The 54,229-nt window shown below is 67.0% G+C and carries 58 protein-coding genes (2 of these 58 only partly in view); 32 read left to right on the top strand and 26 right to left on the bottom strand.

The features are described from left to right. Together ligD and ku are read right to left on the bottom strand one after the other, a co-directional pair. A protein-coding gene (gene ligD, locus ACZ5TO_RS22945; protein ID WP_464801270.1) for a DNA ligase D crosses the window boundary here: on the bottom strand, positions 1–1,877 show its 5' portion. The gene continues 661 nt to the left of window position 1, outside the view; the window shows 1,877 of its 2,538 coding nt (coding positions 1–1,877); the start codon lies at positions 1,875–1,877; its stop codon lies off the left edge, out of view. Between the two features lie 2 nt (positions 1,878–1,879). Then, a complete protein-coding gene (gene ku / locus ACZ5TO_RS22940; protein WP_464801269.1) occupies positions 1,880–2,710 on the bottom strand; it encodes a non-homologous end joining protein Ku in 831 nt (276 codons plus the stop codon). A gap of 198 nt (positions 2,711–2,908) precedes the next feature. Here ku and ACZ5TO_RS22935 point away from each other — a divergent pair, with 198 nt between their 5' ends. From ACZ5TO_RS22935 to ACZ5TO_RS22915, 5 genes are all read left to right on the top strand, one after another. Further along, the gene (locus ACZ5TO_RS22935; RefSeq protein ID WP_464801268.1) at positions 2,909–3,796 is read left to right on the top strand and encodes a DMT family transporter; all 888 of its coding nucleotides are present in this window, start codon (positions 2,909–2,911) and stop codon (positions 3,794–3,796) included. A 177-nt stretch (positions 3,797–3,973) separates the two neighbouring features. Further along, on the top strand, positions 3,974–4,888 hold the full coding sequence (locus tag ACZ5TO_RS22930) for an ABC transporter permease (RefSeq protein WP_464801267.1): 915 nt from the start codon (positions 3,974–3,976) through the stop codon (positions 4,886–4,888). A gap of 3 nt (positions 4,889–4,891) precedes the next feature. Beyond that, entirely contained in the window at positions 4,892–5,818 is a 927-nt protein-coding gene (locus ACZ5TO_RS22925; RefSeq protein WP_464801266.1) for an ABC transporter permease, read from the top strand. Then, entirely contained in the window at positions 5,811–7,445 is a 1,635-nt protein-coding gene (locus ACZ5TO_RS22920; RefSeq protein ID WP_464801265.1) for an ABC transporter ATP-binding protein, read from the top strand. The genes ACZ5TO_RS22925 and ACZ5TO_RS22920 overlap by 8 nt, the downstream gene beginning before the upstream one ends. After that, positions 7,442–8,389: a 2-hydroxyacid dehydrogenase gene (locus ACZ5TO_RS22915; protein WP_464801264.1), complete on the top strand. Its 948-nt coding sequence runs from the start codon at positions 7,442–7,444 to the stop codon at positions 8,387–8,389. The genes ACZ5TO_RS22920 and ACZ5TO_RS22915 overlap by 4 nt, the downstream gene beginning before the upstream one ends. A gap of 6 nt (positions 8,390–8,395) precedes the next feature. Here ACZ5TO_RS22915 and ACZ5TO_RS22910 read toward each other — a convergent pair whose 3' ends face one another. Next, complete coding sequence (locus ACZ5TO_RS22910; RefSeq protein ID WP_184142344.1) at positions 8,396–9,112, bottom strand: GntR family transcriptional regulator; 717 nt, start codon at positions 9,110–9,112, stop codon at positions 8,396–8,398. A 142-nt stretch (positions 9,113–9,254) separates the two neighbouring features. Here ACZ5TO_RS22910 and araD point away from each other — a divergent pair, with 142 nt between their 5' ends. The 7 genes from araD to ACZ5TO_RS22875 all read left to right on the top strand — a co-directional run bounded on the left by araD (position 9,255) and on the right by ACZ5TO_RS22875 (position 17,673). Then, entirely contained in the window at positions 9,255–10,991 is a 1,737-nt protein-coding gene (gene araD, locus ACZ5TO_RS22905; protein WP_464801263.1) for an L-arabinonate dehydratase, read from the top strand. 11 nt (positions 10,992–11,002) lie between these two features. Further along, complete coding sequence (locus tag ACZ5TO_RS22900) at positions 11,003–12,193, top strand: L-talarate/galactarate dehydratase (RefSeq protein WP_464801262.1); 1,191 nt, start codon at positions 11,003–11,005, stop codon at positions 12,191–12,193. Positions 12,194–12,205: 12 nt separating this feature from the next. Beyond that, the gene (locus ACZ5TO_RS22895; protein WP_464801261.1) at positions 12,206–12,916 is read left to right on the top strand and encodes a ribonuclease activity regulator RraA; all 711 of its coding nucleotides are present in this window, start codon (positions 12,206–12,208) and stop codon (positions 12,914–12,916) included. 148 nt (positions 12,917–13,064) lie between these two features. Next, the gene (locus tag ACZ5TO_RS22890) at positions 13,065–13,970 is read left to right on the top strand and encodes a 5-dehydro-4-deoxyglucarate dehydratase (protein ID WP_464801260.1); all 906 of its coding nucleotides are present in this window, start codon (positions 13,065–13,067) and stop codon (positions 13,968–13,970) included. Next, a complete protein-coding gene (locus tag ACZ5TO_RS22885; protein ID WP_464801259.1) occupies positions 13,967–14,875 on the top strand; it encodes a dihydrodipicolinate synthase family protein in 909 nt (302 codons plus the stop codon). The genes ACZ5TO_RS22890 and ACZ5TO_RS22885 overlap by 4 nt, the downstream gene beginning before the upstream one ends. A gap of 150 nt (positions 14,876–15,025) precedes the next feature. Then, a complete protein-coding gene (locus ACZ5TO_RS22880; RefSeq protein ID WP_464801258.1) occupies positions 15,026–16,546 on the top strand; it encodes an ABC transporter substrate-binding protein in 1,521 nt (506 codons plus the stop codon). A 62-nt stretch (positions 16,547–16,608) separates the two neighbouring features. Beyond that, a complete protein-coding gene (locus ACZ5TO_RS22875) occupies positions 16,609–17,673 on the top strand; it encodes an Ldh family oxidoreductase (protein WP_464801257.1) in 1,065 nt (354 codons plus the stop codon). A 68-nt stretch (positions 17,674–17,741) separates the two neighbouring features. Here the strand turns inward: ACZ5TO_RS22875 and ACZ5TO_RS22870 are convergent, their stop codons facing one another. The 9 genes from ACZ5TO_RS22870 to ACZ5TO_RS22830 form a co-directional block, all read right to left on the bottom strand. After that, entirely contained in the window at positions 17,742–18,518 is a 777-nt protein-coding gene (locus tag ACZ5TO_RS22870) for a MetQ/NlpA family ABC transporter substrate-binding protein (RefSeq protein ID WP_464801256.1), read from the bottom strand. A 45-nt stretch (positions 18,519–18,563) separates the two neighbouring features. After that, on the bottom strand, positions 18,564–19,232 hold the full coding sequence (locus ACZ5TO_RS22865; RefSeq protein WP_464801255.1) for a methionine ABC transporter permease: 669 nt from the start codon (positions 19,230–19,232) through the stop codon (positions 18,564–18,566). Next, positions 19,222–20,301, bottom strand: coding sequence for a methionine ABC transporter ATP-binding protein (locus ACZ5TO_RS22860; RefSeq protein WP_464801254.1), 1,080 nt, complete (start codon positions 20,299–20,301; stop codon positions 19,222–19,224). Before ACZ5TO_RS22860 ends, ACZ5TO_RS22865 begins: the two co-directional genes overlap by 11 nt. A 199-nt stretch (positions 20,302–20,500) precedes the next feature. Beyond that, positions 20,501–21,274, bottom strand: coding sequence for an amino acid ABC transporter ATP-binding protein (locus ACZ5TO_RS22855; RefSeq protein ID WP_184142322.1), 774 nt, complete (start codon positions 21,272–21,274; stop codon positions 20,501–20,503). 1 nt (position 21,275) lies between these two features. Further along, positions 21,276–21,938, bottom strand: a complete 663-nt coding sequence (locus tag ACZ5TO_RS22850) for an amino acid ABC transporter permease (protein WP_184142320.1) — start codon at positions 21,936–21,938, stop codon at positions 21,276–21,278. Beyond that, on the bottom strand, positions 21,938–22,585 hold the full coding sequence (locus tag ACZ5TO_RS22845) for an amino acid ABC transporter permease (RefSeq protein ID WP_464801253.1): 648 nt from the start codon (positions 22,583–22,585) through the stop codon (positions 21,938–21,940). Before ACZ5TO_RS22845 ends, ACZ5TO_RS22850 begins: the two co-directional genes overlap by 1 nt. Positions 22,586–22,724: 139 nt before the next feature. Further along, positions 22,725–23,543 carry a transporter substrate-binding domain-containing protein gene (locus ACZ5TO_RS22840; protein ID WP_184142316.1) on the bottom strand — a complete coding sequence of 273 codons (819 nt, stop codon included), beginning with the start codon at positions 23,541–23,543 and terminating at the stop codon, positions 22,725–22,727. Between the two features lie 64 nt (positions 23,544–23,607). Beyond that, on the bottom strand, positions 23,608–24,762 hold the full coding sequence (locus tag ACZ5TO_RS22835; protein WP_464801252.1) for an acyl-CoA dehydrogenase family protein: 1,155 nt from the start codon (positions 24,760–24,762) through the stop codon (positions 23,608–23,610). Continuing rightward, a complete protein-coding gene (locus ACZ5TO_RS22830; RefSeq protein ID WP_464801251.1) occupies positions 24,759–25,931 on the bottom strand; it encodes a CaiB/BaiF CoA transferase family protein in 1,173 nt (390 codons plus the stop codon). The genes ACZ5TO_RS22835 and ACZ5TO_RS22830 overlap by 4 nt, the downstream gene beginning before the upstream one ends. Positions 25,932–26,054: 123 nt before the next feature. Here ACZ5TO_RS22830 and ACZ5TO_RS22825 point away from each other — a divergent pair, with 123 nt between their 5' ends. Continuing rightward, complete coding sequence (locus ACZ5TO_RS22825) at positions 26,055–26,771, top strand: GntR family transcriptional regulator (protein ID WP_464801250.1); 717 nt, start codon at positions 26,055–26,057, stop codon at positions 26,769–26,771. A gap of 3 nt (positions 26,772–26,774) precedes the next feature. Here ACZ5TO_RS22825 and ACZ5TO_RS22820 read toward each other — a convergent pair whose 3' ends face one another. Genes ACZ5TO_RS22820 through ACZ5TO_RS22780 form a run of 9 tightly spaced genes read right to left on the bottom strand, consistent with a single transcriptional unit; the run spans position 26,775 to position 32,430 of the window. Beyond that, entirely contained in the window at positions 26,775–27,056 is a 282-nt protein-coding gene (locus ACZ5TO_RS22820) for a DUF6522 family protein (protein ID WP_464801249.1), read from the bottom strand. Then, entirely contained in the window at positions 27,053–27,520 is a 468-nt protein-coding gene (locus tag ACZ5TO_RS22815) for a group III truncated hemoglobin (protein ID WP_184142306.1), read from the bottom strand. The genes ACZ5TO_RS22820 and ACZ5TO_RS22815 overlap by 4 nt, the downstream gene beginning before the upstream one ends. Beyond that, complete coding sequence (locus ACZ5TO_RS22810; protein ID WP_184142304.1) at positions 27,517–28,302, bottom strand: DUF2189 domain-containing protein; 786 nt, start codon at positions 28,300–28,302, stop codon at positions 27,517–27,519. The genes ACZ5TO_RS22815 and ACZ5TO_RS22810 overlap by 4 nt, the downstream gene beginning before the upstream one ends. Before the next feature lie 15 nt (positions 28,303–28,317). Next, on the bottom strand, positions 28,318–28,521 hold the full coding sequence (locus tag ACZ5TO_RS22805) for a hypothetical protein (RefSeq protein ID WP_464801248.1): 204 nt from the start codon (positions 28,519–28,521) through the stop codon (positions 28,318–28,320). Next, positions 28,518–29,396 carry a cytochrome-c oxidase, cbb3-type subunit III gene (gene ccoP, locus ACZ5TO_RS22800; RefSeq protein WP_464801247.1) on the bottom strand — a complete coding sequence of 293 codons (879 nt, stop codon included), beginning with the start codon at positions 29,394–29,396 and terminating at the stop codon, positions 28,518–28,520. The genes ACZ5TO_RS22805 and ccoP overlap by 4 nt, the downstream gene beginning before the upstream one ends. 2 nt (positions 29,397–29,398) lie before the next feature. Then, positions 29,399–29,569, bottom strand: a complete 171-nt coding sequence (locus ACZ5TO_RS22795; RefSeq protein ID WP_184142298.1) for a cbb3-type cytochrome c oxidase subunit 3 — start codon at positions 29,567–29,569, stop codon at positions 29,399–29,401. A gap of 2 nt (positions 29,570–29,571) precedes the next feature. Next, complete coding sequence (gene ccoO, locus ACZ5TO_RS22790) at positions 29,572–30,306, bottom strand: cytochrome-c oxidase, cbb3-type subunit II (RefSeq protein ID WP_184142296.1); 735 nt, start codon at positions 30,304–30,306, stop codon at positions 29,572–29,574. A 2-nt stretch (positions 30,307–30,308) separates the two neighbouring features. After that, positions 30,309–31,967 carry a cytochrome-c oxidase, cbb3-type subunit I gene (ccoN, locus tag ACZ5TO_RS22785; protein ID WP_464801246.1) on the bottom strand — a complete coding sequence of 553 codons (1,659 nt, stop codon included), beginning with the start codon at positions 31,965–31,967 and terminating at the stop codon, positions 30,309–30,311. A 16-nt stretch (positions 31,968–31,983) separates the two neighbouring features. Beyond that, complete coding sequence (locus ACZ5TO_RS22780; RefSeq protein WP_464801245.1) at positions 31,984–32,430, bottom strand: Rrf2 family transcriptional regulator; 447 nt, start codon at positions 32,428–32,430, stop codon at positions 31,984–31,986. 387 nt (positions 32,431–32,817) lie between these two features. Here ACZ5TO_RS22780 and napE point away from each other — a divergent pair, with 387 nt between their 5' ends. The 6 genes from napE to ACZ5TO_RS22750 are packed head-to-tail and all read left to right on the top strand — an operon-like array spanning position 32,818 to position 37,450. Beyond that, positions 32,818–33,000, top strand: a complete 183-nt coding sequence (gene napE, locus ACZ5TO_RS22775; protein ID WP_343059465.1) for a periplasmic nitrate reductase, NapE protein — start codon at positions 32,818–32,820, stop codon at positions 32,998–33,000. A 10-nt stretch (positions 33,001–33,010) separates the two neighbouring features. After that, the gene (gene napF / locus ACZ5TO_RS22770; protein ID WP_464801244.1) at positions 33,011–33,523 is read left to right on the top strand and encodes a ferredoxin-type protein NapF; all 513 of its coding nucleotides are present in this window, start codon (positions 33,011–33,013) and stop codon (positions 33,521–33,523) included. Next, on the top strand, positions 33,516–33,800 hold the full coding sequence (locus ACZ5TO_RS22765; protein ID WP_464801243.1) for a chaperone NapD: 285 nt from the start codon (positions 33,516–33,518) through the stop codon (positions 33,798–33,800). The genes napF and ACZ5TO_RS22765 overlap by 8 nt, the downstream gene beginning before the upstream one ends. Next, complete coding sequence (napA, locus tag ACZ5TO_RS22760) at positions 33,775–36,279, top strand: periplasmic nitrate reductase subunit alpha (protein ID WP_464801242.1); 2,505 nt, start codon at positions 33,775–33,777, stop codon at positions 36,277–36,279. Before ACZ5TO_RS22765 ends, napA begins: the two co-directional genes overlap by 26 nt. Next, positions 36,249–36,740: a nitrate reductase cytochrome c-type subunit gene (locus ACZ5TO_RS22755; RefSeq protein ID WP_184142282.1), complete on the top strand. Its 492-nt coding sequence runs from the start codon at positions 36,249–36,251 to the stop codon at positions 36,738–36,740. Before napA ends, ACZ5TO_RS22755 begins: the two co-directional genes overlap by 31 nt. A gap of 5 nt (positions 36,741–36,745) precedes the next feature. Next, positions 36,746–37,450 carry a cytochrome c3 family protein gene (locus tag ACZ5TO_RS22750; protein ID WP_464801297.1) on the top strand — a complete coding sequence of 235 codons (705 nt, stop codon included), beginning with the start codon at positions 36,746–36,748 and terminating at the stop codon, positions 37,448–37,450. 7 nt (positions 37,451–37,457) lie between these two features. Here the strand turns inward: ACZ5TO_RS22750 and ACZ5TO_RS22745 are convergent, their stop codons facing one another. From ACZ5TO_RS22745 to ACZ5TO_RS22735, 3 genes are read right to left on the bottom strand one after another with little or no spacing between them, the layout of a single operon-like run. Beyond that, the gene (locus ACZ5TO_RS22745; RefSeq protein WP_464801241.1) at positions 37,458–38,435 is read right to left on the bottom strand and encodes a quinone oxidoreductase family protein; all 978 of its coding nucleotides are present in this window, start codon (positions 38,433–38,435) and stop codon (positions 37,458–37,460) included. 50 nt (positions 38,436–38,485) lie between these two features. Further along, positions 38,486–39,052, bottom strand: coding sequence for a TetR/AcrR family transcriptional regulator (locus tag ACZ5TO_RS22740; RefSeq protein ID WP_464801240.1), 567 nt, complete (start codon positions 39,050–39,052; stop codon positions 38,486–38,488). 51 nt (positions 39,053–39,103) lie between these two features. Continuing rightward, positions 39,104–41,005, bottom strand: coding sequence for a potassium transporter Kup (locus tag ACZ5TO_RS22735; RefSeq protein ID WP_464801239.1), 1,902 nt, complete (start codon positions 41,003–41,005; stop codon positions 39,104–39,106). A gap of 149 nt (positions 41,006–41,154) precedes the next feature. On the opposite strand from ACZ5TO_RS22735, the gene ACZ5TO_RS22730 reads away from it, so the two are divergent. Further along, complete coding sequence (locus ACZ5TO_RS22730) at positions 41,155–41,475, top strand: hypothetical protein (RefSeq protein ID WP_464801238.1); 321 nt, start codon at positions 41,155–41,157, stop codon at positions 41,473–41,475. Positions 41,476–41,511: 36 nt separating this feature from the next. On the opposite strand, the gene ACZ5TO_RS22725 is transcribed toward ACZ5TO_RS22730, so the two are convergent. Beyond that, positions 41,512–43,329 (bottom strand): chloride channel protein, encoded by a 1,818-nt coding sequence (locus ACZ5TO_RS22725; RefSeq protein WP_464801237.1) that lies wholly within the window; start codon positions 43,327–43,329, stop codon positions 41,512–41,514. A 164-nt stretch (positions 43,330–43,493) separates the two neighbouring features. Between ACZ5TO_RS22725 and ACZ5TO_RS22720 the strand changes: the two genes are divergently transcribed. The 12 genes from ACZ5TO_RS22720 (at position 43,494) to ACZ5TO_RS22665 (ending at position 53,763) form a co-directional block, all read left to right on the top strand. Beyond that, positions 43,494–43,925, top strand: a complete 432-nt coding sequence (locus ACZ5TO_RS22720) for a MarR family winged helix-turn-helix transcriptional regulator (RefSeq protein WP_184142270.1) — start codon at positions 43,494–43,496, stop codon at positions 43,923–43,925. A 71-nt stretch (positions 43,926–43,996) separates the two neighbouring features. Continuing rightward, positions 43,997–44,902 carry a DnaJ C-terminal domain-containing protein gene (locus tag ACZ5TO_RS22715; protein WP_464801236.1) on the top strand — a complete coding sequence of 302 codons (906 nt, stop codon included), beginning with the start codon at positions 43,997–43,999 and terminating at the stop codon, positions 44,900–44,902. A gap of 2 nt (positions 44,903–44,904) precedes the next feature. Next, on the top strand, positions 44,905–45,183 hold the full coding sequence (locus tag ACZ5TO_RS22710; RefSeq protein WP_464801235.1) for a chaperone modulator CbpM: 279 nt from the start codon (positions 44,905–44,907) through the stop codon (positions 45,181–45,183). A gap of 84 nt (positions 45,184–45,267) precedes the next feature. Continuing rightward, positions 45,268–45,858 (top strand): YqaA family protein, encoded by a 591-nt coding sequence (locus ACZ5TO_RS22705; RefSeq protein WP_184143257.1) that lies wholly within the window; start codon positions 45,268–45,270, stop codon positions 45,856–45,858. Between the two features lie 113 nt (positions 45,859–45,971). Continuing rightward, the gene (locus tag ACZ5TO_RS22700; RefSeq protein ID WP_464801234.1) at positions 45,972–46,442 is read left to right on the top strand and encodes a MarR family winged helix-turn-helix transcriptional regulator; all 471 of its coding nucleotides are present in this window, start codon (positions 45,972–45,974) and stop codon (positions 46,440–46,442) included. After that, positions 46,439–47,638 (top strand): multidrug effflux MFS transporter, encoded by a 1,200-nt coding sequence (locus ACZ5TO_RS22695; protein WP_464801233.1) that lies wholly within the window; start codon positions 46,439–46,441, stop codon positions 47,636–47,638. Before ACZ5TO_RS22700 ends, ACZ5TO_RS22695 begins: the two co-directional genes overlap by 4 nt. A gap of 121 nt (positions 47,639–47,759) precedes the next feature. After that, a complete protein-coding gene (locus tag ACZ5TO_RS22690; protein ID WP_464801232.1) occupies positions 47,760–49,409 on the top strand; it encodes an ABC transporter substrate-binding protein in 1,650 nt (549 codons plus the stop codon). A gap of 23 nt (positions 49,410–49,432) precedes the next feature. Continuing rightward, a complete protein-coding gene (locus tag ACZ5TO_RS22685; RefSeq protein ID WP_464801296.1) occupies positions 49,433–50,494 on the top strand; it encodes an ABC transporter permease in 1,062 nt (353 codons plus the stop codon). Continuing rightward, positions 50,491–51,408 (top strand): nickel transporter permease, encoded by a 918-nt coding sequence (gene nikC, locus ACZ5TO_RS22680; protein WP_464801231.1) that lies wholly within the window; start codon positions 50,491–50,493, stop codon positions 51,406–51,408. Before ACZ5TO_RS22685 ends, nikC begins: the two co-directional genes overlap by 4 nt. Next, the gene (locus tag ACZ5TO_RS22675; RefSeq protein ID WP_464801230.1) at positions 51,405–52,238 is read left to right on the top strand and encodes an ABC transporter ATP-binding protein; all 834 of its coding nucleotides are present in this window, start codon (positions 51,405–51,407) and stop codon (positions 52,236–52,238) included. Before nikC ends, ACZ5TO_RS22675 begins: the two co-directional genes overlap by 4 nt. Then, positions 52,235–52,984, top strand: coding sequence for an ABC transporter ATP-binding protein (locus ACZ5TO_RS22670; RefSeq protein ID WP_184143247.1), 750 nt, complete (start codon positions 52,235–52,237; stop codon positions 52,982–52,984). The genes ACZ5TO_RS22675 and ACZ5TO_RS22670 overlap by 4 nt, the downstream gene beginning before the upstream one ends. A gap of 158 nt (positions 52,985–53,142) precedes the next feature. Continuing rightward, positions 53,143–53,763: a TerC family protein gene (locus tag ACZ5TO_RS22665; RefSeq protein WP_184143245.1), complete on the top strand. Its 621-nt coding sequence runs from the start codon at positions 53,143–53,145 to the stop codon at positions 53,761–53,763. Between the two features lie 9 nt (positions 53,764–53,772). Here the strand turns inward: ACZ5TO_RS22665 and ACZ5TO_RS22660 are convergent, their stop codons facing one another. Then, positions 53,773–54,229 carry the final stretch of an ABC transporter ATP-binding protein gene (locus ACZ5TO_RS22660; RefSeq protein WP_464801229.1) on the bottom strand. Its footprint extends 578 nt past the window's final position, so 457 of the gene's 1,035 nt are visible here — the last part of the coding sequence; its start codon lies off the right edge, out of view — the gene reads right to left on this strand; it ends in the stop codon at positions 53,773–53,775.

Below are 54,229 nucleotides of genomic sequence, written 5' to 3'. Positions count from 1 at the left end.
ATATTGGCGTTGATGCCCTTCCAGGCGTGTTTCTGAAAGAAGGTCTGGCCGTCGATGCCGCTCGGCGCGCGCAGGAGCGCGAGCGGCCGGCCGACGACATGCGGCGCCATGTAGCGCCAGACCTCGGTGTAATAGTCGGCAAGCCCTTCCTTGGTGACGCCTTCGCCCGGCCAGTAGATCCGGTCGGGGTGGGTGAGGCGCACGGTGCGGCGCGGCGGCTTCTCGGCCGCGGGTGCGGTTTTCGATTTCGGCATTTCCGCAACGACCTCCCTTGCCGGCTTGTCTTCCCTCAGGCCCCGGAAGGAAGCATGGCGCAAATGCCCGTCCGCCGTCCAGGCGCGAAATTCCACTTCGGCCACCAGTTCCGGCCGCACGTAGCGCGCCTGCCGCGCCTCGTCCGCCGTCAGCTTCCGGCCGAAGGGGCTCTCGTCCGTCCGCATGCGGCTCAGCCGGCGGAAAAGGTCCGTGGCGACCGCCGCGCCGAAGCCGGTGCCGACGCGGCCGACCGGCATCAGCTTGCCGTCCCGGTAGACGCCGAGGAGAAGCGAGCCGATCGCCTGGCGCGAGACGGAGGAGGGCACGAAGCCGCCGATCACGAATTCCTGCCGGGCCGAGCATTTCGACTTGATCCAGCTCTTGCTGCGCCCGCCGCGATAGGGCGCGTCACGCAGCTTGGAGACGACGCCTTCGAGGCTGAGGCGGCAGGCATGGCTCAGCACCAGCGCGCCGCTTTCCTCGAAATGGTGGCTGTAGCGCAGGATGCCGCCATTGCCGGGCACGAGCTTTTCGAGCAGGGCCTTGCGGTCTTCCAGCGGCAGGCGGGTGAGATCGTAGCCGTCGAGATGGAGAAGGTCGAAGACGTAGAAGACGAAGCGGTCGTCGCGCCCCTCGCTGAGATCGGCCTGAAGGGCGGAGAAATCGGAAGCGCCCGAGCCGGTCTCAACGACGAGCTCGCCGTCGATGAGCGCCGTGCCGGCCGGAAGCTCAGCGAGCGCGGCGACGACAGCCTTGCCGAATTTCTTCGTCCAGTCGAGCCCGCTGCGCGTGAGGAGCTTCACCCGCCCCGCCTCGATGCGCGCCTGCAGGCGGTAGCCGTCGAACTTGATCTCGTGCAGCCAGCGTGCGCCGGGCGGCGGGGCGGCGGCGAGCGTCGCCAGCGCGGGCGGGACGAAATCGGGCAGCTTCGCCTTGCGCGCGCCCTTGATGGCGGAAGGATCGGGTGCCTCGGCTTCGGGCTCCTCCTTTTCGGGTTCGGCCTTCCGGCGGGCGGATTTGCGGATGCGTCCGGTCTTCGACGACCAGCCGGGCGCTTCTCCGGCGACGTCCTCGATGTCGCGTCCGGTCTTCACCGATTCCGGCCGTTCCTCGAGAAGATCGTCCTTGTCCTCCGGCACGGCGAATTCGTCGTCGCCCTTGATCAGCAGCCAGTTCTCGCGCTTCTCGCCCGGCTTGCCGTGCATGCGCACGAGATGCCAGCGGCCGTGCAGCTTCTCCCCGTCGAGCTCGAATTCGAGATGGCCCTTGGCATAGGCCTTGTGCGCGTCGCCGAGCGGGGTCCAGGTGCCGCGATCCCAGACGATGACGGTGCCGCCGCCATATTCGCCCTTGGGAATGGTGCCCTCGAAGTCGCCGTAGTCCAGCGGATGATCCTCGACATGCACGGCAAGCCGCTTTTCGCTCGGCACGAGGCTCGGGCCGCGCGTCACCGCCCAGCTCTTCAGCACGCCGTCCATCTCGAGGCGGAAGTCGTAGTGGAGGCGCGTGGCGTCGTGCTTCTGGATCACGAAGCTGTGGCCGCCCTTGCGGCCCTTGCGCCCTTTCGGCTCGGCGGTGGTGCGGAAATCCCGCTTCTGCCGGTAGACGTCGAGCGTCGCCATTCTCATCCTGCCTTTCGCCGGCCGGCTGCCGGCCTGCGCTTCGCCGCGGGTTTCTTCTTCGTTTCGCCGGCGCTCTGGCGCAGCGCTTCCATCAGGTCGATGACCTTGCCCTCGGCCTTCGGCCGGACAGGCTTGATCTTGCGGCCCTCGATCTTCGCCTTCACCACCTCGGCAAGGGCGGCGTCGTAGCGGTCGTCGAAGCCCTTGGGATCGAAGCGGCCGCTCTTCGTCCTGATGATGTGCTCGGCAAGCTCCAGCATCTCGCCCTTCACCTCGATATCGGGAATTCCGGAAAAGGCTTCCTTGGCCGAGCGCACCTCGTAGTCATAGGCGAGCGTCGTCGCGATGAGGCCGGCATCGTGGGCGCGGATGATCAGGGTGCGGGCGCGGCGGAAGAGCACGGCCTGCGCCACCGCCGCCACCTTCTTCGCCTCCATGCCCTCGCGGATCAGCGCAAAGACCTCCTCGCCCTGCCGGTCGGCGGGGCGCAGGTAATAGGGCTTGTCGAAGTAGAGGTCGTCGATGTCGGAGCAGGCGACGAAGGCTTCCACGGCCATCGTCTTGTCGCTCTCGGGCACGGCGGCGGCGATCTCCTCCGGCTGGAGCACGATATAGTCGTTCTCGCCGGTCTCGTAGCCTTTCACCTGGTCTTCCTTCCCGACGGGCTTGCCCGTCTCGCTGTCGATGAATTCCCGGTGCAGCCGGTTACCCGTCCTGCGGTTGACGAGGTGGAAGGAGACGCGTTCGCTCGTCGAGGCGGCGGTGTGAAGGGCGACCGGACAGACCAGCTCTCCCAGTTTCAGGAAACCTTTCCAGTTGGCTCTCGGCGCCACGTTTCGCCCTCCGCTGCAAAGCGGAAGCAATGCGGCGCGGCCGCGATTGTTCCTTGAAGCCTCCGACGCACACCCGTGGGCAAGTCGATTTGCGGACTGGTGTTCTTATATTTTAGTGTATAAGACGATCCGTAGCAGTGAGGAGAGCGCCATGAAATCCTGTCGATGCCTGTCCGTCATGGTTCGAGGCCGGATCCGATGAGCGGGCTCACGAGCGGCCAGCGGACGGGCGCCGCCGTCCTCATCATGGCGGCGGCGTCCATCCTGGCGGGGTTCGATGCGGTCATCGTGCGCATGCTCGCCGGCGGGGTGCATCCCTTCACCATCGCGTTCTTCCGGGCCCTGTTCGGCCTTTGCGCGGTGCTGCCCTTCATGATGCGCCGGGTCCAGCTTCTGGCCTCGCCCTATCGGGCGGCGCATGTCGTGCGGGCGGGGCTGAAGTTCGCCTCGCTCGTCGCCCTCTTCATCGCCTACGCCCATGCGCCGCTTGCCGATGCGACGGCGCTCAACTTCACCATGCCGATCTTCCTCACGCTCGGCGCCTGGCTCTTCCTCAAGGAGGAGGTGGCGCCCTCCGTCATCGGCGGCGTGCTTGCCGGCTTTGTCGGCGTCATGATCATCGTACGGCCGGGGGCGGGCACGTTCGACCCCTGGCTGCTCTTCGCGCTTGCCGGCGCGATCCTCACCGCCGTCAGCCAGTTGATGCTGCGGCGCATGGCGCTGCGCGACACGACGGACCGCCTCGTCGCCTGGAACCTCCTTGCCATGGTGGGGCTGGGGCTGCTGGCCGCCGTGCCGGTCTGGGTCACGCCGACGCCGATGCAGCTCGGCCTTCTCGCCCTGCAGGGCGTGCTCGGGGCGCTCAACATGACGCTGATCACCCGGGCCTTCGCCATGGCGAGCGCCTCCTATCTCGCGCCGCTCGATTTCCTGCGCCTGCCGGTCGTGGCCGTCATGGCCTTCCTGTTCTTCGGTGAGGTGGCGCCCGTGACGACCTGGATCGGCGCGGCGACGATCTTCGTCGCGACGCTCGCCGCCGCCGGCGGCGCGCGCCTTCGCCGGCGCCGCTTCGAGGACGAAGGCTGATGACGGTCAAAAAAACAGGTGCACAAAAATCTCAGATGCACTAATATATTACTCGGATGTGAGCTCGGACCGCGGTCCGTGCCCGCTCCTGAGGAGCCAATGAGCCGGAACGGCGGCTTTTGCGGGCACGATCCCGGAGAATGCCGTGCAACGAAATTCTCACTCGGGAGGAGTGATATGAAATCATTCATCAGCAAGCGGGCCCTTGCGAGCGGTGTCTCGCTGATAGGGCTCGTCGTGCTCGTGTTCTTTCTGTCGAGGCTGACGGGGGACCCGACCGATCTTTACCTGCCGCTCGACGCATCCACGGAAATGCGCGACCAGTTCCGCCAGATGCATGGTTTCAACGATCCGCTGATCGTGCAGTTCGGCCGCTATGTTGCCGATCTCGCCCGGCTCGATTTCGGCCAGTCGCTGCGCCAGGCGCGCCCGGCGATGGACGTGGTGCTCGAGGCGTTCGGCTGGACCTTCTGGCTCGCCGTCATCACCATGTCCTGCGTCACGCTGGCGGCCATCGTCATCGGCTCGCTCGCCGCCTTCCGCGTCGGCGGCATCTTCGACCGCATCGCCACCTTCTTCTCGCTGATCGGCGCCGCCGCGCCGGATTTCTGGCTCGCCATCGTGGCGATCGTCATCTTCGCGGTCAAGCTGCACTGGCTGCCGACCTCGGGAACGGGCACGCCCTGGCACTGGATCCTTCCCGTCTCCGTGCTCTTCATCCGCCCCTTCGGCCTCATCCTCCAGGTGGTGCGCGGCTCGATGATCGGCGTCCTCTCCTCCGCCTATGTCAAGACGGCCCGCGCCAAGGGCGTGCGCACGCCCGCCATCATCTTCGTGCACGGCCTGCGCAACGCCATGCTGCCGGTCATCACCGTCATCGGCGACCAGGCCGCGGCCATCCTCAACGGCGCCGTCGTGGTCGAGACCGTCTTCGGCTTTCCCGGCATCGGCAAGCTGATGATCGATTCCATCCTGCTGCGTGATTTTGCCGTCGTCCTCGCCGTCATCATGGTGTCGGCGCTGGCGATCTTCATCATGAACCTCCTGATCGACCTCGCCTATGCGCTGCTCGATCCCCGCATCCGGTATTGAGCGATGGCCATGACAGACACGCAAATCCTTTCCGGGCGAAAGCAGAGCGGGGCGCTCGGGCGCTGGTTCTCCATGCTGTGGGCCGACAAGCTCGCCTTCTTCGCCGCGCTCTTCCTCTTCGTCGTGCTGCTCTGTGCGATTCTCGGCCCGCATTTCCTGGATGCGTATGCCACCAAGCAGAACCTGCGCGGGCGAAACGCCCCGCCCTTCGACCTCACCCATGGCTGGGTCTACGTGCTCGGCGCCGATGCGCTCGGCCGGCCGCTCCTCGCCCGCATCGTGGTGGCGGCGCAGAACACCATGCTGGTCGCCGCGGGAGCCGTGGCGGCCTCCTCTGTCGTCGGGGCCGCGCTCGGGCTCGTTGCGGGCTACAGCCGGCGTTCGGCCGCCCAGTGGATCATGCGGCTCGGCGACGTCATCATGTCCTTCCCCTCGCTGCTGCTTGCCGTCATCGTGCTCTACATGCTGGAGCCGTCCGTCGCCAATATCGTGCTGGTGCTGGCGATCACGCGCATCCCGATCTACCTGCGCACCACGCGCGCCGAGGTGCTGGAAGTGCGCGAGCGCATGTTCGTGCAAGCGGCGACCGTCATGGGCGCCTCGCACCGGCGCATCGTCTTCCGCCATATCCTGCCGGTCATCCTGCCGACGCTGGTGACGATCGCCACGCTCGACTTCGCCTTCGTCATGCTGGCCGAATCCTCGCTCTCCTTCCTCGGCATCGGCATCCAGGCGCCGGAGATCACCTGGGGCCTCATGGTCAGCCAGGGCCGGCCCTATCTGACGAATGCCTGGTGGCTTTCCTTCTGGCCAGGCCTTGCGATCATCCTGACGACCCTGTCGCTGAACCTGCTGTCGAACTGGCTGCGCATCGCGCTCGATCCGGCGCAGCGCTGGCGCCTTGAAATGAGAGGCCGGAAAAATGGCTGAACACCTGCTTGAAGTGCGCGACCTCTCGGTCGAGTTCCACACCGCCGCCGGCACGGTCAAGGCCGTGCAGGACGTGAGCTGGCATCTCGACCGCGGCGAGACGCTGGCGATCCTCGGCGAGAGCGGTTCGGGCAAGTCCGTCTCCGCCTCGGCGATCATGAACCTCATCGACATGCCGCCGGGCAGGATCACCAGCGGCACGATTCTCTTCAACGGCCGCGACATGCTGGCGATGAGCGCGGAGGAGCGCCGGGCGATCAACGGTGCGCGCATCGCCATGATCTTCCAGGACCCGCTCGCCCATCTCAATCCCGTCTATACGGTCGGCTGGCAGATCACGGAGATGATGACGACCCACGGCGCTCCGCGCGAGGAGGCGCGCACGCGCGCGCTCGACCTCATGAAGCGCGTTGGCATCCCGCAGCCCGAGCTGGCGATGAACAAATATCCGTTCCAGTTCTCCGGCGGCCAGCGCCAGCGCCTGATGATCGCGATGGCGCTTGCCTGCAAGCCGGACATCCTGATCGCCGACGAGCCGACGACGGCGCTCGACGTGACGGTGCAGGCCCAGGTGCTGGAGCTTCTGGGCGAATTGCAGGACGAGACCGGCATGGGCCTCCTTCTCATCACCCACGACCTCGGCGTCGTCGCCGAGATCGCCGACCGGGTGGTGGTGATGAATTCCGGCTGCATCGTCGAATCCGGCAATGCCGCGGAAGTCTACCGCAACCCGCAGCACCCCTATACGAAGAAGCTGATCGACGCGGCGCCCGGCAAGGGCGAGATGCCGGACGAGCAGGAGCGCAAGGGCGAGCCGCTGCTTTCGGCCATCGGCCTGCACAAGACCTACGGCGCGTTCCATGCATTGAAGGGCGTCGACATCGCCATCATGCCGGGAGAGACCGTGGCGGTCGTCGGCGAGAGCGGATCGGGCAAGTCGACGCTGGCGCGGGCGATCCTGCGTCTCGACGATCCCAATTCGGGGCAGGTGCTCTATCGCGGCCGCGATCTCCTGGCGATGAGCCCCAGGGAGCTGTTCGGCCTTCGCCGCGACCTGCAGATGGTCTTCCAGGACCCGACGCAGTCGCTCAACCCGCGCATGACGGTGTTCCAGCTCATCTCCGAGGCCTGGGCCATCCATCCCGGCATCCTGCCGCGGGCGCGCTGGAAGGAACGGGTGGCCGAGCTCCTGGTCAAGGTCGGCCTGAAGCCGGACATGGCGGCGCGCTACCCGCACCAGTTCTCCGGCGGCCAGCGCCAGCGCATCGCGATTGCCCGGGCGCTCGCCATGGAGCCGAAGCTCATCGTCTGCGACGAGGCGGTGTCCGCCCTCGACGTCTCGATCCAGGCGCAGGTCATCGCGCTTCTCGACGGCTTGCGGCGCGAGTTCGGCCTGTCCTATCTCTTCATCGCCCACGACCTGCCGGTGGTGCGCGATTTCGCCGACCGTGTCGTCGTCATGAAGGACGGGGAAATCGTGGAGGAAGGGCCGGTGCGGCAGATCTTCGATGCGCCCGCCCATCCCTATACCCGCGCGCTTCTCGCCGCGAGCCTCGATCCCGATCCGGAAATCCAGGCCGCCCGCCGTGCCGCCCGCAACCTCGAAGAAGGACTTGAAATAGCATGAAGCCCGATGTTCTGGTCGCCTATCCCCTGCGTCCCCGCCAGATGGAGATGCTGGAAAAGACCTATACGGTGCACCGTCTCGACCTGCTGAAGGGCGAGGCGCGCGAGGCGATGCTGGCCGAGGTCGGCCCGCGCTGCACCGCCATGGTGGTCAACGGCCATGTCGCCATCGACGACGCGTTCCTCGCAAGACTGCCCGCGCTGAAGATCGCCGCCTGCTCCTCGGCCGGCTTCGACCAGATGGACGTTGCGGCGATGACCCGGCGCGGCATCACGCTCACCAACACGTCGGACGTGCTGCTGAACGATGTCGCGGACATGGCGCTGCTCCTGATGCTGGCGGCGCGCCGCCGGCTGGTGGTCGGCGACCGTTATGTCCGCTCGGGCGACTGGGGCCGCAAGGGCATGATGCCGCTGACCACCTCGACCTCCGGCAAGAAGGCGGGCATCGTCGGGCTCGGACGCATCGGCCTTGCCATCGCGCGGCGCTGCGAGGCCCTCGGCCTGACGATCGGCTACTACGGCCGATCGAAGAAGGCCGGCAACGACTACGCCTATTTCGACGATCCGGTGAAGCTGGCCGCCTGGGCGGATATCCTCATCGTCGCGACGCCGGGCGGGGCGGAGACGGAGAAGCTGATTTCCGCGGACGTGCTCGACGCGCTCGGGCCGGAAGGCAGCCTCGTCAACATCTCGCGCGGCACGGTGGTCGACGAGCCGGCGCTGATCCGCGCCCTCCAGGAGGGACGCATCGCGTCGGCCGGGCTCGACGTCTATCTCAACGAGCCGAACCCGGACCCGGCCTTCGCCGCGCTCGACAATGTCGTGCTCTATCCGCACCATGCCAGCGGCACGGAGGAGACGCGCGACCGGATGGCCCAGCTCGTCATCGACAACCTTGCGGCCTTCTTCGCCGGCAAGCCGCTGCTGACGCCCGTGAACTGACGGGCGTCAGGCGGCGAAGTAGTGCGGGAACTCCGCGCGCAGGTCCTCGACCTTGGAGACCGTGCGGCTGAGATGATCGCGGATGGCGGCGATGGCGGCAGTCTCGTCGCCGGCCGCGATCGCCTCGACGATGGCGCGATGCCCGTCGAGGATGTTGATGATCTTGCCCTTCTCGGGAAGGTGCAGGCGGCGGATGCGCTCCAGGTGGCCGGAGCGCTCGCGGATGAGCTGATGCAGGCCGCTGCGCCTGACGCCGGCAAACAGCGTCTGGTGGAACAGTTCGTCCAGTTCCTGGAAGATCGAGAGCTGCTCCGGGTCGTCGGCGACGGCTTCCTGCATCTTGATGATCGAGCGCGCCCGCATGACCGTCGGGGAATCGGGCTCCAGCGCAAGGCGGCGGCAGACTTCCGTCTCCAGCGCGACGCGCAGGAAATGCGCCTCGTAGATCTGCGGCACGTCGATGCGTGTGACGACGGTGCGCGACTGCGGATAGATGCGCACCAGCCCTTCCTGCTTCAAAAGCTGCATCGCCTCGCGGATCGGCGTCTGGCTCACCTCGTAGGTCTCCGTCAGCTCCGTGCGCGAAAGCGTCGTGTCCGGCGGAAGCTGGATGGTGATGATCCGCTTGCGCAGGTCGTCATAGACCCGCTGGACGGTGCTGCCGGCGACCGAGGGAAAGCCGGAAGGGGCAAGTCCGAATGTCTGGGCAAGCGATGTGTTCATGGGATGATCCTTTTCGCTCAGTGTTAGCCGGGCCGCAACTCATACACAAGAATAGAAATATAGGTGTTGATATAGATGTCGAACTGAAATATTAGTATGGATGATGAGGCGCGGCAATGGTCTGCCGCGAAAGGAGACGGACATGACCGGGAGGAAAACCTACGAGGAGCTGCGCTCGGCGCGCTGGATGATGCCGGACGACCAGCGGTCGTTCGGGCACCGCTCACGCACGATGCAGATGGGCTACTCGCCGGAGGACTGGCAGGGAAAGCCGATCATCGCGATCATCAACACCTGGTCGGATGCCCAGCCCTGCCACATGCATTTCCGCGAGCGCGTGGACTGGGTGAAGCGCGGCATCCTGCAGTCGGGCGGCTTTCCCATGGAGCTGCCGGCGCTCTCGCTGTCGGAGAATTTCGTCAAGCCGACGACCATGCTCTACCGCAACATGCTGGCGATGGAGACCGAGGAGCTGCTGCGCTCCCACCCCATCGACGGCGCGGTGCTGATGGGCGGGTGCGACAAGACCACCCCGGCGCTGGTCATGGGCGCGGTCTCGATGGGCATTCCCTTCGTCTATCTTCCGGCCGGCCCCATGCTGCGCGGCAACTATGCCGGCAAGACGCTGGGCTCGGGTACGGACGGCTTCAAGTACTGGGACGAGCGGCGCGCCGGCACCATTTCCAAGGAGGAATGGCAGGGCATCGAGGGCGGCATCGCCCGCAGCTACGGCCATTGCATGACCATGGGCACCGCCTCCACCATGACGGCCATCGCCGAGGCGCTGGGGCTGACCCTGCCGGGCGCCTCCTCGATCCCGGCGGCGGACGCCAACCACCAGCGCATGTCGGCCGCCTGCGGCCGGCGCGTCGTCGAGATGGTCTGGGAGGATCTGACGCCCGACAGGATCCTCACCGCGGCCGCCGTCAACAATGCGGTGACGGTCGCCATGGCAACGGGCTGTTCGACCAATGCGATCATCCATCTCATCGCCATGGCGCGCCGCGCCGGCATTCCGCTGGAACTCGACGACCTCGACCGCATCGGCCGCACGACGCCGGTGATCGCCAATATCCGCCCCTCCGGCACGACCTACCTCATGGAAGACTTCTTTTATGCGGGCGGGCTTCGCGCGCTGATGAAGCAGCTCGGCGACAAGCTGGACCCGACCGCCATCACCGTCACCGGCCGGCCGCTCGTGGAAGGGCTGGAGGACGTCAAGGTGTGGAACGACGACGTGATCCGGCCGCTCTCCAATCCCGTCTACCACGAGGGCTCGCTTGCCGTCCTCAAGGGCAATCTCGCGCCCGACGGCGCGGTCATCAAGCCGGCGGCCTGCGATCCGAAATTCCACCGCCATCGCGGCCCGGCGCTCGTTGCCGACAGCTATGCCGAGATGAAGAAGATCATCGACGACCCGGATTATCCGCTGACGCCCGACACGGTGCTGGTGCTGCGCAATGCCGGCCCGCAGGGCGGCCCCGGCATGCCGGAATGGGGCATGATCCCGATGCCCAAGGCGCTCTTGAAGCTCGGCCTTCGCGACATGGTACGCATTTCCGATGCGCGCATGTCCGGCACGAGCTTCGGGGCCTGCGTGCTGCATGTCTCGCCGGAAGCCTTCGTCGGCGGGCCGCTCGCCCTTTTGAAGACCGGCGACATCGTCGAGCTCGACATTCCCGCCCGCAGCCTCGACATGCTGGTGGCGGAGGACGAGCTGGCGGCGCGCCGCGCGGCCTGGCGGGCGCCCGAGCCCCGCTACGAGCGCGGCTACGGCTTCATGTTCACCAAGCATATCGAGCAGGCCGACAAGGGCTGCGACTTCGATTTCCTGCGCACCGAGTTCGGCGGCAAGACGCCGGAACCGGCGATCAACTGAGGAAGAGGGCCATGTTCAATCCCGATGTCCGCGTCATTCCCGCCCAGCCGCCGAAGGCCGGCTTTGCGGCAGGGCCTGCCAAGCTGGACGCCATCCGCTCCGTCAAGCTGTCGCTCGCCTACCTGCCGCTCGCCCGGCCGATCAGCGACGCCAAGGTGCTGACGGGCCGGCAGAAGCCGCTTACCGAAGTCGCCTTCCTCTTCTGCGAGATCGTCTCGGAAGCCGGCCATGAGGGCCTCGGCTTCAGCTATTCCAAGCGCGCCGGCGGGCCGGGCCTCTACGCCCATGCCTGCGAGATCGCGGAAAACCTCATCGGCGAGGACCCGAACGACACCGCCCGGCTCTGGGACAAGCTCTGCTGGGCGGGCGCCTCGGTCGGCCGCTCCGGCATCGCCACGCAGGCCATCGCCGCCATGGACATCGCGCTCTGGGACCTGAAGGCCAAGCGCGCCGGCCTGCCGCTCGCAAAACTCCTCGGCGCGCATCGCGACAGCGTCGCCTGCTACAACACTTCGGGCGGCTTCCTGTCGTCCAGCGTGGAGGAGATCTGCGCCGCCATCGACCTTTCGCTCGCGGCCGGCATCGGCGGCATCAAGATCAAGGTCGGCCAGCCGGACCCCATGGAGGACCTGCGCCGCCTCGATGCGGTCACCAGCCATCTTTCCGGCCGCGCACCGCTGATGGTCGACGCCAACCAGCAATGGGACCGCACGACGGCGCTGCGCTTCGGCCGGCTGGTCGAGCCGCTGAACCTCGAATGGATCGAGGAGCCGCTCGACGCCTACGACGCCGAAGGCCACGCCGCGCTCGCCCGCGAGCTTGCGACACCCATCGCGACCGGCGAGATGCTTGCCAGCGCTGACGAGCACATGGCGCTCATCAAGGCCGATGCGGTAGATTTCATCCAGCCCGACGCGCCGCGCGTCGGCGGCATCACGCCGTTCCTGCGCATCTGCACGCAGGCCGAGGCCAAGCGCATGCGCCTTGCCCCGCATTTCGCCATGGAAATCCACCTGCACCTCGCCGCCGCCTATGCGCACGAGCCCTGGGTGGAGCATTTCGACTGGCTGGCGCCGCTCTTCAACGAGGCGCTCGAGATCAGGGACGGCCGCATGATCGTGCCGCCGCGCCCCGGCCTCGGCTGCTCCTTGACGGGCAAGGCGCGCGACTGGACCGTCGAAACCCGCAGCTTCGGCCATTGAGGAGGAGGAACCATGAAACCCGAAACCCGCGAAAAGCTGATGGGCGTCTCCGTCGCGACCCTGTGCTCGGCGCTCTACAAGCGCGGCCTCAAGAACCAGACGATCCAGGACGTGCGCCCCGTGCGGACGAAGGGCCGCAACATGGTCGGGCCTGCCTTCACGCTGCGCTACATGCCGGCGCGCGAGGACCGCAATCCCATGTCGATCTTCCGTGATCCGAAGCACCCGCAGCGCGTGGCCATCGAGACGTGCCCCGAGGGCGCCGTGCTCGTCATGGACAGCCGCAAGGACCCGCGCGCGGCCTCGGCCGGCGATATCCTCATCACGCGCCTCATGGTGCGCGGCGGGGCAGGGGTGGTGACCGACGGCGGCTTCCGCGATTCCATGACCATCGCCGAGCTCGACATCCCCGCCTATCACAACCGCCCGTCCAGCCCGACGAACCTGACGCTGCACGAAGCCATCGACATCAACGTGCCGATCGGCTGCGGCGACGTCGCGGTGTTTCCCGGCGACGTGGTGGTGGGCGACGACGACAGCGTCATCATCATCCCGCAGGAGATCGCCGACGAGATCGCCGATGAGGCCGTCGAGATGACCGCTTACGAGGACTTCGTCGTCGAGCGGGTGAAGGCGGGCCACACCATCGTCGGCCTCTATCCGGCGACGGACGAAAGCAATCTTACGCTGTTTGCTGAATGGCGGGCCGCGAACGGCCGCTAGGCCGGGCGCACAGCCGAAAGAAAGACAGTCTGGGTCCGGAGCCGCGCGTTCCGGCCGTGAGGACCCGCGTGCCGCGGTTCCTCCAGCTTAGGAATTTTCCCGCCGCTCTTCCCCGCGAAGACCGGCGCAACCGAATGAGGAGAACATCATGATCGCCCCCACCGACCTGCGCGAGATCATCCGCAACGGACTCCTGTCCTTCCCCGTCACGCCGTTCGATGCCGAGGACCGCTTTTCGCCCAAGCCGTTCGCGGCGCATCTCGAATGGCTCTCCTCCTATCCCGTCGCCGGCCTCATCGTCGCCGGCGGCACGGGCGAGCTCTTCTCGCTGACGCCGGGCGAGGTGGTCGAGGTCGTCCGGACGGCGCGCGCCGTCTCGAAGGACGCGCCGGTCATCGCCGGCTGCGGCTACGGCACGCGCATCGCCTGCGACATGGCGCGCGAGATCGAGGCGGCCGGCGGCGACGGCATCCTGCTCCTGCCGCACTACCTCACCGAGGCACCGCCGGAAGGCATCGCCGCGCGCATCCGCGCCGTCTGCAAGGCGACCAGCATGGCCGTCATCGTCTATAACCGCGGCCAGGCCCGCGTTTCCGCCGACCAGCTCGCGAAACTCGCCGACGAATGCCCGAACCTCATCGGCTTCAAGGACGGCACGGGCGACATCGACACGGTGCGCCGCGTGACGGTGATGCTCGGCGACCGCCTTTCCTATATCGGCGGCATGCCGACGCACGAGCTCTTCGCCCAGGCCTATCGCGGTGCGGGCATGCCGACCTATTCCTCGGCGGTGTTCAACTTCGTGCCGGAGACGGCCTTGAAGTTCCACGGCGCCTTCCTTGCCGGCGACGATGCGACCTGCGAGCAGATGCTGCGCGATTTCTACTATCCCTTCGCCCGCATCCGCGACCGCAAGACCGGCTATGCCGTCTCGGCGGTCAAGGCCGGCGTTCGCCTGCGCGGCTTTGCGGCCGGCCCGGTGCGCGCTCCCCTCACCGACCTCACCGAGGAGGAGGTCGACATGATGCGGCAGCTCATCGAGTCCACCAAATGACGCCGGCTCCGTTGAGAGAGGCGCTTGCGGGCATCTCCGGCATCCTGGTGACGCCGTTCGATGCGGACGACCGCATCGCGCCGGCGCGCCTGCGGCCGATCCTCGACCGGGCGCTCGCCGCCGGCCTGCATGTGCCGGTGGTCAACGGCAATACCGGCGAGTTCTATGCGCTGGCGGTCGACGAGGCCGAGGCGATGATCGGCGAGGTCTGCGGACTGGTCGACGGCCGCGCGCCGGTTCTTGCCGGTGTCGGGCGCTCGGTGAAGGAGGCCTGCCGCCTTGCCGCCGCGGCGCGGCGGGAGGGTGCGGCGGGCCTGATGATCCACCAGCCGCCCGATCCCTTCGCCTCGCCGCGCGGCGTTACCGACTATGTGCGGCGGGTGGCGGAAGCGGCGGACGGCCTGCCGGTCATGCTTTACCTCCGTAACGACGCCATCGGGACGGCCGCCATTGCGGAGCTCTGCGCCGTGCCCGGCGTCGTCGGGGTCAAATGGGCGACGCCCAACCCGATGAAGCTTGTCGAGGCCATCGCCGCCTGCGACCCGGCCATCCTCTGGGTCGGCGGCCTTGCCGAGGTCTGGGCGCCCGCGCTCTACGCCGTCGGCGCGCGGGGCTTCACCTCCGGCCTCATCAATGTCTGGCCGGAGCGCTCGCTCGCCATCCTTACCGCGCTCGACGGCGGCGACTATGCCGGCGCCCGCGCGCTCATCGCCGACATGGCGCCCTTCGAGGCGGTGCGGGCGATGGAGCTCAACGGCACCAATGTCACCGGCGTCAAGGCGGCGCTTGCCGCCATGGGCACCGACTGCGGCCCCACGCGCCCGCCGGCTTCCTGGCCGCTGACGGCCGAGCAGCAGGCGGTTCTGGAGCGCTTTCTGAAAGCCAACCGACTCATCCACGCTTGAAATAGGAGGTAAATTGAAATATTAGTATGCATGTGCATAAGATGATCCGCAATTCGGAGGGGAATTGCCGTTCGGATCATCACCACGGCCTCAAGGTCTGATTTTCATCATGGAAAGAGGCGTCCCGCGGGACGCAGGGAGGAGACCGAAATGAAACTCCGCATGGCAGCTTTCTGCCTTTCAACCACCGCACTGGCGTTCTGCGCCGTCCCCGCAATGGCACAGGACAAGAGCAAGGACGTGGCGATCGTGCTTGCCGAAACCGTCGACGTCGTCGAGCCCTGCATGGCCGCACGCCAGGATGTCGGCCGCGTCATCTCCGAGAACGTCAACGAGATGCTCGTCGAGTTCGACTATGTGAACGGCGGCCTCAAGCCGCGCCTTGCCACCGAATGGTCGCAGGTCGACAATGACACCTGGGAGTTCAAGCTGCGGCCGGGCGTCAAGTGGCACGACGGCAAGGAATTCACCGCCAAGGACGTGCAGTTCACCATCGAGCGCAACAAGAACGCCAAGTTCAGTTGCGAGGTCGGCGGCAAGTATTTCGGCGGCACCGAGTTCAGCTTCGAAAGCCCCGATCCGCACACGATCCGCATCACGACCAACCCTGCCCAGCCGATCCTTCCGCTGCTGATGACCGTCATGCCGGTGGAATCGGCCGATGCGACGCCGGCCGACGAATTCACGCGCAAGCCGGTGGGCACGGGTCCCTACACGTTCGACAACTGGGAAGTCGGCCAGTCGATCACCCTCAAGCGCAACCCGGACTATTGGGGCGACCAGCCGGCCGTCGAGAAGGCGACCTATCTCTTCCGGTCCGACAGTGCCGTCGCCGCTGCCATGGTCGGGGCGGGCGAAGCCGATATCGTGCCCTCGATTGCGCTCCAGGACGCGACGAACAAGGAAACGGACTTCGCCTATCCCAACTCGGAAACGACGTCGCTGCGCATCGACACGCGCATCGCGCCGACCAACGACCGGCGCATCCGCGAGGCGATGAACCTTGCGATCGACCGGCAGGCCATGATCGGCACGCTCTTCCCCGAACAGGCGAAGATCGCGACCCAGCTCGTCGTGCCGACCACCATCGGCTACAACGCCGATATCCCGGTCTGGCCCTACGATCCGGACAAGGCCAGGAAGCTGGTGGAGGAAGCCAAGGCCGACGGCGTGCCGGTCGACACGCAGATCCGCATCATCGGCCGCAACGGGCAGTATCCGAACGCCACCGAGGCGATGGAAGCCATCATGGCGATGCTCCAGGACATCGGCCTCAACGTGAAGCTCGACATGTACGACGTGTCGGTGTGGAACAACTACTTCGTCGCGCCCTATGTCGCCGATTCCGGCCCGACGCTGACCCAGTCGCAGCATGACAACGCCACCGGCGACCCGGTCTTCACCGCCTTCGTGAAATATGCCTCGGAAGGGGCCCATTCGATGGTGCGCGACCCGGCGGTCGACGCCCTCATCGAGAAGGCGACGACGGCGACGGGCGACGAGCGCACCAAGCTGTGGAAGGAGCTGTTCGCCAAGGTGAACGAGGAGATCATCGCCGATATCCCGATGTTCCACATGGTCGGCTTCACCCGCGTCTCGCCGCGTCTGGACTTCAAGCCGACGATTGCGGCAAACTCCGAACTCCAGCTTGCCCAGATCAAGTTCAAATAGAAAGCCATCCGCGGGCCGGCTGAGGCCGGCCCGCGCTTCGACAGAGAAAGAACGGATCTTCCATGCCCCTTATCGACCAGCGCGCCCTGACGGGTTTCGTCGAACACATGCTCGCCCGCGTCGGCATGGAGGCCGACAAGGCCGCGGCGACCGCCGAAATCCTCGTCGAGGGTGACATGATCGGTCATGAGACCCACGGCGTTGGCCTCCTGCACTGGTATCTCGAAGCCATCGAGGAAGGCTCGATGGCAAAGGCCGGCAGCTACGACGTGGTGGCCGACAGGGGCGCGACCTTCGTGTGGGACGGCAATCTCCTGCCGGGGGCCTGGCTGCTGACCAAGGCGCTCGACCAGGCCTGCGAGCGGGTCGCCGACCATGGCATCGTCGCGGCTGCCATCCGCAACTGCCATCATACCTGCGCCCTTTCGGCCTTCATGCGCCGCGTCACCGAGCGCGGCTACATCGTCCAGCTTTCCGTCTCCAATCCCGGGGCCGCGCGCGTCGCGCCCTATGGCGGCACGAAGCCGCTCCTGACGCCCAACCCGATGGCGGCGGGCTATCCCACCTCGGGCGATCCGATCCTCATCGACGTCTCGTGCTCGATCACCACGACGACGATGACGCAGACGCTCGCCAAGCGCGGCGAGAAGTTCCCGGGCGACTGGGCGCTTACCGCCGCTGGCGAGCCGACCGACGAGCCGCGCGAGATCACCGAGCGCGGCGGCACGATGATGCCGCTCGGCGGCGTCGACAAGGGACACAAGGGCTTCGGCCTCGCCCTCATGGTGGACATCATGGGGCAGGGCCTTTCCGGCAAGGGCAGGGCGAACACGCCTGCCGGCACCTTCGCCCAGAGCGCTTATCTCCAGGTCATGGACCCCGCCTTCTTCGCCGGGCTCGATGCCTTTACCGCCGAGGCGGACTTCACCGCCGAGGCCTGCCGCAGCAACCCGCCGGCGCCCTGGAACAAGGGGGCCGTGCGCGTGCCCGGCAACAGCGCGGCGAAGAAGCGCCGGGCGGCGCTGGAGAAGGGCGTGCCGGTCGGCGATGCCGCGTGGGAAAAGCTTCGCCGCGACGCCGAACGGCTCGGCGTCGCCATGCCCGCGCCGCAGCCGGCGGCCGGCTGACCGGTCCTGAAACGACAACGCCCTGCCGTTCGGCAGGGCGTTGCTTTTTTGGGCGATGAGCCCGACTGTTACCAGGAAGCGATGATCGCGCCCTTGTAATGGTCGGTGATGAAGGCCTTGATGCTGTCGTCGTGATAGGCTTCGACAAGCGTCTTCACCCACGGAGCGTCCTTGTCGGCGCTGCGCACGACGATCACGTTGGCATAGGGTGACTCACTGCCTTCGATGGCGATGGAATCCTTCGTCGGGTTGAGGCCGGCTTCCAGCGCGTAGTTCGTGTTGATGACGGCGGCGTCCACGTCGTCCAGCGAGCGGGGAAGCTGGGCGGCGTCGAGCTCGGAGATCTGGATGTTCTTCGGGTTCTCGACGATATCGGCCGGGCCCGCCTTCAGGCCGGCATCCGGGTTGACCTTGATGAGGCCTTCCTTGGCGAGGACGAGGAGGGCGCGGCCGCCGTTCGTCGGGTCGTTCGGAATGGCGACGGTCGCGCCGTCGGCAAGCTCACTGAGGCTCTTCACCTTCTTGGAATAGACGCCCATCGGCGTGGTGATCGTCTTGCCGACGGCAACGAGATCGAAGCCGCGGTCGGCGATCTGGTTGTCGAGATAGGGCTGGTGCTGGAAGGAATTGGCGTTGAGGTCGCCGTCGGCCAGCGCCTGGTTCGGCACGACGTAGTCGGAGAATTCCAGGATCTCGATATTGAGGCCCTTCTTGGCGGCGATGTCCTTGACCTTCTCCATGATCTCGGCGTGTTCGCCGGGCGTGACGCCGACCTTGATGTCTTCGGCGAGCGCCGGAACGCTGATGAGGGCGGCAAGCGCCGCCGTGGCGAGGAACTTCAACATGTGTATCTCCTTGATATTACATGGCTTGGGAGGGGAGGAGGAAAATCAGCCCTTGCGGTTGCGCTTGTCGAAGCTGCGGGCAAGGGCGTCGCCCGCGCTCTGGACGAGCTGGACGAGGACGATGAGGACGACGACCACGGCCAGCATCACGTCCGGCATGAAGCGCTGGTAGCCGTAGCGGATGCCGAGGTCGCCGAGCCCGCCGCCGCCGACCGCCCCGACCATGGCCGAATAGCCGATGAGGCTGACGATGGTCATGGTGAAGGCGAGCAGGATGGCCGGCCGCGCCTCGGCGAGCAGCACCTTGAAGACGATCTGCATGGGCGTTGCGCCCATGGCGCGGGCGGCCTCGATCAGCCCCTTGTCGATCTCACGGATCGCCGCTTCAACGAGGCGCGCGAAGAAGGGGATGGTGGCGATGGTCAGCGGCACGATGGCCGCCGTGGTGCCGATCGACGTGCCGGTGAGGAGCCGCGTGAAAGGGATGATCGCGACGACGAGGATGATGAAGGGCGTCGAGCGGGCGGCGTTGACGATGAGCCCGACCGCCCGGTTGAGCGCCGGCGCGGGGAAGAGCTCGCCCTTGCCGCTGGTGGCGAGGAAGATGCCGATCGGCAGGCCGATCAGCGAGCCGAGAAGGCCCGAGGCGGCCACCATCTGCAGCGTCTGGAGCAGCGATTTCCACAAAAGGTCGATCAGCATTTCAGGCGACATAGCCGAGCACCTCCGTGGCAAGGCCGGTTTCGGCATAGAAGCGGTCGGCGCGCGCGACGACCTCGGGCGTTGCCGGATAGGCGACGACGAGCGTGCCGAAGGGCTCGCCCGCGATCTCCTCGATGGCGCCGGCAAGGATGTTGACGTTGCCGCCGATCTCGGTGACGAGCCGGGCCGTCAGCGGCTCGAAGGCCGTCGCGCCGAAGAAGGTGAGCCGCACGAGGACGCGGTCGCCGGCGGCGGGTTCGGGCTTGATGCCCGAGCGCAGCCATTCCGGCAGCGTGGTGCCGAGGGCGGAGGAAAGGAGGATGCGCGTCGTCTCGTGCTGCGGGGCGGTGAAGATGCCGAAAGTCGGCCCCTGCTCGACGATGCGGCCCCTGTCGATGACGGCGACATGCGAGGCGATGGTCTTCACCACCTCCATCTCGTGGGTGATGAGGAGCACGGTAAGGCCGAGCTCGGCATTGATCTGCTTGAGGAGCGCGAGGATCGACTGCGTCGTTTCCGGGTCGAGCGCCGAGGTCGCCTCGTCCGACAGCAGCAGCTTCGGCGAGGTGGCAAGCGCCCGGGCGATGCCGACGCGCTGCTTCTGGCCGCCGGAAAGCTCGGACGGATAGCGCTCGGCCTTGTCGCCGAGGCCGACGAGGTCGAGGAGGGGGCCGACCTTGGCGCGGATCGCGGCCCGGTCGAGCCCGGCGATCTCCAGCGGCAGGGCGATGTTGTCGAAGGCGGTGCGCGAGGAGAGCAGGTTGAAGTGCTGGAAGATCATGCCGACTTCGCGGCGAAGGGTGCGAAGGCCCGTCTCGTCCAGCCTGCCGACCTCGGTTCCGTCCACCACGACCTTGCCGGACGTCGCCTTCTCCAGGCCGTTGACGAGGCGGATGAGGGTGGACTTGCCGGCGCCCGAGCGGCCGATGATGCCGGTGATCGCACCGCGGCCGACGGCCATGTCGACGCCGTCGAGCGCGACGAAGGCGTTCTCGCCCTCGCCGAAGCGCTTGGTCGCGCCCGCAAAGAGCACCATGGGGGCGGATTGCGCCTCGTCCTTCGAGGCGGTGGGAAGTGTCATTTTCAGCTCACGCTTTCAGTCAGGTCGCCCGACGGGATAGCATCGCCACTCCGCGATGCGAAGACGGCAGGGAGCGACCCTGCGTCACAGGCGACGGGCACAGGTTTGCCCCGCGCCGCCGCAATTTGACAGAAATGGAATTCCTAAAAATTCCGCGTTGCGGGAATATCGTCGTCGGACGCCCGCCGCAAGGCCGCTCCTAGAAGCTGTTGCGCTCGTGATAGGTGCGCAGGAACGACTGGATGCGGGCGTCCTCGGGATGGTGCAGGATGCGGTCGGGGCTGTCGACGCCGACGAGCTCGCCCTTCTCCATGAAGACGACCTGGTCGGCGACATGGGCGGCAAAGCCCATCTCGTGCGTGACGACCACCATGGTCATGCCCTCGCTCGCCAGCGTCTTCATGACGTTCAGCACCTCGCCGACCAGTTCCGGGTCGAGCGCCGAGGTCGGCTCGTCGAACAGCATCAGCCGCGGCTCCATGGCGATGGCGCGGGCGATGGCGACGCGCTGCTGCTGGCCGCCCGAAAGGCGCGAGGGGTGGTTCGCCATCTTGTCGGCAAGGCCGACCTTGGCGAGCGCGTCGGCGGCGCGCCGGTGCGCCTCGCTCTTCGACAGGCCCCGCACGCGGATCAGCCCTTCGGCGACGTTCTCGCGGGCGGTCATGTGCGGCCACAGGTTGAACTGCTGGAACACCATGCCGATCGAGCGGCGCATCTCGCGCAGCTTCCGGCCGGGCATCTTCTTTCCGGGCGCTTCGTAGCCGATCATCGTGCCGTCGATCAGTACCTCGCCGGAATCGTATTCCTCCAGGAAGTTGACGCAGCGCAGCAGCGTGGACTTGCCCGAGCCGGACGGGCCGATGAGGCAGGTCACCTTGCCCGGCGGGATGACGAGGTCGATGTCCTTCAGCGCGTGGAAGGTGCCGTAGTGCTTGTTGACCTTGCGGATTTCGACGGAGGATGCGGAAACCATCTCAGGTCCTTTCGACGAGGTGTTTGGTGATGCGCGCCTCGAGCCAGCGGCCGGCATTCGAGATGGCCTCGACGAGCGCCCAGAAGAAAAGCGCCAGGACGAGGTTGGCTTCGAGGTAGCGGAAGGTCTCGGTCGACATGCGCTGGACCTGGTACATCAGTTCGGGAACGGTGATGATGGACAGGATGACCGTTTCCTTGGTGAGGATGATGGAAAAATTCACCAGTGCCGGCAGCGAGGAGACGAGGCCGAGCGGCAGCAGGATGCGGCGCACGATGGAGGCCTCTGTCATGCCGATGGCGCGGGCGGCCTCGATCTGGCCGTGCGGCACGGCGCGGAAGCCCGAGCGGAAGATTTCCGCGAAATAGGGGCTGCCGTAGACGGTGAGGCCGAGGAGGCCGGCCGGCAGCGCGTCGAGCCGGAGGCCGACCAGCGGGCCGCCGTAATAGAGCACGAAGAGCTGCACGAGGAAGGGCGTGCCGCGGATGATCTCGACATAGACCTGGATGACCCGGTTCAGCCAGCGCGCGCCGTAGCGCTGGGCAAGGGCGAGGACAAGGCCGAGCGCCATGCCGAAGACCGTGCCCAGCAGCCAGCACAGGATCGTCGTGCCGAAGCCGCTGAGAAGGCCGGGGCCGTATTGCTGCAGGATGCTCCAGTCCATCAGATAGCCGTCCTGTGTTCGAGATAGCGACCGAGCACCGCAAGGCACAGGTTGATCAGGAGGTAGATGCAGGCGGCCGCGATATAGACTTCGAGCGGCCGGAAGGTGGTCGCGGCCTGCGCCTGGCTGGCGCGGGTGATTTCGAGGATGCCCACCACGGAGACCAGCGAGGAGGCCTTCACGAGGAGGATCAGTTCGTTGATGAGGGCGGGGAGCGACAGGTTGAAGGCCTGCGGCAGGATCACCCGGATCCACACGTCCTGCGGGGTCATGCCGATGGCGATGGCGGCTTCCGACTGGCCCTTCGGCAGGGCGGCGATGGCGCCGCGCCAGATCTCCGAGATATAGGCGCTGGCGCAGATGCCGACGGTCACGACCGCCGCCACCATGGCCGGCACGTCGAGGCCGATCACCGGCAGCGTGTAGTAGAAGACGAGAAGCTGGACGAGAAGCGGCACGCCGCGCAGGAAGCTGACCCAGAGCATGGCGAAGCGGCGAAGCCAGACATAGGGCGACAGCCGCGCCGCGCAGACCAGCGTTCCGATCACGAGCCCGAGCCCGATGCCCAGCACCGAGATCAGCAGCGTGTAGCGCGCCGCCCAGAACAACGGGCCGAAACTTTCCAGGAAGACGGAGATGGAGAACATGGCCCCTCGCGGTGGTTCGGCGCGCCGCCGGCCTTTCCGGGCGCGCAAACGCTCTATCTTTCCGGGCCGCAAACCGCAACGCTTCGCAGCGGCCGGGCCGGAAGGCGGGCGGGGCGCAAGGCCCCGCCCGCGGCTTTTCTTACTTGGTCGGCACTTCGCGCGGCAGCTCGGTGTAGGCGCCGAGCCACTTTTCCTGGATGGCCTTGATGCGGCCGTCGTCGGTCATCTTCAGGAGGGCGTCGTTGACGGCCTTGACGAAGCTGTCGCTGTCGGCGTCCTTGCGGGCGACCCAGGCGAAGTAGGTCGGCTGGCCGAAGGAAGCCGGCTCGAACAGGGCGAAGCTCTCCGGACGGTTCTTCACGAGGTAGGTGAGGTTCGGCAGCGAGCCGGCGACGGCGTCGAGGCGGCCGGCGGCAAGGTCGGCATAGGCTTCGTCGGTCGTGCCGTATTCCTTCACGGTCACGCCGCCCAGCTCCTTGCCGTAGGCTTCGAGCTGGCGGAACTGCGCGGTGCCCTGCTGGACGCCGACGGTCTTGCCCTTGATGTCCTCGGGCTTGTTCAGGTCCTTGTTGCCGGCGGCCTTGACCAGCGAGACGGTCGCATCGGCGATCGGCAGCGAGAAGGCGTAGCGCTCGAGGCGCTCCGGCGTGATGGTGACCGGCGCGATGACGATGTCGAACTTCTTGACTTCGAGGCCCGGCAGCTCGGCCGTCCACGGAATGTCCTGGTAGACCGGCTCGACGCCGAGTTCCTTGCTGACGCCGTCGAAGAGGTCCTTCGTCATGCCGTCATAGGTACCGTCGACCAGCATGTCGAAGGGGGCGTAGTGCATGTCGGTCGCCGTGACGATCTTGCCGGCAGCCTTGATGTCGGCGAGCTGGTCGGCAAGGGCGGGGCCGGCAAGTGCAAGGGCCGCGACGCCGAACAGCATGGATTTCAACGTTTTCGAAAGGGTCATTTCATCCTCCTGGTTAGACTCTGGTTGGTTGGTATTCAATGCGTGTCCGGCGCACCGTCGAACGTCACGCTAGCATATTGCCGGCGATGATAATGCGCTGGATTTCACTTGATCCCTCGTAAATCCGCATGATGCGCAGATCCCGATTGATCCGCTCGATGGGGAAGTCGCGGGTATAGCCGTAGCCGCCGTGAAGCTGCAGCGCGGTATCGGCCACTTTGGCCGCGGCCTCCGAGGCCGCGAGCTTGGCCATGGAGGAGGCGAGTGTGAAGCGGCCGCCCTCGTCATGGGCCTTCTGGCGCTGGCGCGCGGCGTCCTGCGAGAGCAGCAGGGCGGAACGGTAGGCGACGCCCATGTCGGCGATCATCCAGCGGATGCCCTGCCGCTCGCTGAGCGGCTGGCCGCCGATCACGCGCTCCTTCGTATAGGCGATGGCGGAGATCATGGCCGCCTCGGCAAGGCCGAGGCACTGGGCGGCGACCTCGATGCGGCCGTTGTCGAGCACCTGCATGGCGGTGCGGAAGCCACGGCCTTCCTCGCCGAGAAGCGCGTCTTCCGGCAGGTGGCAGTCGATGTTGAGCGTGAAGACATGGCCGCCCTTGAGGCCCATGGTCTTTTCCGCCGGCCCGGCCTCAAGGCCGGGCGTGCCCTTGGGCAGGATGAAAGCGGAAATGCCGCGATGGGCCTTTTCCGGGTCCGTGACGGCGTAGAGTACGATGAAATCCGCCACCCCACCGTTCGAGATGAAGCATTTCGTGCCCTTGACGTGCCAGCCGGCATCGGTGCGGCGCGCGCGGGTCTTCATGTCGGCGGGGTCGGAGCCGGCGCCCGGCTCGGTGAGCGCGAAGGCGCCAAGTGCCGCGCCGCTGGCCGCCTTCGGCAGCCATTCCCGCTTCTGCGCCTCGCTGCCGCCGATGAGGATGGAATCGGTCGCAAGGTAATGGGCCGTCAGCGCCGAGGCGGTGGAGCCGCACGCGCCGGCGACGATGGAGACCGCGCGCAGGAAGGCCGGCGCGGAAATGCCGCTGCCGTCATACTCTTCCGGCAGGTTCGCGCCCATCATGCCGACCTCGCCGAGGATTTTTAGCTGGCGGTGGACGAAGGCGGAGGTCTCGTCCGTCTCGTGGGCGAGGGGGGCGATCTGCTCGGCGCAGACGCGGGTCAGCACGTCGCAGAACAACGCCTCTTCCTCGGAAAGCATGTGCCAGTCGTCGCTCATCGGGTCTGCTCCAGTCCGAATTCTTTCAGGATTGCGGCGATGTCGCCGCCAAGGCGCGGGGCGGAGGTGGCGGCGGCAGGCTTCTTCCCGTCGAAAAGCACCGGCTGGCCGATTGTCGGGGCCGTGCCGAGCACCGGATGCGGCAGGTGGCTGACGAGGCCGCGGGTGGCGGCATGTTCGTTGCCGGCGGCCTGCGCGATATCCCAGATCGGCGCGGCCGGCAGGCCTGCGGCGGAGAGGGCGGCGACGGCCTCTTCGGTCGTCAGGCCGCGCGACCAGGCCTCGATCAGCGCCTTCAGCTCCGGCTCGTGTGCCGTGCGGCTCTCGTCGCTGGCAAAGCGCGGGTCGCCTGCCGCTTCCGGCGCTCCGATCAGCGCGGCGAGGACGGCGAACTGCTTGCCGCTGAGGACGGCGATCACCACCTGGCCGTCCTTCGTCGCGAAACAGCCGAAGGGGGTGGAGAGCGGATGGCGGTTGCCGACCCGCTGCGGCAGGGCGCCGGCATAGAAATGCAGCGCATGGCTGGTGGTCAGCATGGAGAAGAGGGCGTCGTACATGGCGACGTCCAGCGACGCACCCTGTCCCGTCCGCTCGCGCTGCACCAGCGCGGCCATGATCGACCAGCTCGCGAAGAGCCCGGCGACGAGGTCGGCGATGCTTTCGCCGGTCTTCAGCGGCGCGCCGCCTTCCTCGCCCGTGCCGGCCATCAGGCCGGACATGGCCTGCACCACGAGGTCGTAGGCCGGCAGGTCCTTGAAGGGGCCTTGCTGGCCGAAGCCGGAGATGGAGCAATAGACCAGCCGGGCGTTTGCCGCGCGCAAGGTCTCGGCGCCGAGGCCGAGCCGTGCGGCGACGCCGGGGCGGAAATTCTCGACCACCACGTCGACGCGCCCGGCAATGGCCTGCGCAGTCGCCTGGTCCTCGGGGTCCTTGAGGTCGAGCACGAGGCTCTTCTTGCCGCGGTTGTTCAGGGTGAAGAGGGCGCTTTCGCCGTCGCGGAACGGGCCGATATGGCGATAGTCGTCGCCGGCCGGCGGCTCCAGCTTGATGACCTCGGCGCCGAGATCGGCGAGCAGCGCGGTGCAGTAGGGGCCTGCCAGAACGCGGGAAAGATCCAGCACCTTGATGCCGGCAAGAGGCGCGGACGCCTTGTCGCACGATGCCTGCATGTGATGCGCCCTCCCAGCCGATCCACGCTAATATGTATAAACATAACACTTCATATGTCTAGACATATTTTTGTGCTATGTGTGAATCCACCGGTGTGCATCGACCGGCAGGGGGAGGGGCGGATGACCGGAAAGCGATCAGGTTCCGCGGTCGCCAAGGCGCAGGCCATCGCCGCCGAGGTGCGGCGGCGCATCGTCGAGCGCCAATGGCGCCATGGCGACCGCATCCCGGACGAGGCGGACCTCGCCATCGAATTCGACGCCGCGCGCGCGACCGTCAACAAGGCCCTGCAGATGCTGGCGGACGAGGGGTTTCTGGATCGCCGCCGCCGCGCGGGAACGCGCGTCGCCATCCATCACAAGGCGGTCTTCGCCATTCCCGTCGTGCGCGAGCAGGTCGAGCAGGCGGGCATGGCCTACAGCCATCGGGTGGTCGCGCACCGGCAAAGCCCCATCCCCGCGGAGATCGCCGCGCGGCTCGCCCTGCCGGAGGGCGAGGTGCTGGTTCACATGCGGGCCGTGCACTACGGCGACGGGCGGCCGTTCCAGATCGAGGACCGCTGGCTGAATCCGCAGGCCGTGCCGGGGCTGGAGAAGGTGGACCTCGGCCGGTTCAACGCCAATGAATGGCTGGTGCTCAACACGCCCTACCTGCACGCCGACCTCGCCTTCTCGGCAGAGAACGCCGACCGGCGGGACGCGCGGCTGCTCGGGGCGCGTCACGGCGAGGCGCTTCTGGTCCTCCATCGCACGACATGGAACGACCTCGGCCCCATCACCACCGTGCGCGTCGCTTTCCATCCGGGGCATTTCGTCAGCACCGAGGGGCGTTCGGGATAGACTTTAACGAGGCGCCTGCGCGGAAAGCACGTCGACCTGCTGGGCGCCGACGGTGCCGTCGGCCTCGACGACCGCCCGCCAGCGGCGGTTGCCGCAGCGCACGGAAAGCCGCCAGCGGCCCTCGTCCTCACCTTCGCCGCGCTCGACCCGCGAGGCGACGAGGCCGCGGCGCATGTAGTCGCGCAGCGTCTGCGTCGGCCAGCCGAAGCGATCGGCCAGCAGGTCCGCCGGCAACACGAACTCGCCCTCCGCATCGCGGGCGAGCGTGAGCGGTCCTTTCGTCATGACAACGCCTCCCGCGAGATCGGCACGATGCCGGTGGTATCCGTGCCGCGGTGGAAGGCGATGGCGAGGCGGAAGGAATGGGCGATGCGCAGCGCCCGGTCGAGGAAGAGGTCGGCGACCTCCGGCGGGCAGAGCCGTTCGACCGTGGCGCGGAAGAGCGAAAGCCAGCGGTGGAAATGCTCCTGCCCGAGTTCGGGGATGGCGAGATGCGGCGGCAGCGGCCGGCCGTCGTAGCGGTCGGTGCGCAGCAGCGTGGCGGACCAGAAGTCGCACATCTTGGCGAGGTGCACCGGCCAGTCTTCCGGCGCGATCACGCCGTTGAAGATCGGGCCGAGCAGGTCGTCCTTGCGGATCTCGTCGTAGAAGCCGTGCACGACGGCGTGGACCATCGCCTCGTCGAGCACTTCCGGCAGGAGCTTGCCGTCGATGACCACGGTGCGGGCGGGAGCGGGCCTTCCTCTCATCGGATCGCCCTGTAGCTGTGCCAGGTGCCGTGGCCGAGCAGCGGGAAGATCACGATGAGGCCGAGGAGCCCCGTCGCAAGGCCGATGAGGGTGAGGACAAGCACGATGGCGCCCCAGGCGAGCATGACCGGCAGGTTGCGGAAGACGAGCGAGATGCTGGTGCCCATGGCGGTGAAGGCGTCGGTCTTCTCCGCCAGCAGCATGGGGATGGCGAAGGTGCTGATGGCGAAGGAGAAGGCGGCGAAGAGCCCGCCGACGGCGGTGCCGACGACGAGCATGCCGAGCCCTTCCGGCGTCGAGGTGAGCATGGCGACGATGTTGTCGAGGCCGGGGAAGGGGCGAAGCCCGACGAAGAGCGCGTAGATGATGACGGCCGCGCGCATCCAGACCAGCATCAGAAGGCACAGGATCGCGCCGGTAAACCAGACCTGCGCGCCCGACTGCGCCTTGACGAAGACCATGCGCGCAAGGCTCGGCTGGATGCCCGCCTCGAGATCCTGGCTCTTGCGGTAGAGGCCGATGGCCACCAGCGGGCCGACCACCATGAAGCCGGCAAGCGCCGGGAAGAGGATATAGTCCAGCTCCATGCGGAAGAGGCACCAGACGACCGCCGCCGACAGGAGGAAGACGGCAAAGCCGTAGACGAGGCTCGGCAGCGGGGTGCGCCAGAGGTCGCGCCAGCCGGCGGCAAGCCAGCCGAAGGCCGCGCCGGCCGGCAGGTGGCGGCGGCGCTGCTCGGCGAGCGGCAGCGGGGCGTCAGCGATCTTTTCGCTCGTGGCCATGGGATGTTCCTCCTTTCAGCAGGACGATTGCGCGGCGCGGAACGTTCCGCCCGCGCCTTCGCTCTTCAGGTGCTGCACGCAGTCGGGCTGCGAGCGCAGCGCGACATGGACGAGATGCGCATTGGCGCCGATGAAAAGCAGCGTGCCGGCGACGACGATGGCAAGCGACGTCCAGCGCCAGTTGATGCGCGGGGCCCCGGGGTTCGCGCCGGCGCTCATCGGGCTGCCTCCCCGAGCGTGCCGACGTAGAGCGCCAGCATCTTGATGTCGACGGGCGAAAGGCGGCCCTCCCAGCTCGGCATATGGCCCTGCCGGCCGGAATAGATCGTGGTGAACACTGTCTGCGCGTCGCTGCCGTAGATCCAGGTCGCATCGGTGAGGTTCGGCGCGCCGGCATCCGTGCTGCCGCGGGCATCCTCGCCATGGCAGGCCACGCAGTTCTCGGCGAAGATCTCCTTGCCCGCCGGAATGCGCGCCTTGTCGGCCTCGCCCATCGGCAGGTTGGAGAGCGAGCGCACATAGGCGGCCACCGCGCGCACCTGGTCGGTTTCCAGGATGCCGCCGCGGCCGAAGGCCATCATCTCGGAGACGCGGGTGTCCGGGCTCGTGCCGTTGATGCCGATGCGGATCGTCTCCTCGATCGTGTCCGGATCGCCGCCCCACAGCCAGGCCTTGGCGGCAAGGTTCGGGAAGCCGGGCCCGCCGGTGCCGCGCACGCCGTGGCAGGCGGCGCAATTGTCGATGAAGAGCGTGCGGCCCGTCTCGCGGACGTGGTGCATCAGCTCGGGGTCGGCGGCGATGTCGGCAAGGCTCGCTTCAGTGACGCGGCCGGTCCAGGCGGCGCGTGCCGTCGCGGCGTCCTCCACCTGCTTCGCCACCACGGCGCGCTGGTCGATGCCGAGCAGGCCCTTGGTATAGGTGACGCCGACCGGCCAGGCCGGCATGAGGATCCAGTAGACGATGGCGAAGAGCGTGGTGACGGCGAGGAAGAAGAAGACGACGCGCGGAATGGGCGTCTCCAGTTCCTCGATGCCGTTCCATTCGTGCCCGGTGGTCAGCCGCCCGGTGGCGGGATCGTGTCGTTCCGTTGCCATGCCTATTCCCCCGGCCGGTCGTTTTTGTCGAGAATGCTCGTCTTGGCGCGGGTGAAGCGCTTCCGGTTGCCCGGCCAGAGCGTGTAGACGAGGACCCCGGCCGCCATGGCGATGAGGTAGAACAGCCCCCAGCTCTTGGAGACGGCGACGACGCTTTCGTGGTCGATGCCCATGGTCATTCCTCCTTCGCCGCCGTTTCCTGATGGGCGGCCTGCGTGAGCTGGCCGACGATCTGGAGATAGGCGACGAGCGCATCCATCTCCGTCAGGGTGCCCGGGTTACCGTCGAAGGCGCGCACGTTGGTCGCTTCGCCGTAGCGCTCGGCAACGCCGCCGGCTTCCGGGCCGTCGGGGTTCGCCTGTCCGCGGGCGTCGGCCACGGCGTTCTCGATCATCGCGTCCGTATAGGGCACGCCGACGTCGCGCTGGGCGGCGAGGTGCTCGCCGAGATCGTCGATCCTGAGTGCGTTGCGCTTCAGCCAGCCGTAGCGCGGCATCACCGATTCCGGCACCACGTCGCGCGGGTTCATGAGATGCGCGACGTGCCAGGCGTCGGAATACTTGCCGCCGAGGCGGGCAAGGTCCGGCCCGGTGCGCTTGGAGCCCCAGAGCATCGGATGGTCGTATTTCGATTCCACGGCCAGCGAATAGGGCCCGTAGCGCTCCACCTCGTCGCGCAGCGTGCGGATCATCTGCGAATGGCAGGCGTAACAGCCCTCGCGGATGTAGATGTTGCGCCCGGCCAGCTCCAGCGGCGTATAGAGCCGCATGTCCGGCGCCTCCTCGACCGTCTCGTGGATGGTGAAGAGCGGGGCGATCTCGACGAGGCCGCCGATGGAGGCGACGCCGACGATGGCGAGCACGAAGCCGATGGCGTTGCGCTCGATCTTGCGGTGGAAGAATTCCTTCATGATCATTCTCCTGCCTGTGCCGCGCCGGCCTGGCCGTAGAGCGGCACGTCGCCGCCGGCTTCGGCCTTGCGGGCATGGCGCGCCATGCGAATCGTCATGGCGACGTTGACGCAGCACACGACGGCGCCGGTCAGGAACAGGAGGCCCCCGAAGGCGCGGGCGATATAATAGGGGTGCATGGCAACCAGGCTGTCGATGAAGGAGTAGGCGAGTGTGCCGCTGTCGTTATAGGTGCGCCACATCAGGCCCTGGATGATGCCCGAATTCCACATGGCGAAGACGTAGACGACGGTGCCGGCGAGCGCGAGCCAGAAATGCAATTCGATCAGCCTCGGCGAATACATGCGCTCCGTCTTCCACATCCACGGCACGAGGGCGTAGAGCGAGCCGAAGGTGATCATCGCCACCCAGCCGAGCGCGCCGGCGTGGACATGGCCGACCGTCCAGTCGGTGTAGTGCGAAAGCGAGTTGACGGCGCGGATCGCCATGAACGAGCCCTCGAAGGTGGAGAGCCCGTAGAAGACAGCCGCGACCATCATGAAGCGCAGCGTCGCGTCGTCGCGGACCTTGTGCCAGGCGCCGTTGAGCGTTGCGAGCGCGTTGCCGGCAGAGGCCCAGGAGGGCACGAGCAGCACGAGGGAGAAGGTCATGCCGAGCGTCTGCACCCATTGCGGCAGCGCCGTGTAATGCAGGTGGTGCGCGCCCGCCCACATATACATGAAGGTGATGCCCCAGAAGGAGATGATGGAGAGCCGGTAGGAGAAGATCGGCCGTCCCGCGCGCTTGGGCAGGTAGTAGTACATCATGCCGAGGAAGCCGGAGGTGAGGAAGAAGGCGACGGCGTTGTGGCCGTACCACCATTGCGTCATGGCATCCTGCACGCCGGAGAACAGCGAATAGCTCTTGGCATGGCCGAAGGTGACGGGCACGGCGAGGTTGTTGACGATGTGCAGCACCGCCACGACCAGGATGAAGGCCATGTAGTACCAGTTGGCCACGTAGATATGCGGCTCCTTGCGGCGCTGGAGCGTGCGGATGTAGAGCAGGAAATAGGCGACCCAGACGATGACCAGCCAGATGTCGGCATACCATTCCGGCTCGGCATATTCCTTCGACTGGGTGACACCGATGAGATAGCCGCTCGCGGCGATCAGACAGAAGAGATTGTAGCCGATCAGGACGAACCACGGGCTGAACTGGTCGGGCAGGCGCGCGCGCGCGGTGCGCTGGAGGACGTGGAAGGACGTGGCGATCAGCGCGTTGCCGCCGAAGCCGAAGATGACGCCGCTGGTGTGCACGGGCCGCAGCCGGCCGAAGCTCGCCCAGGCCGAATCCACGAAGGTCAGCTCCGGCCAGGCAAGCAGCGCGGCGACCCACACGCCGACGAACATGCCGGCGACTGCCCAGGCGAGCGACAGGATGATGCCCACCCGCGTCGGGTCGTCGTAATATTCCGAAAGCCGGCTTTCCGGCGGCTCCGGCGCAAAGAGCGCCGAGAGCACGACGAAGCCGAGGCCGAGGCTGAAGGCGAGAACGATATAGCCGTGCACGGCGAGCGGATCGCCGCGCCCGCCGACCGCCATGGCAAGCCCGGCGAGCGCCAGCGCGCCGAGCACGAAGAGAGCCATATGGCGCTCCGAAACCGTCAATCCCGTGACCATCCGTTTTCCTTCCGTCTTACGCCGCCGCGGCGTCGAGCCCGAGCAGAGGGCCGAGCGTGGCCCTGTTGCGTACGATATCTTCGAGTGTATATTTGTCGAGTACCGCCAGGAAGGCGGCGAGCGCCTCGTGCAGCATTCCCTTGAGCCGGCAGGCCGGGGAGATCGCACAGGACCGGCCGTGCGCCTGCATGCATTCGGTGAGCGAGAATTCCTCTTCCGTTGCCCGCACCAGCGCACCGACCCTGATCTCGCCCGGCGCCATGGCGAGGCGGATGCCGCCGCTGCGCCCGCGCGTCGTCTCGATGATGCCGAGGCCGCGCAGCGTCTGGGCCACCTTGAGGAGGTGGTTGCGCGACAGGTGATAGGCCTCCGCGACGTCGTTGACGGTGCATACGCCGTCCCGGCGCGAGGCAATGTAGATCAGCATGCGCAAGGCATAGTCGGTGTGAAGCGTCATCCGCATGGAATGTCCCCCGGGGCCATGGACGGGCCGCATGCGATAAGAGGTATTTGCGATGCCACTTTTAGCGCAAGGGACCGCACGGTGAAAGTGCAATAGCGTCGCAGGGGCATCGTGGAGAAACGATGCCGGGGTGCCGGGGAAGCCGGGCGCGCCTTCGCATGTAATTCCCGGCGCCCGTCAAATTTAGAATTTAGGGAATCTTGAACTGCACGGGCGTTCCGTTCCGATTTGGTGCAGAGCGATGTATTTTCCGGAATAGTTCCATAACTGTTGTTACGCGATTTTCATGGCGGTTGCGGGAACAAAGTTTATTCTACTTTCTTTTCAAGGCGGTGATGCTAGTATCCGCTCACCGATTTGCCTAAGCGAGGAAGTGTCTTGTCAGAGATTTCGACAGAACAAGCGCCTTCGCAGGTGCCGCGCTCCAGCCGGCGCCGGGAGCTGATCACCTTCCTCGTTCTCGCCTTCGGCATCTGGCCGGTCGTCGCTGTCGGCGTGGTCGGCGGCTACGGCTTCCTCGTCTGGATGTTCCAGATCATCTACGGGCCGCCCGGCCCGCCCGGACATTGAGGGCGGCGCCATGCGGCACGAGGCACTGTCGAGGCGCGATTTCCTGAGAGGCAGCCGGCGGGCCGGCCCCTTGCGCATCCGCCCGCCCGGGTTTGCCGAGGACGGGGCCGAGGACGGGCTTGCCGTCTGTACCGGCTGCGGCGCCTGCGTCGCGCACTGTCCGGCCGGCATCCTCAGCCTTGCGGACGGCCTGCCGGCCGTGGATTTTGCGGTCGGCGAATGCACCTTCTGCGGCGCCTGCGCGCAGCACTGTCCCGAGCCGGTCTTCGCCGATGGCGTTGCCGGCCGCTTCGACCATATCGTCGCCTTCGCCGCCTCGTGCCTGCCCTTCCAGGGCGTGGACTGCCAGGCTTGCCGGGATGCCTGTCCGACGGGGGCGATCCGCTTTCGCCCGGTGCGCGGTGGGCCTTTCGTGCCGGACCTCGCCGCCGATGCCTGCACGGGCTGCGGCGCGTGCATCGCCGTCTGTCCCGTCGGGGCGGTCGCGGTGGCGCCGCCGGAGATGGAGGCCGCCCATGCCTGAGGTGCGTCGCCATCATATTTCCAGCGCGGTCATCGCCGCAAAGCCGGGCTGCCTCGACGGGGTGCTTGCCGCCCTTGCGGGTTTCGAGAATGTCGAGGTGCACGGCGCGGACAAGGGCAAGGTCGTGATCGTCATCGAGGGGCCGTCGACCGGCGTGCTCGGCGATACGCTGATGCGCATCTCCGTCCTCGACGGGGTCATCGCGGCAAATATGGTTTTCGAACATGTCGAAATGGAAGAGGACGAGGCTGATGGGCAGCGAACTGACGCGGCGTGACATCCTGAAGGCCCAGGCGGCGGGCGTGGCGGCAGCGGCCGCCGGCATCGCCCTGCCCGCGGCCGCCCAGCCGGTGCCTGGCGGGGTGAGCGCGCTGGAGATCAAGTGGAGCAAGGCCCCCTGCCGCTTCTGCGGCACGGGCTGCGGCGTCATGGTGGGCGTCAAGGAGGGCAAGGTCGTCGCCACCCACGGCGACATGCAGGCCGAGGTCAACCGCGGCCTCAACTGCATCAAGGGCTATTTCCTCTCCAAGATCATGTACGGCGCCGACCGGCTGACGACGCCGCTCCTGCGCAAGCGCAACGGCGCCTACGCCAAGGACGGCGAGTTCGAGCCGATCACCTGGGAAGAGGCCTTCGACGTGATGGCCCAGCAGGCCAAGAAGGTGCTGAAGGAGAAGGGGCCAACGGCGCTCGGCATGTTCGGTTCCGGCCAGTGGACGATCTTCGAGGGCTATGCCGCGACCAAGCTGATGCGCGCCGGCTTCCGCTCGAACAACCTCGATCCGAACGCCCGCCACTGCATGGCCTCGGCCGCCTACGCCTTCATGCGCACCTTCGGCATGGACGAGCCGATGGGCTGCTACGACGATTTCGAGCATGCCGACGCCTTCGTGCTGTGGGGCTCGAACATGGCGGAGATGCACCCGATCCTGTGGACGCGCATCGCCGACCGGCGGCTCGGAAACGAGCATGTGCGCGTGGCGGTGCTCTCCACCTTCACCCACCGCAGCATGGACCTTGCCGATATTCCGGTGGTCTTCAAGCCGGGCACGGACCTCGTCATCCTCAACTACATCGCCAACCACATCATCCAGTCCGGCCGGGTGAACGAGGACTTTGTGAAGAACCACACGAAGTTCGTGCGCGGCGTCACGGATATCGGCTACGGCCTGCGCCCGGACAATCCGCGCGAGGTGAACGCGGCCAATTCGGCCGATCCCGGCAAGACCGAGGCGATCGATTTCGAGGCCTTCAAGGCTTTCGTCTCGGAATACACGCTGGAGAAGGCGGTCGAGATGACGGGCGTGGAGGCCGGCTTCCTCAAGCAACTCGCCGAGCTCTATGCCGATCCCGACCGCAAGGTCATGTCGCTGTGGACCATGGGCTTCAACCAGCATGTGCGCGGCGTCTGGGCGAACCAGATGGTCTACAACCTGCACCTGCTCACGGGGAAGATCTCCGAGCCGGGCAACAGCCCCTTCTCGCTGACCGGCCAGCCTTCGGCCTGCGGCACGGCGCGCGAGGTCGGCACCTTCGCCCATCGCCTGCCCGCCGACATGACGGTGACGAACCCCGAGCACCGCAAGCACGCCGAGGAGATCTGGCGCATTCCGCACGGCATCATCCCGGAAAAGCCGGGCTATCACGCCGTCGAGCAGGACCGCATGCTGAAGGACGGCAAGCTCAATTTCTATTGGGTTCAGGTCAACAACAACGTCCAGGCCGGGCCGAATACCTCCAACGAGACCTACCGGGGCTACCGGAACCCCGATAATTTCATCGTCGTCTCGGATGCCTATCCGACGATCACCGCGATGAGCGCCGACCTCGTGCTGCCGGCCGCCATGTGGGTGGAGAAGGAAGGCGCCTACGGCAATGCCGAGCGGCGCACCCACGTCTGGCACCAGCTCGTGCAGGCGCCCGGCGAGGCGCGCTCCGACCTCTGGCAGCTCGTCGAGTTCTCCAAGCGCTTCACGACGGACGAGGTCTGGTCGGCGGATATCCTTGCCGCCAACCCGCAATACAAGGGCAAGACGCTCTACCAGGTCCTCTATGCCGAGACCGATGTCGCCAAGTTCCCGTTAAGCGAGGTCGATCCGGGCTACGACAACAACGAGGCGCAGCATTTCGGCTTCTATCTGCAGAAGGGTCTCTTCGAGGAGTATGCCGCCTTCGGCCGTGGCCACGGCCATGACCTTGCGCCCTACGACACGTATCACGAGGTGCGCGGCCTGCGCTGGCCGGTCGTCGACGGCAAGGAGACGCTGTGGCGCTACCGCGAAGGGTACGACCCCTATGTGAAGCCCGGCGAGGGTGTGAAGTTCTACGGCAACAAGGACGGCAAGGCGGCGATCATCGCCGTGCCCTACGAGCCGCCGGCCGAATCGCCCGACGAGGAATACGACACCTGGCTCGTCACCGGCCGCGTGCTGGAGCACTGGCATTCCGGCTCGATGACCATGCGCGTTCCCGAGCTCTTCAAGGCCTTTCCCGGCGCGCGCTGCTTCATGAATGCGGACGACGCGCGCAAGCGCGGCCTCAACCAGGGCTCGGAAATCCGCATCGTCTCGCGGCGCGGCGAGATCCGTTCGCGGGTCGAGACGCGCGGGCGCAACCGCATGCCGCCCGGCGTGATCTTCGTGCCGTGGTTCGATGCCAGCCAGCTCATCAACAAGGTCACGCTCGACGCCACAGATCCCATCTCGAAACAGACGGATTTCAAGAAATGCGCAGTCAAGATCGAACCCGTCGCATGACCCCCCGTCGCAGGTGGGTCTTCGCCGCGCTCGGCGTGGCCGTCATCGCCACCAGCGCCATGGCGCAGATGGTGCCGCAGCTTTCCGGTCCGGACGGCGACAAGATGCAGACGCTGCCGGCCGACCCGCTGCCGAAATGGATCATCGACGACCTGCGGCGCATGCGCGCCTATCCCGAGCAGCCGCCGATCATTCCGCACTCGATCGACGGCTACCAGCTTTCGGTCAACACCAACCGCTGTCTTTCCTGCCACAAGCGCGAGTTCTCGCAGGATGCCGGCGCGCCGATGATCAGCGTCACCCACTACATGACCCGTGAGGGCCAGATGCTCGCCGACGTCTCGCCGCGCCGCTACTTCTGCACCGCCTGCCATGTGCCGCAGGCCGACAGGAAGCCGCTTGTCGGCAACACGTTCAAGGACATGAGCGAGCTCGGCGTCACCGGCGCGGGAAGCGAGTGACGATGATGGCGCGCATCAAGGCAATCCTCCTCTGGGTCTGGACGATCCTGACCACGCCGGCGGCGACCCTCAGCCTCGCCTTCCTGACGCTCGGGGGCTTCGTCGGCGGCGTCATGTTCTGGGGCGCCTTCAACACCGCGCTCGAGCTGACGAACACGGAGAAGTTCTGCACCTCGTGCCACGAGATGCGGGACAACGTCTATCAGGAGCTGACCAACACGGTGCACTTCACCAACCGTTCGGGCGTGCGCGCCTCCTGCCCGGATTGCCATGTGCCGCACCAGTGGACCGACAAGATCGCCCGCAAGATGCAGGCCTCCAAGGAGGTCTGGGGCAAGATCTTCGGCACGATCAACACGCGCGAAAAATTCCTCGACAAGCGGCTGGAGCTTGCCAAGCACGAATGGGCACGCCTCAAGGCGAACGACAGCCTGGAATGCCGCAATTGCCATTCGGCCGTGGCGATGGACTTCACCAAGCAGACCCAGCGCGCCGCCGACATCCACTCGAAATACCTCCTGACCGGCAAGGCGACCTGCATCGACTGCCACAAGGGCATCGCGCACGAGCTGCCGAACATGAAGGGCGTCGATCCCGGCTGGAAGATGCCGAAGGAACTGGAGGGCGAGGAGCTGCCGGCCGCCTCAAACGACGCGATCGGCGATCTCCGCAAGGCCGTCGCCAGCGCCCACCAGTTCGTCGCCTTCTGACGTCCGCTCACGACATGCCGGGGACGAGGAGCAGCTTTCCGGTGGTCTCCCGGCGTTCCATCGACGCGTGGGCCGCGGCGGCATCGGCGAGCGGATAAACGTTGCCGATCTTCACCTTCAACGCCCCTTCCCCGATCCACCGGAAGAGCTGCTGCGCATGGGCGCGCAAAAGCGCCGGGGTGTGGATGTGGTCGGAGAACACGGCATAGCCGAGCTTGATGCTCTTCGGCAGGCTCATGATGTCGAGCGGCCCCGGTCCGCCGAGCACCGGGCCGTACCAGCAGAAGGTGCCGGACCGCCTGAGCGCGGCCAGCGAGCCTTGGAAGGTCGCCGGCCCCGAGCCGTCATAGACGACGTCCACGCCCTCCCCGCCGGTCAGCGCCAGCACGGCATCGGCGAATTCTCCCTTCGCATCCACGACGACGTGCTCGGCGCCGGCTTCCCTGGCGGCGGCGACCTTGGCCTCGGACGAGACCCGGCCGATCACGCGTCCGCCGCGCATCCGGATGATCTGGGTGAGGAGCAGGCCGAGGCCGCCGGCGGCGGCGTGGACGAGCGCGGTGTCGCCCGGCTGCACCGGGTAGAAATCGGTGGCGAAATGGCTTGCCGTCAGCCCCTGCATCATCACGGCGGCGGCGGTGCGGTCGTCGATGCCGTCCGGAATGGCGACCAGCGCATCCGCCGGTATCGAAAGCCGCTCGGCATAGCTGCCGGGCGCATAGACCCAGGCCACCCGGTCGCCGATGGCAAAGTCCCGCACGCCCTCGCCGAGGGCGGCGACCCGCCCTGCCCCCTCGACGCCCAGAATCTTCGGGTTCGCCGTCTCGGTCCAGGCCATGCCCTGGCGGACGCCGATGTCCATGAAGTTCACGCCGGCGGCGGCGATCTCGACGACGACGTGCCCGGGCGCGGCCACAGGTTCGGGGCGGTCGACATGGTCCATGACATCGGCCCCGCCGATGCCGTTCATGACGATGGCTTTCATTTCATGTCCTTTCTTGACTGGTTATTCCAGAATTAGCGAAATTTTTTTGCTCAGGCGATGGCGCGGAGCGTCATCCTGCCCAGCGAGCGCAGGTCGTCGCGGCTCGCCCCTCCCCGCGCGGCTACGCGGATCCCGGCGATACCGGCGATGAGGAAGTTCGCGATCTCCCCTGCCGTGGCGTCGCCGGCGATGTCGCCGTCGGCCTGCGCCTTACGGATACGCTCCTCGGCGGCGGTCTTGAGTTGGAGCGCGGCGGTCTGGCGGAGCGCCGAAAGCTCCTGCCGGCTCTCGCCGAATTCGCAGATCGAGCCGACCCCGAGGCACGCCAGCTGCGCATCCTCGACGACGCGGCCAATCATCGCCCGGATGCCGTCCACCGCGCGGGGCTCGCCGCGCAACGTGGCGATATGGGCGCGCGTCTCGGCGATGGAATAGCGCTCGACGGCGAGGCAGTAGAGCTTCCACTTGTCGCCGAAGGTGTCGTAGAGGCTCTGCCGGCCGATCTTCATCGCCCGCACCAGCATGTCCGTCGACGTGCCCTCGAAGCCGTGCTCCCGGAAAACCCCGATAGCGGCGTCAAGCGCGTCGTCCCTGTCGAATTCCTTGTTCCGTGCCATGACGGGGATATAGGAATACTGGAACGACCTGTCAAGAATTAGGCTCGGGCCTCAAATCGCGACCTGCTCGCCGAGTTCCACGACGCGGTTGGCCGGCAGGCGGAAATAGTCGGACGGGTCGATGCCGAAATCGGCGAGCGCGATGTAGAGCCGCTCCTGCCAGGCCGGCAGGCCGACCGTCGGCGAGCGCACGAGGTTGCGCCGGCCGAGATAGAACGAGGTCTGCATGATCTCGAACTTGAAGCCCTTCTTGCGGCAGAGGCTGAGGGCCTTGGTGATGTTCGGCTCCTCCATGAAGCCGAAGGTGAGGTCGATGCGCAGGAAGCGGTCGCTGAGCGTCTGCATGGCGATGCGGTTTTCCTCCGGCACATAGGGCTTGTCCTGCGTCCAGACGGTGAGGATGACGTTCCGCTCGTGCAGGACGTGGTTGTGCTTGATGTTGTGCAGGAGGACAGCCGGGGTGCGATCCGGCACGCTGGTCAGGAACACGGCCGTTCCGGGCACGATGGCGGGGGCATGGGCGGACTTCTTGTCGAGTGCGGCGATGAAGTCGGTGAGCGGGACGTCGTTCTGCGCCGTCTTGTCCTTGAGGTACTTCGTGCCGCGCGTCCACGTCCACATGACGATCATGATGGAGAGCGCGAGCGCCACCGGCACCCAGCCGCCGTCATGAATCTTCAGGAGGTTCGCCGCCAGGAACACGCCCTCGATCATGAGGAGCGGCAGGAGGAGCAGCGTGGCGGTGACGGTGGAATAGCGCCAGATCTGCCGCAGGAACTGGTGCGCCATCAGCGTCGTGACGACCATCGCGCCAGTGACCGAGATGCCGTAGGCCGTCGCCAGCGATTCGGAGCTGCGGAAGGAGAAGATGAGGACGATGACGCCGATGAAGAGAACGCTGTTGACCGCCGGAACGTAGATCTGCCCGGTGTTGGTCTCGGAGGTGAACTTGATCATCAGGCGCGGCAGGAAGCCGAGGTGCACGGCCTGGCGGGCAAGCGAGAAGGCGCCGGTGATCACCGCCTGGCTGGCGATGATGGTCGCCATGGTGGCGAGGATGACGATGGGCAGCAGCGCCCAGTCGGGATAGAGCAGGAAGAACGGGTTCGCCACCGCCTCGGGATGGGTGAGGATCAGCGCGCCCTGGCCGAGATAGTTGAGCGCGAGCGCCGGGAAGACGAGGATGAACCAGGCGATCTGGATCGGCTTGCGGCCGAAATGGCCGAGGTCTGCATAGAGCGCCTCGGCCCCGGTGACGGTGAGGAAGACGGCGCCGAGCACGATCAGCCCGACGCTGCCGGCATGGGTGATGAACCAGAGCGCGTTCAGCGGGTTGAGCGCTTCGAGGATCGTCAGGTCGTCGCCCATGTGGATGAGGCCGCCCCAGGCCATGGCGAAGAACCAGAGCACCATGACCGGGCCGAAGAAGTTGGAGACGGCGGCGGTACCCTTCGACTGGACGAGGAAGAGCCCCACCATGATCGCCGCCGACATGGGCAGCACGTAGCCGGCAAAGGCCGGCGTCACGAGGTTGAGGCCTTCGAGCGCCGACATGACGGAGAGCGCGGGGGTGATCATCGCATCGCCGATGAAGAGCGCGGCACCGATGACGCCGGCGAAGAAGAGGACCGGCAGGTAGCTGCCCGACTTCTTCATGAGAAGGGCGAGCAGCGAGAGCGTGCCCCCTTCTCCGTCGTTGTCGGCGCGCAGCAGGAACAGCACGTATTTGAAGGTGACGATGACGGTCAGCGTCCAGACCATCAGCGAGATGAGGCCGATGACGACGTCCTGCCGGACGACCCCGTTGGCCACGAACGGCCGCAGCGCCTCGCGGAAGGCATAGAGCGGGCTGGTGCCGATGTCGCCGTAGACGACACCGATCGAGCCGAGAAGCAGCACAAGGAACTTGCGCAGTTCGGGTTTGTCGCCGGCGGCGGCGTGCAACGATGTCATGGAATGGATCCCTGCGATCTGCTTGGTGAGCGGGAATATGGTGCAAAGCACAATCGCTTGCAATGCGGTCCGGTTCCGGGCCCACGCGGCCAGCTTGAAATTATATCGTGATGCGATATAATCGCGATCTTGGATGGAGACCCGAAGCCATGTCCGAAAACCTGGAAAGCCTGAAAGCCGAGCTTCTCGAACTGGACCGCCAACTCCAGCTTGCCGCGCGCCCGCAGGCGCACGGGCCGGAGGCCGCCGCCACATCCCCCTCGGGGCAGATGGCGGCGCTGAAGAGCAAGCTCGACGAGCGGCTGGGCAGCCTCGACGGCAATGCGTGGCAGCTTCTTCTCCTCGAATGGCGCTACGATTTCGCGCTGCTCTTCGACCATGCCCGCCAGTGGATGAGCCAGGTGGATTCCGGGTTCAACACGGAGCCGGCCGGCCAGTCCCCCAGGCAGGGCTCCGTGCTCCCGCGCTGAGAAGCGCGGCGGCCCTGGCCGCCGCGGCAGCGCCGCTCAGCCGGCCTTGCCGGCTTCCGCCTTTTTCGGCCCGAGATAGGGCTTCCGCTCGTTTTCCAGCGCGTTGGCCGCATGGCGAAGCCGCAGCAGGTCCTTGCGGGCCAGGAGGCCCTGCAGGCGTCCCGTCTGCGGATCGACGATCGGGATGCGGCCGACATCGGCGGCGAGCATCAGGTCGGCGACGTAGCCGATCGTGTCGTCGGGATGGGCGAGGGGCACCGACGTGTCGGAGACGTGATCGTCGAGGGTCTGCTTGTCCGGCGTCCGGTCCTGCTGCCAGCGCAGCGCGTCGCCGCGCGAGACGAGGCCCTTGACCAGCCCGTCCGCATCGACGACCGGATAGACGCGGTGCGTGCGCGCCGTCTCGGCGAAGAAGGCGGAGGCCGCCTCGACCGTCATGTCGGCCGGCAGCGTGTCGACCTCGCCGATCATGATGTCGCGCGCCCGCGTGTATTCGAAGGGATCGATGCCGTATTCGCGGGTGATGTGCTGGCCGCGGCGGGCGATCTTTTCCGTGAGGATCGACCGGCGCAGGAGGAGAACGGTCACGGCATAGGCCGAGACCGTCGCCGCCAGAAGCGGCATCAGGATCGAGACGTCGCCGGTCAGCTCCATCGCGAAGAACGTGCCGGTCAGCGGCGCGCGCATCGTCCCGCCCATCATGGCGGCCATGCCGAGCAGCGCCCAGAAGCCCGGGTCGCCGGGCAAGACGAGGCCGATCAGCCAGCCGAGCGCCCCGCCGAAGATGAGGAGCGGCGCAAGCACGCCCCCCGATGTGCCGGAGGAGAGCGAGACGAGCCAGACGGAGGCCTTGACCACGAGGATCGTCAGCACCGCCTGCGGCAGCAGCCGGCTGTTCAGCAGGCCGTCGATGATGTCGTAGCCGACGCCGAGCACGCGCGGCTCGATCAGGCCGCCGAGGCCGACGATGGCGCCGCCGATGGCCGGCCACCACATCCAATGGATGGGCAGCGCCTCGAAGGTGTCCTCGATCTTGTAGAGCAGCGCGGTGAAGAGGCCGGACTGCAGGCCGGTGACGATGCCCATCAGCGCGCAGAGGCCGATGACCCACCAGGGCAGGTCCATATGGAACTGCTTGGGGAAAAGCGCGCCGCTGCCGAACAGGAAGGGGCGCCAGCAGGCCGACACGCAGGCCGCGACGGCGACAGGAATGAAGCTGCGCGGCTTCCATTCGAAGAGCAGGAGTTCGACGGCGAGCGTCACGGCGGCGATCGGCGAGCTGAAGATCGCCGTCATGCCAGAGGCGGCGCCGGCGACGAGCAGCGTCTTGCGCTCGGCCGAGCTCAGGTGGAAATACTGGGCGAAGAGCGAGCCGATGGCCCCGCCCGTCATGATGATCGGGCCTTCCGCGCCGTAGGGGCCGCCCGTGCCGATGGAAATCGCCGAGGAGAGCGGCTTCAGCACCGCGACCTTCGGCGACATGCGGCTGCCGCCGATGAGGATCGCCTCGATGGCCTCGGGAATGCCGTGGCCGCGGATCTTCTCCGATCCGTAGCGGGCCATCAGGCCGATCATGAGGCCGCCGATGGCGGGCACCGCGACCATCCACAGCGAGCGGTGGGCTTCGCCGGGCGTGGCCGGGCCGATGCTGAACTGCCCGAACCAGGCGAGGTTGGTGACGAGCGCGATGAGATCCAGCAGCAGCCGGGCGGAGAAGGCGCCGGCGGTGCCGATGATCAGCGCCATGCCGATCAGCGCGAGGACGCGCCTGTCCGTCGTGAAGTCTCCGGCCTCGCGCCGGGCAAGGCCCCCGGTGAAGTCGTGCGGCCGGTGAGGGCTTTTCTGTTGCGGCATGCTGCGTCCTGTCGCTTGCGTTCTGGTGGAGGCCGCCAATATATCGTACTGCGATATAAATCAACAGGTGCCGTGCCGAAGCGACGACATCGGGCCGGCCTACACGTTTGCGGCGCAATGGGGTAAGGTTGGTTGCACGCGCCACGGAAAGCAGGGATGGGGGAATGCCGAAGGAAAAACTGACCGATGCCGACTACGAGGGCCTGTCCAACCTGCGCTACACGCTGCGGCGGTTCATGGATTTCAGCACGTCGGCGGCCCATGGCGAGGGACTTCCGCCCCAGCAGCACCAGGCCCTGCTGGCGATCCGCGGCTATCGGGAAGGCGAGGCCATGACGGTGGGCAAGCTCGCCGAGCGCCTGCTGATCGCGCCCCATTCGGCGACGGAACTGGTCGGCCGGCTGGTCGCCGCCGGCTATGTGCGCCGCCGCACCGATCCGGCCGACCGCCGCCGCCAGACGCTGGAACTGACCGACAAGGCCGACGACGTGCTCGAACGGCTGACCGCCATCCACCTCACCGAGATCCGCGAAATGGCCCCTCGCCTCATCGATATCCTGATGCGGCTGCAGGAGGCGCGGGAGGCGAACGCGTAAAGGCTGCCCGTTGCCGAAGGCGGGCTCCGACCTCATATAATGACGAATTCAATTCCAACCGGAGCGTACCCGTGAGCAATCCGTATGAGGTTCTTGGCGTTTCGGCGAGCGCCTCGCCGGCCGAGATCCAGAGTGCCTACCGCAAGCTTGCCAAGAAGCTGCACCCCGACCTCAATCCGGGCGACAAGTCGGCCGAGGAGAAGTTCAAGGAGGTGGCGGCCGCCTACGACCTTCTTGGCGATGCCGACAAGCGCAGGCGCTTCGACGCCGGCGAGATCGACGCGTCGGGCGCCGAGCGGCCGCCGCCGCGCCAGAACTACTACCGCGACTATGCCGGCGCCGATACCGGCCATCCCTATGCCAGTACGTCGGGCTTCTCCGACTTCATGGACAGCGACGACATCTTCGCCGACCTCCTGCGGCGCGGCCAGCGGGCGCAGGCCAACCGGCGCGGGCAGGACCTGCACTACCGGCTGGCGATCGACTTTTCCGAATCGATCGCCGGTGCGGGCAAGCGCATCACGCTGCCGGACGGCGGGACGCTGGACGTGAAGATCCCGCCGGGCCTCGTCAGCGGCCAGACGCTTCGGCTGAAGGGCAAGGGCGCGCCGGGCGCGGGAACCGGGGGAGCGGGCGATGCGCTGATCGAGGTGGAGGTGCTGCCCGACCCGCGCTTCGAACGGGAGGGCGACGACATCACGATCGAGCTTGCCGTCTCGCTGAGCGAGGCGGTGCTTGGCGGTCGCATCCGCGTTCCGACGGCGACGGGGGCGGTGACGATGGCGGTGCCGAAGGGCTCGAACACGGGCACGGTGCTGCGGCTGAAGGGCAAGGGTGCGCCGAAGCGCGGCGGCGGGTCCGGCGACCAGTTCGTGAAGCTGAAGGTGGTGCTGCCGAGCCCGCCGGATGCGGAGCTCGAGGCGTTCGTTTCGGGCTGGGCGAAGGGCAAGGCGTTCGACCCGCGCAAGGAGGGCTGACGATGAGGATGGACAAGCAGACGTTCCTGAAGACGTCGGGCCTGCAGGTGAAGGTCCTGGAGCTGTGGATCGAGCAGGAATGGCTGGTTCCCGAAGAGACGCCGACGGGCCTCCACTTCCAGGAGATCGACGTTGCGCGGGTCCGGCTGATCCGGGAGCTGCAGTCGCGGATCGGCGCGAACGACGCGGGGATCGACGTGATCCTGCACCTGATGGACCAGCTCCACGGCATGCGCCGCGCCATGGAAGAGATCAGGCGCGATATGGCGAAGAAGGGTTGAGTTCGGCCGGCGAACGATATACCTCACCCGGGCGGCGCCCGCCCGGGCCTGCCGCCATCCGGCTTTCCGCAGGGCGCAGACTTCATGCTACGAAAACTCTATGCCTGGACGCTGTCGCTGGCAGGCCGCAAGGCGGCGGAAGCCTGGCTTGCGCTCATTGCCTTCGTCGAAAGCTCCATCTTCCTCGTTCCGGCGGACGTCCTCTTCCTGCCCATGGCGCTGGCGCGGCCGGAGCGGGTCTACCGCTATGCGTTCGTCGCGACGGCGGCGTCCGTGGCGGGCGGCATCGCCGGCTGGCTGCTCGGCTTCTATGCCTATGAAAGCATCGCCAAGCCGATCCTCGCCTTCTACGGCAAGCTGGATACGTTCGAGCAGTTGAAATCCCATGTCGGGGAGGAGCAGCTCAACCTGCTGCTCGTCACTTCGGGCCTTGCGCACCTGCCGCCGATCAAGGTGGTGACGATCCTTGCCGGCGTCGCGCATGTGAAGCTCTGGCATTTCGTGGTGTCCGCCGTCATTGCCCGGGGCCTGCGCTTCTATCTCCTGGCCTTCCTGCTGAAGCGTTACGGCGTGACGATCCAGGCCTTCATCGAAAAGCGCCTGGGGCTCATTCTCGGCGCCGTCGCCGTCGTCCTCATCGGGCTCTACGTGGCCTGGCGCCTGCTGGCGGGCTGACGCCTCCCCTCCCCTTTTCTGCCCGGCCTGAGCGGCGGTTGTACGATCCCGCTTGCAATTAGTTTGTATGTCATCTATTTAGTTAATATACAAACAATCGAGCCTCGGGCAGCATGACCTCCGATATCGACGATACCCTCTCAACCAGCCGCTTCGGCGCGCTCGTCAGCCTCGCCGCCCGGCAATGGCGGCGGGCGGTGGATGCGCGCCTCCAGGCCTTCGGGCTCACGGAGGCGACGTGGCTGCCGCTCCTGCGGCTCGCACAGGCGGGAAAGCCCATGCGGCAGAAGGACCTTGCCGCCGTGCTCACGCTCGATACTTCCTCCATGGTCCGCATCCTCGGCAATCTCGACGCGGCCGGCCTCATCGAGCAGCGGCCGGACGATGAGGACCGCCGCGCCAAGGCGATCAGCGTCACCCCGGCGGGGCTGGCGCTGGTGCGGCAGGTGGAGAGCGTTTCCGAGGATGTCGAGCGCGAGGTGCTGGAGGGCCTGCCTTCGGGCGATGCCGATGCGGCGCGCCGCGTCCTCGTGGCGGTGTGCCGCCGCCTGATGGCGGCAAACGAAGGCGACAGAAGATCATGACCGTCGTTTCGAGCCATGGCGGCCCGCGGGCCGGCGCCGTCCGCACGCCGCTCTGGCTGTTGGCGCTCATCACGCTCAGCGGGACGCTGGCGATGCACATCTTCGTGCCGGCGCTCCCCGTTGCCGCCAAGGCGCTCGGCGCGACGACCCATGCCACGCAGCTCACGCTCAGCACCTATATCGTCGGCCTTGCCGTCGGCCAGCTCGTCTACGGCCCGATTTCCGACCGCTACGGCCGCCGCCCGGTGCTGGTCGCCGGCATGGTGCTCTACACGGCGGCAAGCGCGGCCTGCTTCTTCGCGCCGACCATCGGCATCCTCATCGTCGCCCGCCTGTTCCAGGCGCTCGGCGGCTGCGCGGGCCTCGTGCTCGGCCGGGCGATCGTGCGGGACGGGGCCTCGGGCGCCGAGGCCGCGCGCAAGCTCTCGCTGATGAACCTGATGACGATGGCCGGCCCGGGCCTTGCGCCGCTGCTCGGCAGCGCGCTTGCCGAAACCACCGGCTGGCGCTCCATCTTCGTGGCGCTCACCGTGCTCGGCCTTGCCAACCTCGTGCTGATCCACGGGCTGCTCAAGGACGGACCGGCGCAGCCGGGCAACGACGTGTGGCAGGTCGCCCGCAACTATCTCGCCCTGCTGCGCTCGCGCCCCTTCCTCGGCTACACCATCGGCGGCGGCTGCGCCACGACCGCGCTCTATGCCTATATCGGCGCGGCGCCCTTCATCTTCGTCGACCAGTTGCACCTGCCGACCTACGAGGTGGGTGTATATCTCGCCATCAACGTCGCCGGCATCTGGTTCGGCAGCCTTGCCGCCAGCCGCGCCGTCAGCCGCATGCCGACGACGCGGGTGATGGTCATGGGCAATATCGTGAGCTGCGTGGCGGCCGCATTCTTCTTCGCCGCTGCGCTCGCCGGCCCGCCGAACGCGGCCTTCGCGGTCGTGCCCATGCTGTTCTTCAGCTTCGGCGCGGGCTTCGCCTCCCCCGCCGCGCTGACGGAGGCGCTCGGCGTCAATCCGCAGGCGGCCGGCTCGGCCTCCGGGCTCTACGGCGCGGCGCAGATGGCGATCGGCGCGGCCTGCACGGCGCTCGGCGGCCTCGGCGGCAACCCGATGCTGGCGGCCGGCAGCGTCCTTCTCGGCGCGGGGCTGCTCGCGCAGGCCTGCTTCTGGCTCGCCGGCCGGAGCCGCGCCTGAAACGGCCCTCTATATGCGTCTTTGCTTGCGAAGGGGATGAATTCAAAGAGGGATTGTCTTTACCCGCCCTCTCGTGATTGAATTTCAAAAGAGAACAATCACGATGGAACGGGGAACTTTCATGATGAGCGAAAACATTACCATGCGCATGCGTCCGCTGCTGGCGGGGGCTGCCTTCTCGCTGCTGCTGGTTTCCGGCGGCATGGCGCCGGCCTTCGCGGAAACGCCGGCCGACACGCTGGTCGAGGCCTGGGCCATCGACGACACGATCACGCTGGACCCGGCCGAATCCTTCGAGCTGTCGCCGGCCGAATTCATCGGCAACGCCTACGACATGCTGGTGCGCCTCGACATCAACGACACCACCAAGGTCAAGGGCGGCATCGCCGACAGCTGGACCGTCTCCGACGACGGCCTGACCTATACGTTCAAGCTGAAGCCCGGCATCAAGTTCGCCTCCGGCAACCCGATCACCGCCGAGGACGTCGCCTGGTCGTTCGAGCGCGTCGTCAAGCTCGACAAGAGCCCCGCCTTCATCCTCACGCAGTTCGGCCTGACGGGCGACAACGTCGCGGAAAAGGCCAAGGCCGTGGACGACACCACCTTCGTCTTCACCGTCGACAAGGCCTATGCGCCGAGCTTCGTGCTCAACTGCCTCACCGCCACGGTCGGCGCCGTGCTCGACAAGAAGCTGGTGATGGAGCACGCCGAGGCCACCACGCCGAACGACGAATACAAGTACGACACCGATTTCGGCTATGCGTGGATGAAGACCCACTATGCCGGCTCCGGCCCGTTCTCGATCCGCGACTGGCGCGCCAACGAGATCGTCGTCATGGAGCGCAACGAGAACTACTACGGCGACAAGCCGGCGCTCGCCCGCGTCATCTACCGCCACGTCAAGGAAAGCGCGACCCAGCGCCTGATGCTGGAAGCCGGCGACGTCGACGTCGCCCGTAACCTGGAACCGGGCGATCTGGAGGCCGTTTCCAAGAACCCGGACCTGACGACCGCCAGCGCGGCCAAGGGCACGGTCTATTACATCAGCCTCAACCAGAAGAACGAGAAGCTCGCCAAGCCCGAGGTGCGCGAGGCCTTCAAATACCTCGTCGACTACGACGCGATCGGCTCCACCCTGCTCAAGGGCGTCGGCGAGGTCCGCCAGACCTACCAGGCCAAGGGCGTGCTCGGCGCGCTGGAGGAGAACCCCTACAAGTTCGACGTCGCCAAGGCGAAGGAGCTGCTGGAAAAGGCGGGCCTCAAGGACGGCTTCTCCGTGACCTTCGACGTGCGCAACACGCAGCCCGTGACCGGCATTGCCGAATCCTTCCAGCAGACCGCCGCGCAGGCCGGCGTGAAGATCGAGATCATCCCCGGCGACGGCAAGCAGACGCTCACCAAGTACCGCGCCCGCAACCACGACCTCTATATCGGCCAGTGGGGCATGGACTACTGGGACCCGAACTCGAACGCGGAAGCCTTCACCTCGAACCCGGACAACGGCGACGACGCCTCCCTCAAGACGCTCGCCTGGCGCAATGCCTGGGACATTCCGGAGCTGACGGAGCAGGTCAAGGCCGCCCTCCTCGAGCGCGATTCCGACAAGCGTGCCGAGCTTTACAAGAAGCTCCAGCAGGAAGCGCTCGAAACCAGCCCCTTCGTCATGCTCTACCAGCAGATCGAGGTTGCGGGCGTGCGCGGCAACGTCAAGGGCTACAAGCTGGGGCCGAGCTTCGATTCGAACCCGCTCGCGCCCATCTCCAAGGACTGACCTGAAGGATCCGCTCCTTGAGCATGAGTGAAACGCAAAGGCCGGCAGGGCGCGCGAACCGGCGCGCCCGGGCGAGGCTGAAGGCGGTGGCCGGCTTCCTGCTGGTCGTCGCCACCACCTATCTCGGCCTCGTTGCCGTCACCTTCTTCATCGGCCGCGTCGTGCCGATCGACCCGGTGCTGGCGATCGTCGGCGACCGCGCGCCGGCGCGTGTCGTCGAGCGCGTGCGGCTGGAGATGGGGCTGGACCTGCCCTACTACCAGCAGTTCTGGCTCTACCTGAAAGGCGTGCTTCAGGGCAATTTCGGCACGTCCGTGCTCACCACCAACCCGGTGATGACCGATATCCGCCGCGTCTTCCCCGCGACCATGGAGCTTGCGACGGTCGGCACGGTCATCGGCGCGGTGATCGGCATTCCGCTCGGCGTCCTGGCGGCCGTCAAGCGCGGCAGCGTCGCCGACCAGATGGTGCGCATCGTCGGTCTCATCGGCTATTCGGTGCCGATCTTCTGGCTCGGGCTTCTGGCGCTTCTCGTCTTCTATGCCCGCCTCGGCTGGACCTCCGGCCCCGGCCGCATCGACGTGGTGTTCGAATACACCTTCACGCCGATCACCGGCTTCTATCTCCTCGATGCGATCCTTTCCCGCGACTGGGCCGTCTTCCGCGACGTCCTCTCGCACATCATCCTGCCGGCCTCGCTGCTCGGCTATTTCTCCATGGCCTATGTCAGCCGCATGACGCGCTCCTTCATGCTGAACGAGCTGGGGCAGGAATATATCGTCGCGGCGCGCGCCAAGGGGCTTTCGGAAACCCGCATCATCTGGGGCCATGCGCTGCGCAATGCCGCCGTGCCGCTCGTCACGGTGATCGCGCTTTCCTATGCGGGCCTGCTGGAGGGCTCGGTGCTGACGGAGACCGTCTTCGCCTGGCCGGGCCTCGGCCTCTACATCACAAATTCCCTGCAAAACGCCGACATGAACGCGGTGCTCGGCGGCACCATCGTCATCGGTTCCGTCTTCATCGCCATCAACCTGCTTTCCGACGTGCTCTACCGCATGCTCGACCCGAGGACGAGGACACGATGAGCGAGACCGCCATGACCCGCCGCGAATGGCTCCTGACCGACCGGCCGCAATCGCGCCTGCAGGCCCGGCTCGGCCGCGCCTATGTCGCCTGGCGGCGCTTCACCGCCAACCGGCTCGCCGTCATCGGCCTTGCGATCATTCTCGGGCTGATCGTCCTTGCCGTCTTCGCGCCCGTGCTTGCGCCGCATTCGCCCTATGTCGGCGACCTTGCCAATGCGCGCCTGATGACGCCGGGGCCGGGCCACTGGCTCGGCACGGACGACCAGGGCCGCGACATCCTCTCGCGCCTCATCTACGGCTCGCGCCTCACGCTCCAGGTGGTCGTGCTGGTGGCGGTCATCGCCGCGCCCATCGGCCTTCTCGTCGGCACGGTCGCCGGCTATGCGGGCGGCTGGGTGGATGCGGTGCTGATGCGCGTCACCGATATCTTCCTCGCCTTTCCCAAGCTCGTGCTGGCGCTCGCCTTCGTCGCCGCGCTCGGCCCCGGCATCGGCAATGCCATCATCGCCATCGCCATCACCTCATGGCCGCCCTATGCGCGCATCGCGCGGGCCGAGACGCTGACCGTGCGCAATTCCGACTACATCCTCGCCGTGCGGCTGATGGGCGCCTCCCCCTGGCGTATCGTGCTGCGCCATATCATGCCGCTCTGCATCTCCTCGCTCATCGTGCGCGTGACGCTCGACATGGCCGGCATCATCCTCACGGCCGCCGGCCTCGGTTTCCTCGGCCTCGGCGCGCAGCCGCCGCTGCCCGAATGGGGCGCGATGATCGCCTCCGGCCGCCGCTTCATCCTCGACCAGTGGTGGGTCGCCGCCATGCCGGGCTTTGCCATCCTCATCGTCAGCCTCGGCTTCAACCTGCTCGGTGACGGGCTGCGCGATGCGCTCGATCCGCGGGGAAGCGGCCAGTGAGCGCGCTTCTGACCGTCGAGGACCTGCGCGTCACCTTCCCCACCCGCACCGGCGTCATCGAGGCGGTGCGCGGCGTTTCCTTCACACTCGGCCGCGAACGCCTCGGCATCGTCGGCGAGAGCGGCTCCGGCAAGTCGCAGACCGGCCGCGCCATCATGGGCCTGACGCCCGAGCACGGCGTGATCGAGGCCAGGCGGCTCGATTTCAACGGCATCGACCTCCTGAAGGCCTCGAAGGCCGAGCGGCGGGCGCTGCGCGGCAAGCGCATCGCCATGGTGCTGCAGGACCCGAAATATTCGCTGAACCCGGTGATGACCATCGGCCGGCAGATCGTCGAGACCTTGCGCGCGCATGAGCCGGTGAGCAAGGCGGAGGCCCGCAGGCGCGCGCTCGACATGCTCGCCGCCGTGCAGATCCGCGATCCCGAGCGCGTCTTCGACCTCTACCCGCACGAGGTTTCCGGCGGCATGGGCCAGCGCGCGATGATCGCCATGATGCTGGTCGCCGGCCCCGAGCTCCTGATCGCCGACGAGCCGACCTCGGCCCTCGACGTGACGGTGCAGCTCGAAGTGCTCGCCATCCTCAACCGGCTGGTGGCCGAGCGCGGCATGGGCCTCATCTTCATCTCGCACGACCTGCGCCTCGTCTCCTCCTTCTGCGACCGTGTCATCGTCATGTATGCCGGCCGCATCGTCGAGGAACTGCCGGCCGCACGCCTCGCCGAGGCCGAGCATCCCTATACGCGGGGCCTTCTCAACTGCATGCCCGAAATCGGCGCGGACCGGCATCCCCTGCCCGTGCTCGAACGCAAAGCGGAGTGGAAAGAATGACGCCGGCTCTCGCCATCGACGGCCTTCGCGTCGCCTTCGACGATTTCGTCGCGGTGGAGGATGTCAGCCTCTCCGTCGCGCCGGGCGAATCCTTCGGCCTCGTCGGGGAATCCGGCTCGGGCAAGTCGACCCTGCTTCGCGCTGTGGCGGGGCTCGCGCCCGTTACCGGCGGCACTATCGCGATTGGCGGCAAGGTGCTGGGCGACAGGCGCGACAAGGCCTTCTACCGCACGGTGCAGATGGTGTTCCAGGACCCCTACGGTTCGCTGCATCCGCGCCAGACGGTCGACCGGCTGCTGCTGGAGCCGCTGGCCATCCACGGCTTCGACGATACGGAAAGCCGCATCGTGCGCGCGCTCGACGAGGTGGGCCTCGGCGCGGGCTTCCGCTTTCGCTATTCGCACCAGCTCTCCGGCGGCCAGCGCCAGCGCGTGGCGATCGCCCGCGCGCTGATCCTCGAGCCGTCCATCCTTCTCCTCGACGAGCCGACCTCGGCGCTCGACGCCTCGGTGCAGGCGGAGGTGCTGAACCTGCTCGAACAGCTCCGCGCGGCGCGCGGGCTCACCTTCGTCATGGTCAGCCACGACCTTGCCGTCGTCACCCATATGTGCGACCGGCTGATGGTCATGCAGAACGGGCGGGCGGTCGAGCAATTGACCGCCGCCGACCTTGCCGCGCGCCGGGTGACGCAGGACTATACGCGCGGCCTGCTGGCCGCCAGCGAAGGATTCCGCCGAACCGCCTGAAGAAGTGCAGCGCGGCCTTGCAAAAGGCAAAGCGGACGCTGTACTGGTCGAAAGGCCGGGATGGCGGCGTGTTGCCGCGTCCGGCGGGTCATTCTGGCGGAGAGTATTCGGGCCGCGACGCGCGGCGCCGGCAGACAGCATAGCGAAGGTGGGACATCATGGAAATTCTGACAGCGGCCGGCCTGACGGCGCTCCTGCAGGTGATTGCGATCGACCTGGTCCTTGCGGGGGACAATGCGGTGGTCATTGGCCTCGCCGCCGCGGGGCTCGATCCCGCGCAGCGCAAGAAGGCGATCTTCGTCGGCATCATCGCCGCTACCGTGCTGCGTATCCTCTTCGCCACGGTCGCCGTGCATCTCCTCGCCATCATCGGCCTCTTGCTCGCCGGCGGCCTGTTGCTCCTGTGGGTGTGCTGGAAGATGTGGCGCGAGCTGCGGGCCACCGGCCATGAGGACGAGAGCGGCGTCGATGTCGAGAACGCGCCGAAGAAGACCTTCTTCCAGGCCGCAACCCAGATCGTCGTCGCCGACGTCTCCATGTCGCTCGACAACGTGCTTGCCGTCGCGGGCGCCGCGCGCGAGCATCCGAGCGTGCTGATCCTCGGCCTTGTGCTTTCCATCGCGCTGATGGGCATTGCGGCCAACTTCATCGCGCGCCTGCTCAGCAAGCACCGCTGGATCGCCTATGTCGGCCTTGCGATCATCCTCTATGTCGCGCTCGACATGATCTATCGCGGCGCGATGGAGGTCATGCCCTACCTGCCGGGTGCGGCCGCCTGACGGCGGCCGTCAGGCGAAGACATGCGCCCTGCCTGCCACATCGAGGCGCACCAGGTCGCCCGGCGCCGGCAGGGCGACGCTGGACGTCTTGATGAGGATCGGCGGCAGGGCGACGTCGGCGAGCGCCACCGCCACCGTGCAGACGGCGCCGCCGAACTGCACGTCCACCACGCGCCCGCCGTTCCGCGGCGAGGCGCTGTCGGCGATGACGCGGATCTGTTCGGGCCGGAGCATGATTTCCGCCTTGCCGGCATGATCCCCCTCCACCGCCACATGTCCCAGCGCGCAGTCGGCGACGCCGTCGCGGATGAAGGCGGGCAGCAGCACCGCATCGCCGAGGAACAGCGCCGTCTCGCGGTCGCGCGGATGATGGTAGAGCGTCTGCGGTGAGCCCGCCTGCACCAGCCGGCCCTCGCGCAGCACCGCCACCTGGTCGGCGAAGGAAAGCGCCTCGGACTGATCGTGG

Source organism: Shinella sp. Sh6 (assembly GCF_055392685.1).
This window is presented reverse-complemented; position numbering and strand designations above follow the sequence as displayed.

Coding starts and splice junctions, on each gene's coding strand:
- ACZ5TO_RS22935 (WP_464801268.1), top strand. CDS start 2,909: ATGAGCGGGCTCACGAGCGGCCAGCGGACGGGCGCCGCCGTCCTCATC.
- ACZ5TO_RS22930 (WP_464801267.1), top strand. CDS start 3,974: ATGAAATCATTCATCAGCAAGCGGGCCCTTGCGAGCGGTGTCTCGCTG.
- ACZ5TO_RS22925 (WP_464801266.1), top strand. CDS start 4,892: ATGGCCATGACAGACACGCAAATCCTTTCCGGGCGAAAGCAGAGCGGG.
- ACZ5TO_RS22920 (WP_464801265.1), top strand. CDS start 5,811: ATGGCTGAACACCTGCTTGAAGTGCGCGACCTCTCGGTCGAGTTCCAC.
- ACZ5TO_RS22915 (WP_464801264.1), top strand. CDS start 7,442: ATGAAGCCCGATGTTCTGGTCGCCTATCCCCTGCGTCCCCGCCAGATG.
- ACZ5TO_RS22910 (WP_184142344.1), bottom strand. CDS start 9,112: ATGAACACATCGCTTGCCCAGACATTCGGACTTGCCCCTTCCGGCTTT.
- araD (WP_464801263.1), top strand. CDS start 9,255: ATGACCGGGAGGAAAACCTACGAGGAGCTGCGCTCGGCGCGCTGGATG.
- ACZ5TO_RS22900 (WP_464801262.1), top strand. CDS start 11,003: ATGTTCAATCCCGATGTCCGCGTCATTCCCGCCCAGCCGCCGAAGGCC.
- ACZ5TO_RS22895 (WP_464801261.1), top strand. CDS start 12,206: ATGAAACCCGAAACCCGCGAAAAGCTGATGGGCGTCTCCGTCGCGACC.
- ACZ5TO_RS22890 (WP_464801260.1), top strand. CDS start 13,065: ATGATCGCCCCCACCGACCTGCGCGAGATCATCCGCAACGGACTCCTG.
- ACZ5TO_RS22885 (WP_464801259.1), top strand. CDS start 13,967: ATGACGCCGGCTCCGTTGAGAGAGGCGCTTGCGGGCATCTCCGGCATC.
- ACZ5TO_RS22880 (WP_464801258.1), top strand. CDS start 15,026: ATGAAACTCCGCATGGCAGCTTTCTGCCTTTCAACCACCGCACTGGCG.
- ACZ5TO_RS22875 (WP_464801257.1), top strand. CDS start 16,609: ATGCCCCTTATCGACCAGCGCGCCCTGACGGGTTTCGTCGAACACATG.
- ACZ5TO_RS22870 (WP_464801256.1), bottom strand. CDS start 18,518: ATGTTGAAGTTCCTCGCCACGGCGGCGCTTGCCGCCCTCATCAGCGTT.
- ACZ5TO_RS22865 (WP_464801255.1), bottom strand. CDS start 19,232: ATGTCGCCTGAAATGCTGATCGACCTTTTGTGGAAATCGCTGCTCCAG.
- ACZ5TO_RS22860 (WP_464801254.1), bottom strand. CDS start 20,301: ATGACACTTCCCACCGCCTCGAAGGACGAGGCGCAATCCGCCCCCATG.
- ACZ5TO_RS22855 (WP_184142322.1), bottom strand. CDS start 21,274: ATGGTTTCCGCATCCTCCGTCGAAATCCGCAAGGTCAACAAGCACTAC.
- ACZ5TO_RS22850 (WP_184142320.1), bottom strand. CDS start 21,938: ATGGACTGGAGCATCCTGCAGCAATACGGCCCCGGCCTTCTCAGCGGC.
- ACZ5TO_RS22845 (WP_464801253.1), bottom strand. CDS start 22,585: ATGTTCTCCATCTCCGTCTTCCTGGAAAGTTTCGGCCCGTTGTTCTGG.
- ACZ5TO_RS22840 (WP_184142316.1), bottom strand. CDS start 23,543: ATGACCCTTTCGAAAACGTTGAAATCCATGCTGTTCGGCGTCGCGGCC.
- ACZ5TO_RS22835 (WP_464801252.1), bottom strand. CDS start 24,762: ATGAGCGACGACTGGCACATGCTTTCCGAGGAAGAGGCGTTGTTCTGC.
- ACZ5TO_RS22830 (WP_464801251.1), bottom strand. CDS start 25,931: ATGCAGGCATCGTGCGACAAGGCGTCCGCGCCTCTTGCCGGCATCAAG.
- ACZ5TO_RS22825 (WP_464801250.1), top strand. CDS start 26,055: ATGACCGGAAAGCGATCAGGTTCCGCGGTCGCCAAGGCGCAGGCCATC.
- ACZ5TO_RS22820 (WP_464801249.1), bottom strand. CDS start 27,056: ATGACGAAAGGACCGCTCACGCTCGCCCGCGATGCGGAGGGCGAGTTC.
- ACZ5TO_RS22815 (WP_184142306.1), bottom strand. CDS start 27,520: ATGAGAGGAAGGCCCGCTCCCGCCCGCACCGTGGTCATCGACGGCAAG.
- ACZ5TO_RS22810 (WP_184142304.1), bottom strand. CDS start 28,302: ATGGCCACGAGCGAAAAGATCGCTGACGCCCCGCTGCCGCTCGCCGAG.
- ACZ5TO_RS22805 (WP_464801248.1), bottom strand. CDS start 28,521: ATGAGCGCCGGCGCGAACCCCGGGGCCCCGCGCATCAACTGGCGCTGG.
- ccoP (WP_464801247.1), bottom strand. CDS start 29,396: ATGGCAACGGAACGACACGATCCCGCCACCGGGCGGCTGACCACCGGG.
- ACZ5TO_RS22795 (WP_184142298.1), bottom strand. CDS start 29,569: ATGGGCATCGACCACGAAAGCGTCGTCGCCGTCTCCAAGAGCTGGGGG.
- ccoO (WP_184142296.1), bottom strand. CDS start 30,306: ATGAAGGAATTCTTCCACCGCAAGATCGAGCGCAACGCCATCGGCTTC.
- ccoN (WP_464801246.1), bottom strand. CDS start 31,967: ATGGTCACGGGATTGACGGTTTCGGAGCGCCATATGGCTCTCTTCGTG.
- ACZ5TO_RS22780 (WP_464801245.1), bottom strand. CDS start 32,430: ATGCGGATGACGCTTCACACCGACTATGCCTTGCGCATGCTGATCTAC.
- napF (WP_464801244.1), top strand. CDS start 33,011: ATGCGGCACGAGGCACTGTCGAGGCGCGATTTCCTGAGAGGCAGCCGG.
- ACZ5TO_RS22765 (WP_464801243.1), top strand. CDS start 33,516: ATGCCTGAGGTGCGTCGCCATCATATTTCCAGCGCGGTCATCGCCGCA.
- napA (WP_464801242.1), top strand. CDS start 33,775: ATGGGCAGCGAACTGACGCGGCGTGACATCCTGAAGGCCCAGGCGGCG.
- ACZ5TO_RS22755 (WP_184142282.1), top strand. CDS start 36,249: ATGCGCAGTCAAGATCGAACCCGTCGCATGACCCCCCGTCGCAGGTGG.
- ACZ5TO_RS22750 (WP_464801297.1), top strand. CDS start 36,746: ATGGCGCGCATCAAGGCAATCCTCCTCTGGGTCTGGACGATCCTGACC.
- ACZ5TO_RS22745 (WP_464801241.1), bottom strand. CDS start 38,435: ATGAAAGCCATCGTCATGAACGGCATCGGCGGGGCCGATGTCATGGAC.
- ACZ5TO_RS22740 (WP_464801240.1), bottom strand. CDS start 39,052: ATGGCACGGAACAAGGAATTCGACAGGGACGACGCGCTTGACGCCGCT.
- ACZ5TO_RS22735 (WP_464801239.1), bottom strand. CDS start 41,005: ATGACATCGTTGCACGCCGCCGCCGGCGACAAACCCGAACTGCGCAAG.
- ACZ5TO_RS22730 (WP_464801238.1), top strand. CDS start 41,155: ATGTCCGAAAACCTGGAAAGCCTGAAAGCCGAGCTTCTCGAACTGGAC.
- ACZ5TO_RS22725 (WP_464801237.1), bottom strand. CDS start 43,329: ATGCCGCAACAGAAAAGCCCTCACCGGCCGCACGACTTCACCGGGGGC.
- ACZ5TO_RS22720 (WP_184142270.1), top strand. CDS start 43,494: ATGCCGAAGGAAAAACTGACCGATGCCGACTACGAGGGCCTGTCCAAC.
- ACZ5TO_RS22710 (WP_464801235.1), top strand. CDS start 44,905: ATGAGGATGGACAAGCAGACGTTCCTGAAGACGTCGGGCCTGCAGGTG.
- ACZ5TO_RS22705 (WP_184143257.1), top strand. CDS start 45,268: ATGCTACGAAAACTCTATGCCTGGACGCTGTCGCTGGCAGGCCGCAAG.
- ACZ5TO_RS22700 (WP_464801234.1), top strand. CDS start 45,972: ATGACCTCCGATATCGACGATACCCTCTCAACCAGCCGCTTCGGCGCG.
- ACZ5TO_RS22695 (WP_464801233.1), top strand. CDS start 46,439: ATGACCGTCGTTTCGAGCCATGGCGGCCCGCGGGCCGGCGCCGTCCGC.
- ACZ5TO_RS22690 (WP_464801232.1), top strand. CDS start 47,760: ATGATGAGCGAAAACATTACCATGCGCATGCGTCCGCTGCTGGCGGGG.
- ACZ5TO_RS22685 (WP_464801296.1), top strand. CDS start 49,433: ATGAGTGAAACGCAAAGGCCGGCAGGGCGCGCGAACCGGCGCGCCCGG.
- nikC (WP_464801231.1), top strand. CDS start 50,491: ATGAGCGAGACCGCCATGACCCGCCGCGAATGGCTCCTGACCGACCGG.
- ACZ5TO_RS22670 (WP_184143247.1), top strand. CDS start 52,235: ATGACGCCGGCTCTCGCCATCGACGGCCTTCGCGTCGCCTTCGACGAT.
- ACZ5TO_RS22665 (WP_184143245.1), top strand. CDS start 53,143: ATGGAAATTCTGACAGCGGCCGGCCTGACGGCGCTCCTGCAGGTGATT.